This is a genomic window from Levilactobacillus zymae DSM 19395 (assembly GCF_001434115.1).
In the GTDB taxonomy this organism is placed as follows: domain Bacteria; phylum Bacillota; class Bacilli; order Lactobacillales; family Lactobacillaceae; genus Levilactobacillus; species Levilactobacillus zymae.
Window position 1 is genome coordinate 43,485 of sequence record NZ_AZDW01000039.1, and the last position, 52,793, is coordinate 96,277.

The following is a 52,793-nucleotide window of genomic DNA, read 5'->3' on the forward strand; positions in this document are numbered from 1 at the left end:
GCTATCTTGTTGTGATTTGAGCGTTGACGCCAAAGCCTCTTGTGATTTCAACGTGGAAAGCGAGGCCTGTTGTGATTCCAACGTCGACGTTGACGCCGATGCTTCTTGTGACCTAAGTGTCGACAACGACTTTTCCACCGACAACGAAGCCGCACTCGCGCTGGCCTCCGCCACGGAAACCGACGCCGCGGCACTCGCTAACGAAGCCTTGCGGGCCGACAAGCTAGTGGTACTCAACGACTCATCGTTAGCCAAACTCAAGACTGAATTGGAGGCCTGTTGCTCGCTCACTACAGATAACGAAGTTAACGAAATTGATGCCACGGATTCCGCCAATGAAACACCACTCAAACTAGTTAAGACCGACGCATATTGGGACTGCGCCGTGCTCAAACTTGGCTTATCCTCGGCGAGGCTATCCAACGCCGCCGACTGTGCCTGATTGAGCGTACTCAGGGACGTCAAAAAGTGTTCGACCGCACTTAATGATTGGCTGACACTCGCCAAACTCCCCGCCGAAGCGACAACTTCCGAATTTACCGTTGACGCGCTGGCCGATTGTTGAGCCAGACTAGTCAGTGATTGAGAATTTGATTGTGACTGCCCCGCCAACTCGGCCGACCGACTATTAGCCGCGGAGACGCGTTGACTTGCCATTAACGATAACGATGCAATCTCCTGACTCTGTTTAAGACTCGCCGATTGAACCGCACCTGAATCTAACGAAACCGACCACTGACTCTGGTCCTGACTGATTCGTTGCGCCAAACTGGTTTCGGACGCGGAGACGCTAGCTTCTTCCCGGCTAGTTTCATTAACACTCTTCGCCAAATCGACGGCCGATTGCGATGCCGCCGAAATCACTTGATTAACCGAAGCGACACTAACTTCATTGGCGCTGACCGAGGCCACGCTGGCCGCCCACTGACTGTCGGCTAACGACTGCTGGTATTGAGACGTTGAGACGCTCGCCGCACTCGCACTGGTCTCGGCCGCCGTCACGGAAGCGACCGCGTTAGCCAAAGATGCTGCCCGGGTGGCTAAACTATTCGCCCCGGTGGACACTTCGGCGGCTAAGTTCTGAACCGACTGTGACGCTTGCTGTTCGCTGACCAACGATAGGGAGACCACGGATAACGAGGTGGCCGCGGCCGCCAAGGATTGCGCACTCAAACTCGCCAGCCCGGATTGATACGCGGACGTGGCGCTGGTCAGGCTGGCCGTTCGCAACTCGGACTGGCTCTGGAGACTGGCCAGCGACAGGGTCTGGGCCCCCGTTAGCGTTGTCGAGCTCAAGTTTAGGCTCTCGAGACTCGCCGAAGTTGCCGAAAATTCGTGAGTGACCGCCTGTGAGGTGTTTTCAAACACAGAAACGGACTTGAGTGCGGCCGAAGCCTCGCTGGTTAATTGGGTCGATTGTGACGCTAGACTGGCCGTCGAATCGGCGTAAACGGTCGACAACGACGTCTTTTGCGACGCTACCAGATTCGACAACCGCTCCGCCATAATCTCCGAAATAGACGCCGAATGCCCCGCCAGACTCTGGTCCACACTAACCGAAGCCACCGATTGCGGATCTAGGGACACGGACCATTGGCTTTGGTCTTGACTGATGCGTTGACTGAGGCTCGCTTCGGCCGTACTCAACGCAGCGGCTTGGTGTTTAGCCTGATTGAAACTAGTCTGAACACTGGCTAATTGAGCCGTCGCAACGGAATTGACCTGGTCAGCCGAGACCACCCGCGAGCTCAACGAGGCCGCACTGTCCGCCGCCAACAGGTCACTCATGCTGGCTTCGCTCGCTGAAATCATAGATAGTTGATTGGTGACTTGGCGTGAATCCCCGGATAGACTGGCTTCCAATGCGGAAACGGCGGATTCACGGCTGCCCTCCGATTGCGACCAAGCGCTAAGGCTAGCCACCGACTGAGACGTCAGTTGGGCCTGATAAGTCGCCATCAGGGATTCGGAAGCCGCTGAGATTGCGATCAACAAGTTAGCGTTCGCGATGGTGGCTGCTGAGAGTTTCCCCACCAGTTGCGACATCACAGAAAGCTGTGAATTCCCCGTGGCCGTGGTCGATTGCTCATCTTCCGTATTACTGCTGGTGGGGTCAGCTAAGGCACTCGCCGATGCGGATAGTTCGGCCGACACTTCTGCTAACTGGTTCTGCTCACTGACGGTCGACATTGACGTGGCACTAACACTCATGAGCGACATCGATAGGTCCTGATTGACTGAGTCGCTGGTGGAAGAATTGGCCGCACTTTGGACGGAAGCCACGGATTCCTGCTTCTCCCGCGTTGAGGCCGAGATAGCCGCGGAATCCTTCGCCAGTTGTGATTGCGACGCCGAAACGGAAGCCGATGTCGACTGTGAAATCTCCCGGGCCGACTGGCTCATTTGCGAGCGCTTTTGGTCCGTTGATTGTGAAACCGACGCATCGCTTAAGCTACTCTCCGCGGAAGACACCGCCGATTTTTGCTGGTCGGTCGCCGAAGCGTTGGCCTGGACACTCGCTTTCGCAGTCGAGATAGTCTGTAGCAGGCTTGACTGCTGAATGGCAGCCGTTGATGCCTTAGCGGTCGAGTAGGCCTGATACTCACTGGTATCGTCCGTCTGCCGCTGACTAACGCTCGCGGCCGTCTGGGCTCCCTTCGTGGCACTCGCTTGGTCGTCTATTGATCGTTGCGCCGTACTCCCCGAGGCGACCGACCCCTGTGAAATCGCGGTCGAGACCGACGCCGTTTCACTGGTGGTGGCTGTTGATTCCGACGTGGCCGGAATCGTCCCCTTGGTCTGCGTCGCCGCCACCTCATCAGCGTCGACCGTCCTCGCGACCCCCGCCGAGTTACTGTTGGCCGAGGCCGACATGGTCGTGGTCAGGCCCATCCCCAACAGGCCCCCGATTGCTGAAATCGCGGCGACCAACCATTTAGTCCCCGCCTTGTAAAGTTTAAAATGTGTTTTCTGGTTGCTCCGACGCAACTCAGACTGGCGTTTCGGCGTCAATCCCTTCATCCTCAACCACCCCTATCCAGATGTCCTAAAAAAACAGATTCTATTCACCTTTCAGTTTAGCACATAGTATGTCTATAAAATTATTTAAATAACGATTAATTTCCCATCAAAACAGTTTTTGCAAACACGAAAATAGGCACCCCCATTTACCAAAGGGTGTCTATTTTTAGGGTTGCGACTTAATCGCCTATTCCGTTGGTTTAGCGGCCTCCCGTTGCCGTTGGCGGGTCCAAATCTGGGTAATCAGGTCCGCCAGTGTAATCTGGGCCATCTGGGTCTCCGCCGCGTGCTGCACCTGCTGGTAGGCCTCGCGGAGGGTCTCTTGAATGTTGCCCCCCACGATGCACAACGGGTTGGTCTTGTCGTCGACGTGCAGGAGGTTGCCGTCATCCGTCACGGCCTGGTATACATCTAACAGGGTGATGTCCTTGGTCGCCCGGGTCAAACGTGGCTGGGCGGTTCCCTGTTGGGTGGTCAACAGGTCGGCACGACGCAGGGCTACCATCAACCGGCGGACTAATGCCGGGTTGGATTCCACGCTCGCCGCGATGGCCGTACTGGCCAGGCTTTGATCGTGATAGATGTCGATGTAGGCCAGGATGTGGACCGCATCGCTTAGTTTATGAGAATAACGCACCGTCACTCACTCCTTTAACGCGGCCGTCAAGAAATCGGGGAGACTCTGGGCCGGCCGTCCCATGATTTTGCGGTAGTCGTCGGTCACCGTGGCCAACAACCCCTGGGCACCCCCGGCGTACATGGACGCCAGCATGTGACCCTCGTTGCCCTGGTTATAGAGCGTGGCAAATTGGCTGAGGGTCACCGGCGCGTAACCGATGGCCTGACCGCTTACGGCACTGAGGACCCGGGCCAACGCCGGCATGGTGTATGACCGTTCCTGGGTCAGCGTGTAGGTGGTTTGGCGCCACAGTGCCGGGGTCACCGCGACCTTGGCGAACGCCGCGGCGCTTTCCTCCAGGCTAATGAAGCTCAGCGAGGCATCCCCCATGGGATAAATCACGTTGTGCCGTTCGATGAGTTCGGGCAGGTACGGCACCAGCGGATCGGCGTACAGCGCGTTACGCAGAATCGTGTACGACAGATTCGTTTGGGCCAAGCGCCGCGGCACGTAGCCGTAAAAGGCGGACAACGCAAACGGATTATCCGCTTGGTCGGCGATAAAGCCCATCACAATTAGATGGCCCACGTTAGCCCGTTCCACGGCCGTCAAGACGTGTTCGAACTCGGTCACCCGACTAAAGCTATCGTGGCTCTTGCTGGGGATGTAAATCGCCACGTCGGCATCCTGTAACACCGCCTGGACGGTGGCTGGTCGTTGGTAATCTAAGGCCTTGACCGTCATCCCCTGCGCGGCAAACTCGGCGGCCTTCGCCGGGGTGTGGACCCCCAGGACGACTTCTTGAGGATCTACTAACTTCACGAGGTGGCGGACCACCGTTTGGCCTAAATGGCCCGTTGCTCCCGTAATCACGTAACGCATCGGCAAAACTTCCCTTCGTTAATTCTTAATTGTTACTCGTATTGTTACATCATTTGGGAAATCTGTCAATTTTCTGGCCTGGTAATCGCCAATATAATCGACGTTTTTTAAGATTAACCATCGATTAGTGCAACTATGAGCATTTTTAATTTTCTTCTTAGACCCGCCTTAGCGCATTCTTAGGACGATATGGTTCAATGGAAGTGAATAAATAAGGGAGTGATTTCTATGGGTCAACAACTTGCAAATCAGGTCATGCTTATCACGGGAGCCGGGTCAACTATCGGGCGACAAACCGCCCAACTGCTCGCTCAAGCCGGCGCCAGAATCGTGGCCGCCGACCGACCGGGCTTGGCACTCACCAACACGGTCAGTGACTTGACGGCCGCCGGGTTCACCGCTATCGCGATCCCCACGCCAGCCAGTTCCACCCCAGCCGCCACGGCAGAAGCCTTGATCACCACCGCCACCCGGCATTTCGGTCGACTGGACGGCGTCATCACTCACGCGGGGACGATGAGCCAGTTGATTGCCCCAGAAACCTGCGGCGATAAGTTGTGGGATCAGGTCACCGCGACCACGACGGCGAACCTGACGGCCATCAGTCAAGCGGTCATGCCGTACTTCACTCAACAGCATCACGGTATCCTCGTCAACGTAGCCACGGTGGGCAAGCTGGCCGGTGCTCAGGCGGAAACGGCCTACGCGGCGGCTAAGCGCGCCACGACGACCCTGACCAAACGCCTGGCCGCACACGCCACTACTGGCATTCGCATCAACGCCATCACGCCGGGCAACATCCAGGCCGACATCGTTGAACCCTTACGCGTTCGGCAAGCCCAAATCGCCGGGGGCTTAAAGGTCATCACCCGCACCAGCGACGAAATCGCGCAAACCGCCCGTTTCTTAGCTTCGGCACAGGCCGACGACGTCAACGGCGTCATCGTGTCCGTGGACCGGGGCTGGACGTTCTAAAACTCAATCATTAACCACTAGTGGGACCCGAGCCTTAACTTCACTCGCGTCCCACTTTTTATTTCTATGACGTTAGCCGGTATTTCGCCTACAGGTCCACGCCGCCATCGACCGCCAGGACTTGGCCCGTTACGTAGGCGTTTTGCATCAGGTACAGGTAGGCCGACGCCACCTCACCGACCGTGGCGACCCGCTGGAGCGGTACCCCCGCGCTAAACGCCGTTTCCTGTTCCTTTTCCTGTTGGGCGTTTAGGTTGCGCCACAAGCCCGTCGGCGTCCAGGTCGGTGCGACCGCGTTGACCCGGTAAGTCGGGGCCATTTCCACGGCCAGTCCCGCTACCAGGGTATTGATAGCCTGGTTACCCACGATAGCGCCCGACGCATCATAGGGGTGACCACCTGCCCCGGACGTCAAAGTCAGGCTCCCGTGGTCGTTTAAATGCGTCGCAACCACCTGGGCCAACTGCAGGTTGGTGAAGAACTTGTCCTCAATGGCCTGGCGAATGGCGGCGACCGAATTGTCCAAAAAACCGCCACCCATGGCACCCCCTAAGAACGATAGGACGTGGTCAAAGGCCGGTTGGGCCGCAAAGAAGTCGCGCAACGCCTGGGGGTCCTGCGCGTTCAACGCCGTGCCCTGAACCGCGGGACCGGCCGCGGCCAACCGCGTCAAAGCTGCCTGAACTCGCTCGGGTCGGTGCCCGATCAGGTGGACCTGCGCCCCGGCCGCCAACGCCTGCTGCGCGACCTCGAAACCGAAGCCGGAAGTTCCCCCGACGATCAAAACGCGTTGCTGTGAAAGTGTCATAAAAATTGCCTCCTAGTTATGATTAACGCCTATTTTAGACTAAAAACGGCCTTCCAACTAAGGAAAGTCGTTCTTTTCTAAAGCGCTTTCATTTCGAGTTTACCACAGGCCGATCACTTTCATCCATAAACTCCCGATGCCACCCCAAACCACGAGGTAGAACAGGCCCAAGACGAAGTCCATCCGCCACCAGTCGCGCTGGGTCACGTACCCCGGGCCGAACATGATCGATGACGGCCCGTTGGCATAGTGGGTGGTCGAACTGAAGATGGCGCCGTCAAAGCCTAAGAGCAAGGCAGCCAACATCGGCGGCGCCCCGGCGGAAATGGCGACCCCCAGGAAGGCCCCGTACATCGCCGACACGTGCGCCGTGGCCCCCGCGAACAGGTAGTGCGCGTAGAAGTAGACTAGCAACAAGACCAATAACACGATACTCCAATGAACGCCGTGCAGGCTGTGACCGATACTTTGCGATAGCCAGGGAATAAAGCCCAGACTATTGAGTTTGCCGGCCATCAAAATCAGAATCGAGAACCACAACAGCGTGTTCCAGGCCCCAGTCTCGTGGAGGATGTCCTGGAGCGACAAGACCCCGGTGAACAGCAACAACGATACGGCCAGAAAGGCGACCAGCGTGGCGTCCAACCCGATAAAGCTCGAGAGCATCCACAGGACTAACGCCAAGAGGAAGATGGCCCCCATCAGCTTCTCGGGCAACGACAATTTACCCATCTTGGCCAGCTCACCGTCGGCCCAAGCCCGTGCATTGGGCGTATCCTTGACCTCCGGCGGGTACATCTTGTAAATCAGGTACGGCACGCAGACCAGACAAATCAGGCCCGGCACACTACCGGCCAAGAACCACCCCATCCAGGTAATCTGCACGTGCATCGACTTGGCCAACGCCACGGCAATCAGGTTGGGCGCCATCGCGGTCATGAACAGCCCACTGGTGGCGATGTTGCCGTGAAAGGCCGAGTAGATCAGAAACGACCCGACCTTGCGTTCCGTGCCATCCTTGGGCGTCGACCCGTACGCACCGGCCAGCGATTCGATGATGGGGAAGACGATACCCCCCGCCCGCGCGGTGTTACTGGGCGTCGCCGGGGACGTGACCAGGTCCACGCCAATCAACGAATAGGCCAGGCCCAGCGTTTTCTTCCCAAAAAGGCGCACGAAGATTAGAGCGACCCGCCGCCCCAATCCCGTGTTGACGAAGCCGCGCGACAGGAAGTAGGCCATGGCAATCATCCAGACCGTGCTGTCGCCGAAGCCGTCGATTGCATCGTCGACCGGAATCACGCCCAGCAATGCCGCCAGTGTCAACATGATGATGGCGACGCCCCCGATGGGTAACGGTTGGGTGATACAGCCAATAATCGTGGCGACGAAGATGGCCAGCATGTGCCAGGCAATCAGGGAGAGTCCGACCGGCCGTAACGGTGCCGTGAACCAGATCAAGAGGCCAATCACCACCGGCCAAAGCATCTTTTTGTAATGAACCCGATGTAACGTCATCTGCAAAACCTCCGTTTAAGTTGTGACTCAGTGAACAAGTTAGTCCAGCAAAAAGCACCTCAGCGCAGAACCCCAATTGGCCCTGGTCTGAGGTGCTCTTTCGTGGGTGCCATCCGGGCTGGCCCTTGGGACTGGGGTGTGGGGCACCTCATCGCCGGTTCGCGTTGGCGACGTTTCCGTCCCCGTCAAGCGGCTAGTTTTCCGGATAGCACGTTACTTGATAAATTTAACTTGGGCGTCGATCTTCTTGATCTCGGCTTCCTTGCGTTTGTTAAATTCAATCTTGTTCTTTTCAAACAGATTGTCACCGTTGGTATCGATGGAAACAATCAGTGGTCCAAAGTCCTTCACTTGGCAAGACCATAGGGTTTCGGGCATCCCCAGGTCTTTCCACTGCGCGTCCACGATCTTCTCGACGTGCAGGGCCGCGTAGACCGCGTTGCCAGCCGGGTAGACCAGGTGTAAGGCCTTGTACTTCTTGCAGGCCGCCTGGGTACCGGGCCCCATGCCGCCCTTACCGATGATCAACTTGACGTTGGTCTCCTTGACGAAGTCCTCTTCGAATTTCTCCATCCGCATACTGGTCGTCGGCCCGACCGCGACCATTTCGTAGGTGCCGTCGTCGTTGGCCTTGATGATTGGCCCGGCGTGCAGGATGGCCTTCCGGGAAACGTCGATTGGCAACGGCCGGTGTTCTTCGACCAACCGCCGGTGCGCCACGTCACGACAGGTGGTCATCGACCCGTTCAGATAAACAATGTCCCCGATGCGAATGTCCTTGATATCCTCATCGGCGATCGGTGTGGTTAAATGCCAGGTTTTCATTAGAGTTCAACCCCCTCGTTCAGTGGTAAATCGTAGTTCAAATCGCTATCGAAGTTGATTTTGCCGCGCCGGTGAGACCAGCAACCGGTCGAGACGCCGACCCCGATGGCGGATGGGTGCCGGGCCGTGTTGATCACGTTGACACCCATCACGGAAGCCTTCCCGCCAAAGCCTTGCGGGCCTAAGCCGATATGGTTGATGCCGTCTTCTAACAGGTGTTCGAGCTTGGCAGCGTTCTTGTTCGGGCTGACACTGTCCACGCGCCGCATCAAGGCCAGCTTCGAGTTCAAGGCCGCCGTTTCCGCGGAGGTCCCCACGCCGACGCCGACCAACAATGGTGGGCAGGCGTTGATGCCGTAGCTGGTCATCCGGTCCATCACGAACCGAACGACCCCTTCGTACCCTTCACCAGGCATCAGAACTTTGGCTTCGCCGGGTAACGTACAGCCCCCGCCGGCCATGTAGACGTACATTTCGATGTCGGCGCTGTCGTCAACGATCTGCATGAAGACGGACGGAATCCCGTCCCCGATGTTCATGCCGGTGTTGAATTCGTCGAAGGTCTGGACCGCGTTATGCCGTAACGGTGCTTGCTTGGTGGCCCGGTAAACCGCGTCCTTCAAGATGGCGTTGAGTTCGCTCAAGAGCGGGAATTTAGCCCCACATTTGATGAAGAACTGTAAGGCCCCCGTGTCTTGGCAACTTGGCCGCTTCAACTTCCCCGCCAACATCTGATTTTCCATCATGGTGTCGTAGATTAGGCGTTGTAACGGATCGACTTCGATTTTAGATAATTCGACTAATTTTTTGGTGACGTCATCGGGCAAGCGGTGACTCACAACGGTGATGTAATCGGCCAAGATGTCGCGCATCTTCTGGCCCTTGGGTGATAGCACCGGTTCGGTGTAATCATATGTCATGGTATCCATAAGTTTCGCCCTCCTTATTTACAAGTCCTAGCTTACCCGGAAACCGCTGCCAAAACTAACCGTTAAGTACGGTCCTGGTTCGGTGACCGGTGCCCCGCTAAAATCACAAGAATCGTCCAGTTGATTTTTGGGCATAAAAAAAGGGACCCGACTTAGCCAGCTAAAATGCTGGTAAATCAAGGTTCCTTAAGTTAACCGTTAACCAGTTACCCGCAAATGACCGGTGACGCCATCACAAAAATCGGGTAACTGAATTCTAATGATTGAGCACACTTTTTAATTGGTCGACCTTCGCCTTTAAGTCCTGATAGTCGCGCTCGTGTAACCGGTAAACACAAGACTCACACGGGCTGACCAGGTTGCCACGTTGGGCGGTCGCCACCTGCGTCAACCGGTCGTGCACCTCTCGCGACTGGGCGGGCGTCAACGCCCGTTTGAAGTGGTCGTTTTGACCCCGTACCGTAGGCGACAACTGTTGCCGGTAGGTCGAGGGCGTCTGGCCAAAGTGCTTCTTGAACATCAGGTTGAACGACTTGATCTCCTTGAACCCGTTGGCCAGCGCGATGTCCCCGATTTTATCGGTGGTCTCGCTGAGGTCCAACACGGCGTGCTGTAAGCGGCAGCGTACCAGGTACTCGTAGAAGTTGATGCCCAATTCTTCCTTAAAAATCCGCGACAAATACGACGGTGAATAGTTGCCAATCTGCGCGGCAGTTTCCAGCGTCACGTCCTGAGCGTAGGCGTTGTTCAAATACGTCATCACGTTTTCGATCGACCCCTGCCGGCGTTGGGGCAGGTGCCGGGTCGGTGCCGCGGCGTTAAAGAAGCCCCGCCACAAAAGGGCCGTGACTTGGTAGATTAACGCGTTACGTTCAAACGCACTGGTCGTCTGTTGGGGCGCCAAGGCCAATTGGGCCAAGGCTTGGCGCAACGGCGCATAGTTCACGTTGAGTTTTAAAGCGGCGCTGTTCAGTTCGAACTGGCCGTGGCTCAGATCGAGGCCCTGGCGGGTGAAGAACGCCGGGTCGAGGTGGAGCCGCAGCGCAATGCAGTTGCTAGCCAACGCAAAGGTGGCGTGGCCGCAATTCGAATTGATGGCCAGTAGGTCGTTTTGGTGCAGGACGTGCCGGGTCCCATCGACGTTGACCTCGACATCCCCCGCCAACAACCAGAATATTTCGATTTGGTGGTGCCAATTGTAATGATAGCTCCCGACCGTGTACACCAACAGGTCGTAGTCCACCTGGACGTGATCCAGGTACTGTTCGTGCGGGGCCAGAGGGGCTGGGGCTAGGTTTTCCATTTCAGTCACTTCTTTGGTCTTCTCTCCATGTCGTGGCTTCATTCTACCATAAATTCATGACGGGTCACGGTACCAAAAAAGGCGACGAACATCGTGCTCGTCGCCTTTCATGATGCTTTCGGGCTAAACCGCTTAGTTTTGACGCTTCCGCCGAACTAACCAGCCACCTAACAGGCTACCCGCTAAGGACAACCCGAGTAGTTGGGCCCAGCTACTGTGGGCTTCACCGGTTTGTGGTAACCCGGTGCCCACGCCGGTACTCCGGCCCATGGCAACCAAGAGTTGTTGTTCAACGGCCTCCAATTGAGCGACCAACGTGGTGTCGTGTGCCGCCTTAGCTTCGGCAATGGCCGTTTCCAGCTTTTCCAACGTGACTTCCCGTTGGGCTTCGGTGGTATCGGCCGCAATCTCTTCTTCAAACTCTTCCACGATCTCATCGTCTTGGTGATGGTGCGCGTACGAGTTTTCTTCCTCAACGTCGGGTTCTTCGGTTACCGGCGTTTCGGGTTCGGGAGATTCTGGTTCTGGAGATTCCGTTCCGGGCGTCTCCGGTTCTGGTGTCTCTGGTTCTGGAGATTCTGGTTCGGGTTCTGGCTCCGGTTCTGGTGTTTCCGGTTCGGGATTTTCAGGTTCTGGTTCCGGCTCTGGTTCGGGCGTTTCCGGTTCTGGGGCTTCTGGTTCGGGTTCTGGCTCCGGTTCCGGCGTTTCGGGTTCAGGTTCTGGTTCGGGCTCTGGTTTAGGATTCTTGTTATCTTGCAGGTCCCACCGGTGAGTTTCGGCATTTACAATCACTTTATCGGCGATGATGTTCCCGTCAATATTAGATTTAGCGATTATTGTAGCAGATGGGGCTAACATGCTCCCCTGGAACCGCCGTTCCACGTGAATGGTCCCGGTGTACTGTTGGTCGGTAGCCGAACGGTCGACAAAGTTCCAGAGTAAATGGTTATCCCCGAAGTCTTCGGTTTCGTGATTATTCCGGTCGGTCCCGTCACTATAGATGACCTTAATCTCTGAATTGATAGTGTAGTCGGGATCACTCCCCGTATCCACGTTAATGATCACGGTGTTCCCGTCGGCGTCTGGCGATAAACCCTTAATGGTCAGTGGCGTATTGCCTTGAAGTACTTCCGGCGATAAGTTAAGCACGATACGCCCGTTTTCGTCCGGTGTCATATCCGTAACGTCGATGACCCGGTTGTTCTGATCATCGAAGTCCGCCGCCGTGTAGTCCCGCACGCTGTCGGCCGCCGCAAAGTTCACATTCTTATTCCGAAGCTTTTCGAATTCCTTATCGAAGTCTATGTAGGTCTGGCCGTTCTGGTCCTGGTACACTTCGGAAGCAACCAAATGATCTATATCGATACCGTTAACTTTTGGTCGATTAGGGTTACTTACATCAACGGTAATGCCCTCACCAAAAATCACTTTATTTTCCCGCGTGTCCCCCGCAGAAACAAAGGAACTGTTGGCAATTTTCGTAATATTTTGAATGTAAGAAATATCCTTATCTAGTAGTTCTTCAATGATGTTGGTCCCAAAGTTAACGTTCCCTGTCAGATTCTGTACGGCTACGTTCCCGTTAGTATGGGCGTTCAATTCCGCATCCCGAGCAAAGATGTGAAAGGCCGATGAGATCCCTAACAAATTATCATCTTCAAGCGTTGGGTAGTCGTCATAAACGCTGCCTCCGGATGGAACGGTCGACTTAGCCGCACGGGAGACGTTTTGGGCAGTTTGCGCAAACTGTTTTGCTTGTTGGTTTGACTGGTTTGGTTGCGTTGAATTCGAGTTCGCATCCGTCTTTTGGTCGGGCTGGGATGCCTGATTCTGCTGCGACTGCGACGAATCCGTTACAGCTGACGAATCGGTTGTATCGGTTAGCTTAGTCGATTCGACAACCGCGTTCGTATTAGCATTGTCTTTACCATTTTCGGTGTCGCCTGACGTCGTCATTTTAGTCGCTCCCGACGTTTGGGTCGTGGTGCCCTCAGTGGTGTCCGACTTTGCGCCGTCATTAGCGGTCGATGACGTAGACGTATTTTGGCTGGAAGTCGACGAGTTACTCCCCATGGCGACCTGTGACGTTGCGGATTGGTCACTAGAATTGTTGGCCTGACTGTCCGCGTGAGCCACCGTTGTGCCGCCACCTAAGGCCAACACCACGGCACAAGCGAAGACCCACTTGCGACCATCTTTATACATCTTAAAATGCGTTCGTTTAGTTTCCATACTAAGCTATCCCTACCTTCCTCAAGTTAATCCTCCTCCATTTTGGGCCTAGTTTCGGCAACAATCAATATAAATAATAAAATTATTTTAAATAAAAAATTATAACCAATTGATTAATTAGCAGCTAAGACAGTTTTTGAAATTTGTCAACACCAAAAAGGGCCAATTATCCCAAATTGGCCCTCAAATTTACAATTTATTTTTGCCGCGAGCGGCGACTAAACCAAGTCAACCCCACCGTAGCCAGGAGCGCGGCCCCCAACCAAGCGCCGAGGCGCCCGCGTTGCTCGTTGGTCTGCGGCAGATCTCCATCAATCGTGGTTGTACCCTGCGTCGGAAAAACGGTTGGCGTCAGGTCGTTTTCAAACGAACTGGTGCCCCCCGTCGAACCGCCGGGTTGATTCGAATCCAAACCGCCTTCAAACGGGCCGGCCGGACCAATCGTCCCCGGACCACCCGTGACATCGTCGTCCTGCTCGTCGGTTACGGGCGCTGTGGGCTGGTCGGAACCCGAATCAGTATGCGAACTAGAACCAGAACCGGTGGAAGAACTGGAACTGGAACTGGAGCTAGAACTCGAGCTAGTGTCTGAACTAGAACTGGAACTAGAACTGGAACCAGAACTCGAGTCGCTTCCCGAGTCGGTCCCTAAACCAGGATTAGTCGGTGGCGTGGGCGTGCTTGGCGTTGAACTCGAACTAGAACTGGAATTGGAGCTGGAACTCGAACTGGAATCCGAGTTAGAACTTGAGTTTGAACTGGAACTCGAGCTGGAACTCGAACTGGAATCCGGGTTAGAACTTGAGTTTGAACTGGAACTCGAGTTGGAACTTGAATTTGAGCTGGAGTCCGAACTGGAATTCGAATCGGTGCTGGAACTGGAGTCCGTGCTAGAACTGGAATTGGAGCTAGAATCTGAGCTGGCGTCCGAACTTGAGTCAGAACTCGAATCGGTGCTGGAACTACTAGAAGAACTAGAATTTCCTCCGTTGTCGCCCCCGTCCGAACCGTTGCCACTACCACCGTCACCTTCGATTGGCGTATAAATCATGGTGATGGTGTGGGCTTGGTCGCCAAACGTCCCCTTCTCGTCGCCTTCCGCCTTAGTCCATTCGTACCCCGGAATATCCAACCGTTCGGCCTCGTACGGGGCACCGGTGTCGCCGTTCAAGGTCACGTCCGGCGCAATTTCTTCACCGGTGGTCGAGACGTATTTCACCGTGATGGGTTTGCCGGCCTCGCGGTCCTTGGTATACACGTAGGTCACCGTCTGGGCCTGGTCGCCGAGTTTCCCTTGCGGCTCACCCTTGATCTCTTTAAACGTGTACCCCGGCAGCGTCAAACGTTCCGTGGTGTAATCGTCCCCCACGTTCCCGTTCAAGACGATGTCGTCTCGCAGACTCTTGCCGTTTTCATCCTGATACTTGACCGTGACCGCCTGGGCCTTGACCGGGTCCTTGGTGTACACGTAAGTCACCGTCTGGGCTTGGTCGCTAAATTCGCCCTGCGCGGCGCCCTTAACTTCCTTAATGGTGTGGCCGGGAAGTTCCAGTTGTTCCGTGATGTAATGATCCCCCACGACCCCTTCAAGCACGATGTCATCGTGCAGGGATTTTCCGTCCTGGTCCTGGTACTTGACCGTCACCGGCTTGGCTTCGGCCGCCAATTTATAGGGTTGGGCGACCTTGAAGATGCCGTCCTTATCCTTCCCTAACAGGTAAAACTTATCCGGTAACGGCGTCACGTTTTGACCGGGCAACTCGGTCGGGCCGGGTTCCTGGTCCACAATATCGGTAAACTTCAAGCCCCCCTGACCGTCCGGGGTTCCCGTTCCCCCGTTAAAGTAGTACGACCGAAAAATCTTATCATCGGGCGTCCAATCCGATAACCGGGCGTAACTACTGGGCGCCTCCAATTCGACCGGCGTACTGGATTTAAACTTCAACGCCACTTTCAGGTGAGCCGAACGGGACTTGGCGCTAATGTTGACGGTCGGCCGTTCGATGAACTGATCGGTGTAGGTAAATTGCTCGTACTGGCTAATTGGCAACATCGAAAAGTCTTCGATGTAGTTCCAGCCCAATGACATCTGGGTAACGTTCTTGAGCCCCGCCAACGGGGAAACGTCCTTCAACCGGTTATATTGCAGGTTCAGCACTTTTAAGCTCTGCAAATCCTTTAACGGCGTGACGTCCACGATGTCGGCGTTCAGCCGGACCGGGTGATAGTTCAAGTCGCCGCCCAAGGTCAACCGTTCCAGGTTCGTCGCGTACTGCAGGCCCTCCAGTGAATATTCCGTTTTCCCGTCAATGTAAACGTGCTGGGTATCGTGTAAACTCTTCAAGAGTTGCATGTCGTCCTTGGTGATCTCACTGACGCTCTGCCACTCCTTATTCGGATTGTCGTCCTTTAAATCCTTCAGCACGGTCTCTTGCAGCCGCTTGTTTGGCATCCAACTATCGATAGATTCGTCGGCTTTAGGCTTGGACTTGGTCGTAGTAGTTGCCGCCCGGTCCGTCGTGGTCGTGGTGCCGGCCACCGCCGTCAGCGGGCCCCCAGTTAAGCAGACCGCGGTCAAGCTCACGACCGTCAGGCTTTGGGACCACCAGCGCGTGGTCGACCGTTTCGTTACGTGTGTCATGTTGACTCCCCCTGTATCTGAATGCGTTTGATTTTGTCATAATTTGCGAATAGCTCTAATAAAAGATAGCTAATACTCTAGCATTCAGGCTCCACCAGCGTCCATGCTTTCCCCGCCAAATTCTCACTAAATTCTGCATATTAAAAAAGTGGGCAACCGCTGATTAGGGGCTATTTCCCAGAAGAATCAACGTTATGCCCACTTTTAATTTAGTTGTATATTCCGTAAATTTATGCAATTCGCGGGGATTATGATGGCAATTATGAAAACGATACCTTCAGAAATTGGGGTTGTTCGGACCCACCAAGTTGTTTGCCCACCCTGCCTAATTTTTCACAGCTTAACGTCAGCTTAAAATATGACGGCCCCGCATCAAAGCGTAACCGCAATGATATTTGACCGCAACTCGGCTGTAAAACCGCTGGACTATCTTAGAGAGTGTACTCAACCAAAACACTAAACTTTTACATACGAGGGATGGATAATTTTGAAAATCAAACAGCTCAGTCTAACGGTGGCCGCCGCTGCGGCATTCTTACCCGTCTGGGGCCTCACCACCACGGCTTCGGCCAACACCACGAACACCATTAACAGCACCAGCAGCATGCCCGATACCCAGTACGTTCGCAAGAGCGCGACCGGCTGGACCTACAACCTGGGGGGCACGGCCAGCAACATGACCTTCGGCAAAAAGACCCACTACCTAAAAAATTACCCTAACACCACCTGGCACGCCACACAGAAACGGTACATCACCAAGAAAAACGGCGTGAAGTACCTCTACTATTACGTGACTAACGGCAAGAAGACCGCATCCGGTTGGATCTGGCACGGCTACCTTCAAAAGAAGAGCTACAGCCACACCACCTCGACCACTTCCACCAAAGGGACCGGGACTTACGCATCGGTCTTGAAAGCCGCCCAAGCCCAACTGGGGAAGCCTTACGTTTACGGTGGTAACGGCCCAAGCTCCTTTGACTGTTCCGGCTTTACCAAGTACGTCTTCAAACAAGCCATCGGCCAAACGTTGCCCCGGACGGCCCAAGCCCAATACAACGCTTACGACCACGTTAGCGCCAGCAACGCCAAACCCGGCGACTTGATTTTCTTTGGGACCAGCACCAGTAACATCACCCACTGTGGCATCTACCTGGGGAACCACAAGATGATCGACGCGCAACTCCGCGGCGTCGTCACCGAAGCTACCAACGTTTCCTGGTGGCACACAGTCGGTTACGCTCGGCCCGCCACATTAAGTTAATCGGATTCACAAAAAGGCGGTCACCCGCAATAGGTGACCGCTTTTTCGTTCTATTCTATGCTGGTGAAACGTTCAGAGACTTCTTGGTCCCGTTTAAAATCTTGAAGAAATTAGCCAATTCCTTCTTCCGGTATGAGGCCGGCACAAATTCCCGAATGGTTTCCAGATCGAAACCGGTGGCTAACTTGTTGCGGTCCACCACGATTGGATTCTTTAAGATGCCGGGATTGGTCTGTAATAATTCGACCAATTCGTTCATCCCCATGTCTTGGACCGAATTCGGTAAGGCCTTGTAGGCTTTAGAACGGGTTGAAATCAAGTCGTCCGTGCCGTCTTCCGTTAACGATAACATGTACAGGATTTCATCCCGGGTTAAAGGTTGTTTTTTAATGTCCCGTGCCGTAAAGATGGCATCGTGATTTGCTAGCCACTTCATTGCTTTCGTGACAGCGGTTGTTTTAGCGTGAAAGTACATTTTAATCATAGAATCGCCCTCCAATGATGTGCTTGTCGATGAGGTACCTGAGATTTTAGCACTCTTCTGTTTGAGTGCTAATTTATGTTAATAATTGTACACCACAATCGGCAATGATGAAACCCATTAGTCTTAACTTACTGACCTTTTAACCTTTTCTCAATTTTTAATTGAAAAAATCGGGTTTCTCAAGGCTATACCCCCACTTTAGCAGGCGAATCAGAGGACTTTTTGCCGGAAACGTGAAGTTTTCTTGAAGATGCGCTCAATTGAAAGCCAGTCCGCCAATGACTTGCCTCACCCCTTCGTTTCCGCCGTGGTGACAAAACCTAGTATACCGGTAAAACCCCGGTTTAAAATTGATCAATATCAAGTTGGGACCAAAGAATCAAATCTTGAGGAGAACGCCGTTAAAATCAAAGTCAAAAAAATCCAATTCGTAAATGAATTGGATCCTCATAATAGTCCTCATCAACACCGATTGACAAGAAGCCATTTTTTCAATTAAGGCCCCCACACATGTGGGGAATACAAAGTATACGTTGCCGGCTAGCCGGTGGTCGGAGGAATCACCCCCACACATGTGGGGAATACTTGGTGAAGTTCCGGGAGAACCGGAAGTTGCCAGAATCACCCCCACACATGTGGGGAATACTTTAGCGTGGTTAATGGGAAGCTTTGCATTTGGGAATCACCCCCACACATGTGGGGAATACGACAATGAAGCGGGTCTATAATCAGCGAATCCGGAATCACCCCCACACATGTGGGGAATACGCTATCATGAGAGAAGTAATTATTCAAAAGTCGGAATCACCCCCACACATGTGGGGAATACAGATTTCCTTGCCATTCTGATCAGTGGCAAAGAGAATCACCCCCACACATGTGGGGAATACCGTGACCGCTGCGGCGAGCTGCGTGATTCGGTAGAATCACCCCCACACATGTGGGGAATACCGAGAAGGTACTCCGCAATTGCTCACCGTGGCGAGAATCACCCCCACACATGTGGGGAATACCAAACCCTTTACCGTGGTGTACTGGTCTTGGAGGAATCACCCCCACACATGTGGGGAATACACACCCCGTGGCTGACTGCCGTGTAGTCCCCGGGAATCACCCCCACACATGTGGGGAATACGCGCTTTACCAAAATTCATAATGTTTCCTCCTAGAATCACCCCCACACATGTGGGGAATACCCTTGGCCGCCGGAACTCTTACGCCGGAATTTAGAATCACCCCCACACATGTGGGGAATACAATGCAAAAAGGCCCTGCCCGTCATATCAACGGGAATCACCCCCACACATGTGGGGAATACCTTCTATCAATCCTAATAAAGAGAGGTTAATTAGAATCACCCCCACACATGTGGGGAATACGTTGGACTGGCACACGCGCTTCACAGCATTCTGGAATCACCCCCACACATGTGGGGAATACAGTGATTGAAATATCACCTAAAGTGATGTATTAGAATCACCCCCACACATGTGGGGAATACGTTCAATAGTTACCTTGGCGTTCGGCGGGGTGAGAATCACCCCCACACATGTGGGGAATACCTTTCGCACCAAATTCACCCATAATTGCTTCTGGAATCACCCCCACACATGTGGGGAATACGATTTCGGGGCGCGATGCCATCAACATTTCGAAGAATCACCCCCACACATGTGGGGAATACGGTGAGAAAATTCAATCTAGTGGGTATAAGCCGGAATCACCCCCACACATGTGGGGAATACTCCAAGTCGATTTACAAAAATCATGACAGAAAGGAATCACCCCCACACATGTGGGGAATACACATTTCGCATATCGAGGATTTCGTCATCATTAGAATCACCCCCACACATGTGGGGAATACATGCCATACAGCCGATTGCGCGAAACCACATCAGAATCACCCCCACACATGTGGGGAATACGCCGCCAATGCGACTTATTCATGTCCCGATAAAGAATCACCCCCACACATGTGGGGAATACACTTTGATAGAAGGTGAAACGATTGCTAATTCGGAATCACCCCCACACATGTGGGGAATACTTCAATTCTACTAGCTGCTTTTTGACGCCTTCAGAATCACCCCCACACATGTGGGGAATACATGAAGGACATGGCGGACGTCAAAGCCAATAAAGAATCACCCCCACACATGTGGGGAATACCAGATACTGGCAAACCGATGTATACGACTCATGGAATCACCCCCACACATGTGGGGAATACTACCAAGCGACTTTACCAAGACTACTACCAGCGGAATCACCCCCACACATGTGGGGAATACACCGAGGTGGGTGGCTCTTTTTTTGTACAGTTAGAATCACCCCCACACATGTGGGGAATACGAATCCTTGTCGTTCGCCCACTTAGGGGTTTGAGAATCACCCCCACACATGTGGGGAATACATTATCTTCAAAGGCTTAAAGATGAGCATCTTAGAATCACCCCCACACATGTGGGGAATACTTCAGCGTCACTAACGCACAGCCAACTGACCTAGAATCACCCCCACACATGTGGGGAATACGGGCTGACCAGGACGTGTTGCATGAGTTGTTTAGAATCACCCCCACACATGTGGGGAATACAGGGAGAGGCCTTAATCAAGGCCATTGAAACGGGAATCACCCCCACACATGTGGGGAATACCCCAACAAGTAATCTACAGAAACGCCAAGAGCAGAATCACCCCCACACATGTGGGGAATACAAAATACGTGGATCTAGCCACCAATTCAGCACGGAATCACCCCCACACATGTGGGGAATACCGAGAACCAACACGGGGCCAAACCAGCGAAATAGAATCACCCCCACACATGTGGGGAATACACTAAACAAATCCCGGCATCAAGCCATTTGAAAACGAACTAGTTACGTATTTTCATTAACTTGCTTTTAATATATATGATTCCGGTACTTATTTTATCAATAGTTGTTAACGATTTCAATAAATCCATCTACAGCATAATCTCGGTTTAAGTCGCATTAATTTTGACCATCAAGCGCCCAGCCACTTAGCCTATTTTTTAATCCTAATCACCACGACAAAAAGGTGTCGCTGGCTCAACACCAACGACACCTAATCATGATTTAGAGTCGCAGTTTATAGCGGCTCAATCGCTTTATATTAGCTATTCAAATCAAACGCACTGGCCCGCGTCCACAGTCCGTTTTCCATCTGGTAATAAACCGTCTGGTGACCGTTGGAATCGATCCGGTAGGCCCGGTGGGTGATGGTTACCCGCCGGTCACTGATGTCGGCCGTGGTGCCCTTTTGCTTGGCTAAGGCCGAATCGTTAAAGACGTTGTTGTAAACCGGGTAGATCTTCATCAAGGTTAATTCCTTACTGTATTCGCTGATGGTAATCTTATCGAATTGTAAGGCACCCTTACGGATCCAGTACTTCGTGGTGGCGTTCTTGGACAACCGAATCCGGTACCACTGACCGCTGTCGGCCGTTGCCCGCATATCCAGGTAAACCCGCTTGTTCTTCAACTTCTTCCAGTCATACTTCATGATGTTCCAGTTTTTGTGACCGCGAATGTGGTTGTATAACGAATAAGTCTTGTAGTTACTCTTCAACTGCGCGTGTTGCGTGCTCAGCCCACTCACGTAAGTTTCCTTCTTGTTGGTCTGCGGCCGTTTCTTGAGCTTTTGACCCTTCTTGTTCGGCTTGACCGTCGTTTGCGTGATGGTTGGCGTGGCAACCGTCGTGGCTACCGGCTTAGCAACCTTGATCTTGTTGTTGCTAATCTGGATACCATTTCCGCTCCCCGTCAGTGGGAAGTTACTTTGGACGAACGGCACACCCTTCTTTTGCGTCGTGACGTTGTTGTTCTTGATCGTCACATCAGTCATCGGGTTATCCGTGGTCCCGCTATCCAAGTAAACGTACTGTTTAGTTGGGTTAACGTTGGTGAAGGTGTTGTTGGTGATGTTCAGGTTCGACATCTGGTAGTTAGGTTGCGAGTTGTACAGGTAAATGTAGTTTCCGGAACCCAGCACGTGTTGGTTGATAAATTTGTTCCCCGTGATGTAGAGGTCCGAGACACACTTAAAGTGAATCGTGGCGACCCCGTCATCGAGTAACGGCTTGGGATCAACCACCGTGTTATTGGTAAAGTAGACGTTGTGGATGATTCCGGCTTGGCCCTTGTTGTAAACCGCGTGTTCCCCGATTGGGTTTGGCGCGTAGGATTGGACCTGGCCCGACTTCCGCGAAACCGGCAGGAATTGGTTATGATCCACCGTCACGTTATAGGATGGCAGATTATCGTACTGGTCGCCAGCCAGCTTGTAGGACATGGCCTTCTTGTTCGAATAGTCGACCTGAATGGCTTCCTTGTAGTCCATCGATCCGTTGAACCCGGTAAAGACCGAGTTCTTGACGGTAACGTCGTGGCTCCCATCAATATCGATGTAGTGTCCGGTTGGTGATTCGGCGTTATCGAAGACACAGTTGTTGAACGTTACGTCTTGGGCGTGATGAATACTTTGCACGAAGACACTTTGACCGGCCGCCGTGTTGTCCCCCTGGAACGTGGCACCGTTCCAAGTAACGTTGGAAATTCCGCCATCATAACCGGCTTGCGGACTCGGGTAGGCAATGTTCAACCGTTGCCCGTTGGTAATCCGGAACACCGCCCCCTTGTCAAAGTTAAACGTGATATTACTGTGCAGCACCACGTGACCCGCGTTAAAGACGTAGGTCCCCTTCGGTACGTGCACCGTCACGCCGTCGCTATTGTTAAACTTATCGATCATCGCTTGAAATGCATCATTGTTAACGGTCTTAGCGTCACCGGTCATGCCTTGGTGAACTGCGTTAATTGTCGTTGCCGCGTGCGCAACGACCGTCGTTGACGGTGTGAGATTGGCACCACCAGCGGTAAATCCCAGCAGCGTTACCCCCAATGTAACGGCTGCAAGCAGATATTGCTTACCCCTCAATTTCAAAAAAGCCCCTCCATTCATTTCCAAAAATCTTTCAACACTTTCATTATAACTAAGACAAGAAAGCGTTGGGTCAACTTAACCCAATTGTTACACGATTGAAAGATTTTGGCGAAGGAGAGGCCTTTAATCAATTGTTGTCTATTAAGTTAACTAGTTTAATCGTCCGACTACATCATCTTGGAAATGTCGTCGTGCAGTTGGTTCAAGCGATCGACCACTTGGCCGCGAACTTGCGTGTAAACCTTGACGCCTTCCGGGGTCAGCTTCAGGTTGTGTTGCCGCCGGTCAACCTTGGAGGCAATACTTTCGATCAGGCCCGCCCGCAGTAACCGCGAGATTTGGCCCGAAATCATGGATTTAGACACCCCGATTTGGTTGGCAAATTTCGTTGGCGTGAAGTCGTCCCGTTGATCCGTGATGGCGTGCAACAAGTTGAATTGTTCCAAAGAAATCGTAATTTCGTCAGTTTTGATGGTCGTTACCGGCCGCATAATTTTTTGTAATTGGGAAAACCATTCTAAAGATTGACTCAGCTCGTTCGTTTGCGTCATAGATACTATTCTTCCTTTCAAATATGTTGTTTCAGCTCTTAAGATGTTACTATTGTGACCCACTAATCATTCATTATAACCGTTATTTTCAGCATTTATGTTACCGTTTGATTAATAGTTTATAGCATTGCGAATGGAAACACTAGTCATTCGTCCGAATTTAACGGGGATTTAACGATTTCTGCGTCGTTGAAATCTGTCTGTAAACTTCGTATGATGAAACTAGTAAATTCTAACCAACTAAGGAGTCCCCTATGACAAAAATCAAAATGATTGCAACGGACGTCGATGGCACCTTCTTGAACCAGCAACGACAATACGATCACGACCGGTTTGCTCAGCAACTACAACGGTTGCAGGCCGCGGATATTCGCTTTGTCGTCGCCAGTGGCAACCACCTGGGGCACTTACACCAGGTCTTCGCCCCGACGCCCGCCGTCCAGACCTTCGTGGCGGAAAACGGGAGCCTGATTGTGGATCACGGTCAGACACTGTTTCAAACCACGATTCCCCTCCCCGTGGTCCGCGAAGTCGTCGCCGCGATTTTAGCCGACGACACCATCCGGCCCCAAGTTTTACGCCTGTCGGGGCAACATGGCACCTACATCAACCGCGCCGATCACTCGAACGACCCGGCCTCGCAAGCTTACTACTTCAACAACGTGGTCTTGGTCGACGACCTGACCGCCGTGGACGACACCATCTACAAGATCAACGGGGAGTGGCCCAACCAGACGATTCAGTCCCTCGCGGCGAAACTCAACGCGAAGTTCCCGCACCAGATTCACGCGGCCGCCAGTGGCTTCGGGAGTATCGACATCATCGCGCCCCACATGAACAAGGCCATCGGTGTCACTCAGCTCGCCCAAGCCTGGAACATCGCCCCCAGCGAAATTGCCGCCTTTGGGGACAACGATAACGACTTGGAAATGTTACGCCACGTGGGTTTCGGGGTGGCGATGTGCAACGGGACGGACACCGTCAAACAGGTCGCTAACCTGATTACCCCCACGGATAACGACCACGACGGCGTGCTCAACGTCATCGACGCCATTCTAGACCAAAAGGTTTAAAATTAGCTAAACCCACCGGACGATTAACCAACTTGGTTAATCGTCCTTTTTAACCCAAAGGAGTTGCGCAATCAACTGCCACATTTTTAACGCGGAGTGTAAGCGCCCGTGGCCTAAGCCCGGAATCGGGTGTTCGGTATAGTGAATCGGGCTTTGCGCGACCACTTCCCGGAGCGCCGTGGCCTGCCAGACGGGGACTTGCCCGTCCGTGGCGTGTCCCGCCAAGCGACCGTACACGTTATGGATTTCGGCGCCCGCGTTGGCCCACAAATTCTGCCGTAACGTGAGGAGGCGTTGGTAAGCGGGGTCCGGTTGGTCGGTCTGACTTTCATCGACCGGCGTCCCCAGCAAAATTAGCCGGCGCAAGCGGGGCAGCGACGGGTCGGCCCCATCCTGGACCAAGCTTTGGACCATCGCACTGCCGCCCCAGGAATGGGCGACCGCGTTGTAGCTGGTCACCCCGTAGCGACGGTGCAACGCGCGCAGAATCTGCGTGACCCAGCGCGTTTGTTGGCGATAGTCTAACGTGAGGTTACGGTCAAAGAGCACTTGGATCGTCGGATTGTCCGCTTGGCCGGTCCAAGTTCCCCGAAAATGCAGGTGATTCCGGTAATCAACGCGCACCGTGAGTACCTTGGCGGCGTACCCCTGACGGGCAAACCATCGCAGCATCCCGTTATAGGTCCACGCGTTACCGCCCCATCCCGGAATAAATACGGTTGGCGTTGGGGTAGCTTGACTGTCGGGCCGAGCCGCTTTAGGCAGCGGACGCCCGGTACGCCGACTGAGCCAGTGATAGCCTAACCAGCCACCTCCCAGGACTACCGGTAACCAACGCCATTTATTTTCCATACCGTACCCCTCCTAAACTAATCCATTATGCCAGTTTTTTAGATTGTGCACAAGGTAAATTTCGTTATTTGAATATTTATGCTGCGAAAAGTCTGGTCGTCAATAATTTATCTGTATAAATTTATAATCAATCAAAATCCTATTATATCAAGAACTAGGATTCGTTCAACCCCGCTTAAGTGCCGAAATAGGGCCGAAAACAATTTGACAATTATCCGGACAAAAAATAAAATAGATATTATAATGAAAACGCTTTATTGAACTAATTATAAAAGAATCGAGGAACGGCTTATGCAAACGACAGCAACGAAATGGGACACTTACCAAAACCAACCCGTCACCCAATACGAAATTGAAAATGACAATGGTGTTAAATTAGGTGTTTTAAGCTGGGGGGCTACGCTTCACAAGCTCATGGTCCCTGGTAACCATGGTGAACATAACATGGTGTTATCTTACCATAAAATGACTAATTATCTCGACAATCCGTTCTACGTTTGCATGGGCATCGGCCGGACCGGTGGCCGGATTACCCGGGGCACCGTGACCGTTGACGGGCAGACCTACCACCTGGCCACCAACGAAGGGAAAAACACCCTGCACGGTGGCCCTAACGGCTTTAACACCGTCAACTGGGACGGGACCATCGACGATAGTAACCCGGATATCGCCAAAATCATCCTGACCCACACGTTCAAGAGCACCGACGACTCCTACCCCGGTGATTTGACCGCTAAGATCATCTGGACGCTGGACAACCACGACCAAGTCACGTTGACCTTCGAAGGGACCGCAACGGCTACGACCTTGTTCAACCCAACGTCTCACCTGTACTTCAACTTGAGTGACGACCCATTGATCGTTGGCGAAACGCTCCAGGTCAACAGTCACGAACACCTCGACTTAAACGACGAGAAGTTACCAACCGGGAAGATGATTCCAGTGGCCGACACGCCATACGACTTCTCCAAGGGCCAAAACTTAGGTGAAGCCATCGACGCCTTACAAGGCATCCCCGAAAAAGGCTTTGACGACGTCTTCCACTTGGACCCAGCCGCAGACGGCACCATCGCCAAATTGAGCGATCCGAAGTCCAAGCGCTCCGTCACCATGAAGTCCGACCGGAACGCCTTAGTGGTCTTCACGGCCAACTCCTTCGACAAATCGTTGAAGTTAACCACCGGTGACGGCCAACCTTACATGGGGGTCGCCCTCGAACCTCAAAATCTGCCGGATTCCATGAATCACGATGGGTTTGGGGACATCACCTTGCCCGCCGGCAAGACCCAGACCTACCACGTGTCCTACGATTTAACTTACTAAAGTCCCCTCTTGCGACGCCACCGCTTTTTGGTGGCGTTTTATAATGGCGTAAAAGTTGACAGAAAATACCCCCCATGGTAATCTGGTAAAGCGTAATAATTATCATTTATTTGAAAGGAGCTTTACGCATGGCAAAAAAGTCTAAGATTGCAAAGGAAAAGAAAATCGAGGCCACGGTCGCCAAATACGCGACTAAGCGTGCGGAATTGAAGGCAGCGGGCGATTACGCCGGACTGGCCCTCTTACCCCGGGATGCTTCCCCAGTGCGGATGCACCACCGCGATCATTTAGATGGTCGGCCTCACGCCTACATGCGGAAATTCGGGTTATCCCGGTTAAACTTCCGCGACTTAGCGCACAAGGGCCAAATCCCTGGCGTCAAGAAGGCTAGCTGGTAATGACCCCAGCTAGCTGATTCACAATTGACGCGTCTCGCCGGTATCTCACCCAGACGCGTCGATTCGGTGATGGACCGTTGCCCGGTGTTGTCGCGCGGTCATCACCCGGGGAGTCTCTCCCCCACCTAACCCAAACCTAACCTGGTCTCGTCCTTGTGGCGGGACCTTTTTCGTTTGACAGGCTCCCCCGCCTTTCGTAGACTGGACACTAGACTATTTTCTCAAAGGAGATTCCCTATGCCAGTTGAATCCATTGGGTGGGAATTTGACGTCTTACAAGCCAACTCGTTTGACGATAACTACCCCCGCCTCGAAGCCGTTTTCGTGGGCATCACCCCCGCGGTAGCTTACGATGCGCAAAACCAACCTAAATTTAAACGCAACATCGAACGGCGCTTACGCGACCTCGAAAAACAATTACGGCGCGACCACCAAGCGGACCTCTCCGCGCTGGGTAGTGCCGATTTAGCCCACAACGCGACCATTATTCAAAATTTAGTGGCGGACTACCACACCCAGATTACCCAACAAATCTTGATTGCCGGGCAACTCGAGCTCGAAAGTCTGACCCTCGCCGGCGAATGGCCCCTCTTCTGGAACCAAACGTCGACGCTGGTCCAACAAAAAGACCACGAACGCGAACCCATGCCGTTCAGCGAGCCAACGCCGGCCCCGGATTCCGGCCCAACGACTGACAACGCGGACGACACAGACGACTCGGGTACGGACAATCCGTATACGCCCGTTTAACCACAAAAAATCGACTGACCCCCTCACTGGAGAGTCAGTCGATTTTTTTAATTAATGTCTATTCAACCACCGTGTCTGGCTGTAACGAAACCGTCTTGCCTGCCACGTCGATGTCCAGTGGGTCGCCACTCAATAACTTGAAGTGTGCGCCAGCTTGGTCGACGATGACTTCGATCAGGCGGCCCCGGAAGACCTGCCGGAAGGAGAAGCTGTTCCACTTCTTCGGTAAGAATGGCGCGTAGTGCAACTGACCGTTGCGAACCCGCATGCCGGCAAAGCCTTGAACCACGGCAATCCAACCACCCGTCATGGCCGTAATGTGCAGTCCGTCGGTCGTGTCATTGTTGTAGTTGTCCAGGTCCAACCGGGCCGTGCGTTCGTAAAGCTCTACGGCCTTGTCTTCGTAGTGTAAGTCCGCCGCTAAGACCGAGTGAATGGCCGGTGAAAGACTGGATTCGTGCACCGTCAGGGGTTCGTAGAAGTCAAAGTTAGCCTTCTTCTGTTCCGGCGTGTAGTCGTCGATGAAGTCCCAGATTCCTTGTAAGACGTCCCCTTGCTTGATGTACGGTGAACGCAGGATCTTGTCCCAAGACCAGTGTTGGTTGATTGGGCGTTGGTCGGCAGGAATGGCGCTGACCGGTTCGATATCTTTGTCCAAGAACCCGTCGTGTTGGACGAAGATGTTCAAGTCCTTGTCGTATGGCAGGTACATCCGGTCCACGATATCTTGCCAGTGGGCCTTTTCATCGTCAGATACGTCGAGGCGTTTTGCCACGTCGGCGTCCACCTTACCCAGGATTTCCAACGTGTACTTCAACGTCCATTGTGCCAGCATGTTGGTGTCCCAGTTGTTGTCGACGTTGTTTTCGTACTCGTCGGCCCCGGTGACCCCGTGGATCATGTACTGGTTATTACGCTTGCTGAAGTGGACCCGGTCGGCCCAGAAACGGGAAATCTCAGTTAAGACCTTGGCCCCTTGATGCAGGACATAGGAGTCGTCACCGGTGTAACGGGTGTAGTTGTAAATCGCAAACGCGATGTCCCCGTTACGGTGAATTTCTTCAAACGTGATTTCCCATTCGTTGTGGCATTCGATCCCGTCAAAGGTCACCATTGGGAACAACGCACCCTTTAAGCCCTGTTCCTTGGCGTTGATGTAAGCACCCGGTAATTGATTGTAGCGGTACATCAACAGGTTGCGGGTGACCTTAGGATCCGTGATTCCCAGGTAGACTGGGAAGGCAAAGGCTTCGGTGTCCCAGTAAGTGGCGCCACCGTACTTTTCACCGGTAAAGCCTTTCGGGCCAATGTTCAAGCGTGAATCTTCACCGTAGTAGGTCGAGAACAACTGGAACAGGTTAAACCGAATCCCCTGTTGCGATTCGTCGTCGCCGATGATTTCAACGTCGGACTTTTCCCACCGTTGAGCCCAGACTTGGGTGTGGGCGGCCAATAAGTCGGCGTAGCTTTCCTTAGCGACCTGATCACTCAGTTGGTGCATAGCCGTGGTGAGGTCAGCTTGGGTCTTGTAGTCACGCGACGTGACCACGATGACCCGCTTTTCTAAGGTCGTCGCCGTTTGGGGTGCCAACGTGCCTTGGTAGGCCGTGGCCACTTCCTTGTCGTTCGGTTGGTCGATGGCCACGTTGTCTAAGTCGCTGACCATCCGCATTTCCATACCAGAGGTAAATTGGGGCGTGCCAAACGGGTTCGGCGTGGTCTTAGCAATCACACTCCCGCGGTCGGCTTGTTGGTCCGTCGCCAGGACGTCCCAGAACCGTTCGTCGTAGTTAGCTTCTTCGTTCATCACGTCGGCGTCGATGGCGGGCAGTAACTTCACGTCCACGTTCGTTGCGCTTAAGTTCTTGACCGTGACTTTTTGAACGGAGAGTTCCTTTTGGGCCACACTCAAGAAGCGTTCGAAGGTCAAGGCGACCTTGACGTCCCCGCGCTTCAGCGTGAACGACCGGGTCAAAACGGCCGTGTGTAAGTCGAGGTCCAGGGTAAAGTCACTGATCTGGTCCTTGGCTAAGTCGACGCGTTGACCGTTGATTTCAATCGGTAATTTGATGAAGTTGACGGCGTTGACCACCTTCCCGAAGTACTTCGGGTAACCGTTCTTCCACCAGCCGACCCGGGTCTTATCGGGGTACCAGACCCCACCCAAGTAAATGCCTTGCAGTGAATCGCCGCTGTAACCTTCTTCAAAGTCACCGCGCATGCCCATGTAGCCGTTCCCTAAGCTGGTCATGGATTCTTGGAGCCGCTTATCTTTAGGGTCAAAGGTGTGGGTCACGACGTTCCAAGGTTGCACATCGAAGATACGTTTCATCGTTGAAAACTCCCTTTCTATGGATAGTTCCGTCAATCGTTGTTCAAAATTTTATGCGGATTTGAATGACTAATCCACAACGACCCAAATATCAGCGTTGTGGATTAGCGAGTTAACGTTTAAATGATTAAGCCTTGTAAGTTTCCTTGATGGTGAAGACGGATAATGCCCCGATCGCCATGATGATACCGGCTAACAAGAACATGTTGGCTTGGGCACCACCCAATAATGGGAACAGTGCGAAGCTGGCCAGTGAAGCTACGATTTGTGGTAAGCAAATCGAGCCGTTGAACAAGCCTAAGTAAGTCCCCATGTGGGCTCCAGATAAGGCGTTGGTGACCATGGTCAGTGGGTACGTGTTCATCGCAGCCCAAGCAATTCCGACTAAGATGAAGGAAACGATCAAAGCGTATTGGTTGTGGATGAAGAACACGGAGATAAACCCAACGGCCCCTAAGCCTAAACTACCGGCGTAGCCCAACTTGTGGACGCTGTTTGGCAACTTAGCTAAGACGTAGGACCAAACCACGGCGGCAATGGATTGCACGGCGGCTAAGACCCCGTACCAGTTCCCGGCAGCTTGGTAGCCAGCGGAAGCGGCGTTGGTGGTGTTCCAAACGTTGGAGGCAATGGCCCCAGCGGAGTAAGTCCAGAGGTACTGGAAGGCGACCCAGCAGAAGAATTGAACTAAGGTAACGGTCCAGAAGACCTTCGGTGCGGACTTCAGTAACGTCCACCAGTTCCCACCGGTCGTGTTATCTTCCTTACTGATACCATGGTACTTGGCGTACGTTTCGGGATCGTATTCGTGAACCCGGAAGATGGTGAACAGACTCGTGATGACCAATAAGATGGCGCCGACGTAGAAGGCAACCTTCACGGTGTCGGGCACGACCCCTTTAACGGCCACGTTCTTCAAGCCGAAGTAGGCGAACAAGAACGGTAAGATGGCGGCTAAAACGGCCCCGGTGTTCGATAAGAAACTTTGAATCCCGTAAGCATAACTCTTCTGATCATCATTGACCATGTCCCCGACCATCATCTTGAACGGTTGCATCGCAATGTTCGATGACAAGTCCAGGAAGGCCACGGTGATGGCCCCGAAAAGTAACGCGGCGAGTGACGCGTACCCGAAGCCCATACTACCGGAGTTCGGTAACAGACACATGACGATGACCGCCACGATGGTTCCTAATGCTAAGTAAGGCAACCGCCGGCCACCTAATCTCGGTGCCCAGGTTCTATCGGAATAATAACCGACGATGGGTTGGACGATCAACCCAGCCAGTGGTGGTAAAATGAAGAACCACCCTAAACTGTTGGGGTCGGCCCCAATGGTTTGGAAAATCCGACTCATTTGCGAACTTTGTAACGTAAAGGCCGTTTGAACCCCCAGGAAACCAAAGTTAATCATCCAAATGGTGCTGGCTGATAAGTTTGGTAACCCCGTTTTGGGATTATCGACCGTGGTCGTATCTTTAGAGACAACATCTGCCATGACACAAAACCTCCTTAAACCAACTTTAACCTTAAATAATTGCTAAAACGTTGTGCCGTATCAAGCGCAACCGATTACATAAGTTATTATGGCACCGCTTTCATTTTAATGCAACCGTTTGCGCAAACTTTTTTATTAAAACTTTGGACCATTCCAATTGTTAATTGGGTGGGCTGACAATTAAAACCACCAGTCCGGTAGGCGTGAGCCAAAATCGAGCTGGTGGTTTTCTAGGATTAAATTTTTTTAGGCTTAACCTTGACGGGGGACACAGTATGCAACAATGGTTCAAACCAATTTTGGGGGTTAGGCAGTATCATCAGCTGCTCGTTACCGCAGCAGACTTACTGGAGCAACGGGTTCCGCACCCTACCGCCACACTTGCCGAAACGTGCTTTCAGGGACAGCCCACTCCGCTTAACCCCGCTAGGTACTGGCCACCGAATCGGGCTTTCAGGGGGCAACGGGTTCCGCGCCCCACTGCCACACTTGCCGAAACGTGCTTTCAGGGACAGCCCACTCCGCTTAACCCCGCTAGGATAAAAATCCAAGACCGGGATTTTCACCCTAGCGACGTTAATGCTCGTGGGCTAACCGTCCCTGACGCACTCTAATTTATAGCATACGGAATCCGGATCTGTCCCGGCGTTGGGGTGTCGATCGGTTCTCGGTCACTGAACAATAACTTCGCGGCCGCCGAGCCCATCTTTTCTGGGAATAAATCGACCGAATGTAAATCCGCGTCCGTTAGCCCCTCCGGTAACGAATGGTTAAAACTCACCACGGGGAACTTGCTGACCCCGTATTTCTCGCGGAATAACCGGTAAAATTCGATACCGTTAAAGTCGTCGGTCGCCATGATGCCGTCGATTTCCGGATGCTGGTCGATAAACGCCCGCACCCGGGTCGCATCCCCCAGCTTGCAGACCAACGGCTCGACGTTGAAGCGCGCCGCCACGCGGTCGTAACCCTCTTGTCGCTGCTGCTCGTAGGCCCAGTGGTGCCCCGACTCGACAAAGACTGGATGCTTGACGTGCAATTGGTCGAACAGGAAGGTCGCCCCGCCAATCCCGGCCTGCAAATTGTCGTTGTCGACAAAGAAGTCGTTGTGGTGTTGGTCGGGTTGCCCGATCGTGACGAACCGCAAGTGCTGTTGCCGCAGATAATCGGCAATCGGGTCATCTTGGTGCGCGTAAAACAGGATGAACCGTTTGATTTTCCCCTGAGCGACCATCGATTTCACGTTCGCCAGCAATTCTTCGGCCGTGGAACTGATGGCGACCGATAGCACGTAGTGGCGCTGGACCAATTGGGCGTTGATTCCCCGTAACAGATCAATATAGAAGGGATTTTCGGACAGGACCCGTTCCGTGTTGGGGAAGACGACCCCCACCGCGTTGGCTTCGCCCGCCGTTAAATTTTTAGCGTTGTAATTAGGTAAATAGCCCTCAGCGGCGGCCAATTTTTGAATCCGATCCCGGGTCGCCTGACTGATTCGTGGATTGTTATTTAGCGCGCGTGACGCGGTCGAGACTGAGACCCCGGCCTTAGCGGCAATATCACGGATAGTTAACATGTGTGTGCTCCTTATACCTGTACCAATTTCGTTTAGACTTAATGAACAAAGCTTACCATATTAAAATATTTCTGCAAACTGTTCTCGACCAAAAAAGGCTCAGCTGTTAATGGCTGAGCCTGGGGTTACTTTTTCGTTTCGTGGTGCCCGTTTTTCGGCGGGTTCACCGGTAACGTGGTCACAAATTGGCTGCCCTTGGGGTGGTTGTCCCGAACCGCGATGGTGCCGTGATGCAGGTCCACGATCCAGTGGGCGATAGACAGTCCCAACCCGTTGCCCCCAGTCTGACGCGAACGGGAGGTGTCGACCCGGTAGAACCGGTCGAAAATGCGGGCGCGGTCTCTGCCCGTCACCCCGATGCCTTGGTCGGCCACGATCAGTTGCCACTTGCGGCCCAGCGGTTGAGCCGTCACGGTAATGGTACTGCCCTGCGGCGAATACTTGAGGGCGTTATCGATCAGGATATTCATCAATTGGTGAATCAGGTCCTGGTCCAGCACGGCCTTAAAGGCGGGCACCGGTGCCAAGACTAACTGTTTCCCCTGACTGGCCGCGATTTCGGTGTAGGGTTCCACCGTGTGCTGCAAGAAAGCGGCGACCGCGGTCGCTTCGAAGTTCGTTTGGATGGTGTTGGAATCCGAACGCGCCAACGCTAATAGGTCGTGAGTCAGCTTCTGCAGGCGCTGACTTTCGCTATTGGCAATCGCGATGTTGGCCGCCTGGTCGATGATCTTATCGTTAGGCTTGGTCAGCAGAAATTCGAGCTTGTTTTGGATGATGGTCAGTGGCGTCCGTAATTCGTGCGCGGCGTTGCCCACGAATTCGGTCTGCCGACCCCACGACTTTAAAATCGGCCGCATGGTCAGCCGCGACATCCAGACGCTCATCAGAATCGACAACAGCCAGAAAATTCCCATGGTGATCAACATGACCCGGGTAAAGTTGCGCATGGCTGCCTTTTGGGGGTCGATGTTCTCCATGATCAACAGGTACTTGCCCGCCACCGATTTATCGTTGGTGGTCTTAGGTGCCTTAATCAATAGGGTTCGGAAATTATACTTGCCGTTGACCTTAATGGTCTTGAGTTGCCCCACTTGCGAACGGTGTAACTTAATGTTCTTCAGCGTGTCGTACCGCGACCCCAGCTGCAGTTTATTGGTAATCTTGCCCTTTTGATCATACACCAGCGTGGTGGTCATGAACGGGTGTTGGTTCTGGACGTTTCCCTGAAACTTAGTTTTGCGCTGAAACGGCTTCGGCGGGCCTTGCAGGCGGGCCGACTCTTCAACACGCAACGCCTGGTCGGTACTGGTCAGCATGGCCCGACTGAACAGGACGAAGACGATTACCCCTAAGAGGATAAAGATCAACGAAAAACCGATCAAATTACTGAGAAATAACCGCCGACGTTGCGCGCGGTTAACTTTATTGCTCATCGGGGGCCTCCACAATGTACCCGGCGTTACGAATGGTCCGCACGGACAGGTCGCTACCCGCGCGCTTCAATTCCTTACGGAGATTACTCATATAGACTTCCACCACGGACAGGCTGGTCTCGGAATCGAAGCCCCAGAGACGGTTAAAAATCTGTTCCTTGGTGATGATGGTTCCCGGATTGGCCGCCAAATAGGCCAGTAAATCAAACTCCCGCCCCTTCAGCGTCAACGGGCCACCGTTAAAGGTCGCTAAATGCTTGCTGGTGTTGATTTCCAGTTGGCCTAACCGAATAACATCACTGCTGTTCAAATGGCCGGTACGCTTCAATAACGCCTTCATCCGGGCCAGGAGTTCCTCGCGGTGGAACGGCTTGGTCACGTAATCGTCGGCCCCGTCGTTGAATCCGCGCAGCTTATCGGCAATCGTGTCCTTGGCCGTCAGAATCAAGACCGGGGTCGACACCCCCTGGCTCCGGATGTGCATTAGGAGATCCAACCCGCTTTCTCCCGGCAACATCAGATCCAAAATGATGGCATCAAAGACGCCTTGGCTGGCTAGAAATTCTCCCTGCTCACCGTCATAGGCCACCGTCGGTTCACAAATCGGCTTGATCAATTCGACGATGTCCGCGGCTAATTCCCGTTCATCTTCCACGACTAATACTTGGGCTGTTGCACTCACCAGACATTCCTCCTTTAATAATTCAACAATTAGGTGTTGGGTTAAGGGTTGCCTTAATAGGCTTATCTATGCGCCTCCGGGCCAGTCAGAAACGGGCTGGAACGGGGTGGGCACGGCTTCAAGCCCCCAAAACCGGGTCTTGAAGACCGACCTTTGTCTAGGCCGGCAAGAAACACCGGCCAACACTAGCCCATTTCCCCCCTGAGCCCATTTCTGACTGGCCCTCCAGCTTACACTGGTCATCATAGCAACTTTAATGTTTTTTAGGCAATCACCAAATCATGTTTAGCAATTCATACCATCGTTATTTCAAACTACCATTGTATATCCCGGAAACATCAACTCTAACCCAACGTATAAATATTTCCTTTATATTGACTTTTTTCGCGACTAGCGGCGTTAGCGTTGCGCGCTTCCCCGGTTTGGGGGCATTTCTCACGCTAATTGCCCGGGACCCGCTTCGATTCAATGCACCGAACGGTTCCCGTCAGCGGTCATTTCTGCGTTCCTTCCCCGGCGCCATGGCGGTTGTGCGACACTAGGTTTACGTTTCCGCTAGTTTAATCGCTGAACCGGCTAGTCATTTAAAATTATAGTCTATCTGATTAAGAATAACGGCACCTTAAGTTAATTTTGTTGTCAAAGCGCTAAGTTTCCGTGAAGATTCGGACATTGTTCAGCCCCCTACCCAAAAAGAGGGGTAAACTTTGTGCAACGTTAGTGACGTGTTATCCTAGATAGTAAACAGACAACGACCTGTGGAACCCGTTGCATTTACTCTGATTCGTCACGTAATGACCGTTGCGTCGTGAGGGCGACCAACACTTACCTGCTTTTTGAGCGCAACTAGGCCACGAGTTTAGAATTTAACGCCTATTATTTGCTAACTACGGAGGGGTTGTAATGAAACAGCATCGAGATACCCTTACGGCGCTGAGAGTCAGCCGCTGGGTATATGGGGGAGCTTTTTTGATTCCGTTCGCCATCATGGTCTTGGTCTTTTGGCACCTCAAGATCACGCCGTTTGGCCAGCGCAATCTGTTATTCAGCGACATGGGCGCCCAGTACGTGCCCATCTTGGAATACCTGCGCACAACCATTTTGAGCGGCCACTTCCACCTGTTCTCCCTGTCTCTAGGGACCGGTAGTGGCCTGATACCACTATTGACGTACTACGTGATTAGTCCGTTCAACTTATTAATCTTTTTGTTTCCAGCCGCGAAAATCACCACGGCTTTGACCTGGATCATCATCTTAAAAATCAGTACGATTGGCTTTTCCATGGCCGTCTTCCTGCGCCACGCATTTCTCAAGACGGGTTGGTCGCTGTTACTCTTCTCGACGGCCTTTAGCCTGTGTGGCTTCGTCACCATGTACTTCTATGACATGATGTGGCTGGACGCCCTAATTTGGTTGCCCATCGTGGCGTTGGGGCTGCACCGACTGGTCCACCATCACCACTTCGGCCTGTACACGGTCAGTTTGACCATCACCATCCTGTCGAACTATTATATGGGCTACATGACCTGCCTGTTCTCGGTCTTGTACTTCGTGTACCTAATCATCGAACATCAAACGACGCCCACGCCGTTCAAGACGGTCTGGCAAATGCATTGGCCGGCCATTCGCCAATTTATGATTGGGTCCGTGCTAGCCGGTGGGATGACTACAATCGTTTTACTGCCCACCGCTCTGGGAATGTTATTGACGGGCAAGAACAGCGTCATCACCCAAAACTACGCCCTGTCGCCGCTCTTTGGGCCGGAAGTCTTAGCGCAATTTGGCCCGGCCGGCAGCACCTACAGCGGACACCTGTACCACACGCCATCGGTCTTCATGGGGACGCTAATGTTCCTGCTACTGATCGTCTACTTCGTGTCGCCACGTATCCTGGCGGTGGAGAAGAAACGAACGATGTGGTTGTTACTGGCCATGGGACTCGGCCTACTGATCACGGTACTCAACACCGCTTGGCACATGTTCCAACAACCCGCCGGTTTCCCGTTTCGTAACGTCTACTTCTTCACGTTTCTGGCGATCGTCACGGCCTACCGGGCCTGGCAGACCCATCCCGCCCAGACCATGAACGACCCGCAAAAGGTCCTGGCGTTGGTCTGGGGCGCGGGGTTACTGACCATCGGGTTCGTGGCCGTCAAGATTTTACCCAAGCTTTACTATAAAATGGAACCCACCTATAACAATTCGTTGTACTTCCATAGTCAACCGGCCTTCCACCTGCTCTGGCTAGCGTTGGGCCTGCTGCTCCTCAACACCATGTTGCTGTTCATTAGTGAATGGCGGCCCGTGCGAATCGGCCTGATGGCGGTGATCATCTTTGCCGAATTAGGCGGAAGCTTCCTGGTCGGCACCCGGGGCATCGGCTTCGGGTCCCAGACCGCCTTCACCAAGGCTTACCGGGCCGATACCGGCTTGCTTAAACAGGTCGGCGCTACGAAGCCCAAACCCAATTTACACCGGGTCGAATTCTTGCATTCGACCATTAGCGAGGCCTATAAAGGCGCTTATAACCACTACAATGATCCCCTACTGTTTAACTACAACGGGATCAGCTCCTACTCGTCAACGCTGGAGGAACAGGCGCGGGTCTTCCAACACGATTTGGGCTACCTGAGTCCTAACGTGCGGCGAATCAGCCCGCAAGGCTACACCCACGTCACGGATACCCTGCTGGGCGTCAAATACCGGCTCAATTCCTACAAAACGCCGCCAATCACGCCGCTGACCACTTACGCGGGCTTCGGGTTCGCCGTGCCGGAACGGTTGGGCCGGGTCCAGCTTTACGACCAAGACGCCTTAAACAACCAGCGGAAGGTCCTGGATGCTTTGGGCGCACCGGCCAATACCCTGGCGGCCGCTTCGATCCTCAACACCACCCAACGGCGGGCCACCAAAGCCGATGCCGCTAGCATCCCCGATGGGACTAAGGCAAAGCCGGCCGGCGACTACTACTTGCAGACCATCACCCTGCGCGTCAACGCCACGGGCCTGCTCCACGGGTATTCACCAGCCGATAACATCGTGTACTCCAGCCTGAAGGTCAACGGTCAGAAGGCTAAGCCCCTGACCAACGCCGACGGGTATCGGTATATCATGAACTTCGGGCAACGCACCAAGGGCACCGTGCTGAAGATCAGTTACGTCACCGATGACCCGCGGGCCCCACAACAAAACCAGTTTGCGTCGCTCAACCAAGCCGTTTACCGAAAATTCACTAAAAAATTGGCCCAACAACGCTTCAAGTTAGGCCCAACCAGCGGCGTCTCCTGGATCTCCGGGACCGTCACGGGGACTGCTAAACGCCAATTACTTTACGTTCCGATTCCGATGACGCCCGGTTGGACGGCCAAGGTCAACGGCAAACCGGTGAAGATTCAATCCGCGATGCACGCCAAATCCCTGGTACCGGTCATCAAAAACTATCCGGGCATGATTGGGATTCCGCTTCAACGGGGTGAAAACAAGGTCACCCTGACGTACCAGACGCCTGGTTTGAAACTGGGGGCGCTGATCAGTCTGGCTAGTCTGGCCCTCTTCTTCGTTCTTTGGTTCATGTCGGAATGGCTGCGGCCATTGGAAGCCCGGCACGCCAAGCCTAAAGATTGATGGGACCCGGCGCTTCTGGGCTGCACATTAACGGTTCAAAATTTACTGATTAACTAGCAAATCCAATAAAAAAAGCCTCACCCGCAACGTTGTTTCCAACGTGACGGGTGAGGTTTTTTAAGGTCGCCCCAGCGGGTAAAACAGGCCGATAGCCACCCACATCAGGCCAATCATGACCCCCAGCGGGTCACTCAACAGACCCGCGAAGAGCCGTAAGCAGCCATCCCCAACCAGCAAGGCGATGCCGACCCAGAAGGGCCAATTCCGGTAAAATTTATGGTTAAAACTCACTCGCATAACGCGTTCCCCTACTTCCCCTTTCGGCCAACGCCCCACGATTCCGCCACTGGTGCGGGTGAGTCGTCGGCCACTAGTTCCCCGCTTAATGGTCAACATCATTGACAGGCTTATTCTACCACTTCTGCCCGCCAGACTGGTGGCTCACGACACGGCCACCCCAACTTTTCGCGGCCAACGAAAAAAGGCCCCGCGCACTGGCGAGACCCCGGTCAATTCCTAATCGTTTAATGGCCGGACCTTCGAGCGATCCTTTTGGCCCTTGGTAACTTGGTTCATGGTCAACCGTAACAGGAACGGGGCGACCAACGTGGCCAGGATGATGGCCGCCACGATGGCCGAATAGCGGACCGGTGACATCAGCTTGGCCTGGTACCCGATCTGGGCAATGATCAACGCCATTTCGCCCCGCGAGACCATTCCGGCCCCGACCGCCGTGGAACTGAGCCACGAAAAACCGGCCAACTTGGCGCCCCCACCGGCCCCGACCAGCTTGGAGACCACGGCCACGACCGTCAGGACCAGGATAAAGCCGAGTTGCTTCCCCAGCCCGTTAAAGTCCATGTTCAAGCCGATGCTGACGAAGAAGACGGGGATAAACACCGCGTAGCCCACCGGTTCGATGTGCCGGTCGACCGTCGATTTCACGGACGTTTGGGAGATGGCGATTCCGGCGAAGAAGGCCCCCACCACGTCGCTTAGACCCACCAATTCGGCCACGTAGGCCATCCCAAAACACAGGATGATGGCCATCAGGGTCTCGCCCATCGGAATCATCAGGCGTTTACCCATCTTGGCCATGTACGGTGCCAGCCACTTGACCACGAAGTAGATGGCCGCGAAGTACACGACCTGCATCAGCGTGGTCACCAGCAAGTTACCGGAGGTGTGCCCGCCGACCGCGGTGCCGGTGGTCGAGACCAACACACTCAAGATGATTACGGCCAACACGTCGTCGACCACGGCGGCCCCCAAAATGGTGGTCCCCTCCCGGCTATTCAGCGCGTTCATTTCCTTTAAAACTTCCACCGAGATGGACACCGACGTAGCCGCAAAAATTACGCCCAGAAAAAGGCTTTCCGTCAACGGTAAATGGTACAATTCCGCGACCCAAAACGTTCCCAAGACCGGGACGATGACGCCTAAAATGGCAACGAACACACTGGGCTTCAGATAGCGTTTCAACAGCTGCAGGTCACTTTCCAGTCCCGCGATAAACATCAAGACGATGACCCCGATTTCGGCGAAGCCCTCTAAGTTGTGCGTCAGGTGTAACCAGCCCAACATGGCCGGCCCCAAGACGATGCCCACTAATAATTGGCCAATCACTGCTGGAATCCCAATGCGCGTACTAAAGTGTCCGACAATGGTGGTTGCCAGTAAAATCAAGGTTAAATTTCCTAATAGTTCCATATTGGCCCTCCTTTTGGACACAAAAAAAGCGTCCACTTCTCCCGTGGTCGCCCAACCCAAGGCTAACCCCATTCTTGAAAAGCAGTCGCTTCAACCCGTTTATAATATTCTAGTAAGTATATCTGGTTTACTGGGTGAACGCAACCCCCGCGACTCCGCTAAGAAAATTAGCCGTGCGAACTAAATCTTAACTACCGATTAACGACCAATCGTGTTAAACTAATAACGATTAACGAGATTGTGAGGTGACGCGGATGAAGTGGCTCGAAGCGAATATTGTCGTCATTATTTGGTCTGTCATTTTCGGTGAAGTGATCGGGTACGTGGGTCAATCATTGGAACAGATGCCTTATAAGCCTATGCAATTAGGCGTGACGATGGCCATCGTTGCCCTTATCGCGGTCAATGGGATCGCGTTACTGGCACGTAGCGATAAGAAGTCTGCGAAGAACTAGAGCAATTCGCCGCTGCTCAACTTTAGGGTTGAGGAACTCCGGATAACTAAAAACGACCGCAAAGCCCGCCGGTTTTGCGGTCGTTTTGTGTTGACCCGAGCTTTACAGTCGCCCGCTTCGAATCGGCTCGTTGCTGACGGCGCCAGTCCGGTAGCGTTTAAACCAGGCTGACCCGAATTATTCCTATAAAAATACGTTTCACGGAAGGAAGTTTCTTTGTGCAACTTGGTCAATTAACCGCTCAAATTATCCTGATGTTTGGCCTGATGCTGATTGGGGTGCTGATCAACAAGTGTCACTTCATGCACGCCCAAACCGCCAACGACCTGACCAACATCTTACTCTACGTGGTCTCCCCTTGCCTGATTATCGGGGCCTTCGAACAGCCCTTTTCGGGATCGCGGATGCACCAATTTCTCCTAGCCGCCGCGGGCACCTTCATCTGGTACGTCGTGGTCACCCTGCTGGCCTGGTTGATCTTTGGCCACCTCAGTGACCCCAACCTGCGACGCATCACCCAGTACGGCAGCATCTATTCCAACGCCGGCTTCATGGGGATTCCCCTCATCAGTGCCTTATTCGGCAGTACCGGGGTCTTCTACGCCGTGGTCGCCCTCGCCGGTTTCAACCTGTTCAGTTGGACGCTGGGCGTGCGTTTATTTCACGCGCCGGCCGACCACCAGTACCGCCAAGTCCTGTTAAATCCCAACATCATCGCCATCGTGGTCGGCCTGTTACTCTTTGTCAGCGGCTGGCACCTGCCCGGGACGCTGAACCATATCGTGACGGCGGTCGGGTCGGTCAACACCCCGTTGTCGATGATCGTGATTGGCAATAGCCTGGCCCAGATTACTCTCAGCCGCCAGATGCTCAATCCCTGGTTAGGCTTAACGTTACTGTTGCGCAACCTGATTTTTCCGTTGGTGGGCGCCGGCATTCTGACGCTACTTGGCGTTAGTGGCATTGCCTACACCACCACGTTGATCATGATTGCCTGCCCGGTCGCCGGCATCGTGGTCCTCTTCACCCTACAGATTCACGCCGACGCCGCGCCGGCCATCGCCGTGATGAGTCTCTCGACGATTCTCAGCCTCCTGACCATCCCCCTGGTGGTCGCACTGGGTGGACACTAATGATTAACGTCAATTCCCCCGCTACCCTAAGAGGTGGCGGGGGAATTTTGTGATCTAGCGGCGTAAAAGCTCGGTCAGACTAAACGCGATATTTTCAGTGTTTTGCTGAATCGCCGTTACAATCTGGTGCTGAGCTAACGCGGTGACTAACCGCTGTAACCGCCGTTCTAACTCCGGCCCACACCCCGCCTGCACCAGCCAGGTCCCCAGCGTGAGATAGATTGACCGGAAGTTAAGAATCATCAGGGGATATACCGAATTTTGTGAGAGTGCCGCCAGTTCGTGATAGAATTCAAACGTTTTTAGGGCCTTAGCGGTCGGCGTCTCCGCCAGTTGAATCTGGGCAAACCGACGTTCCAGCGCCCGAAACGACGTGACTGGCGCACACTGGCGCAACATGTCGTTTTCGATCAGTTGGCGGACGCGGAAAATGGATTTTAACATGGCGGGATGGTAGTTGCCCCCGTCAAAGTTGATGATGACGTTCAAGGTCTCCAGGTTCCCGTTGCGTTCATAGTCGGCCACAAAATTACCCTGTCGCGGTCGAACTTCGATAAACCCTAGGCGCATCAACTCCTGTAATCCCCGGTTCACGACCGAACGACTGACCTGTAAAGTGGTCGCTAGGTCCCGCTCGCTGGGTAATTTTTCATGAACGGCGAGTTGGCCGGTCAAAATCAGCCGTTCGACTTGCTGCACCAGCTGCTCCGTCTCCGTGACCGCTTGAATGGCTTCAAATTTCATCGTGTCGTCTCCTTTAGCGTGGACTCTGGTTGAACCAGAGTCCACGACCCAATTAGTCGGTTAAGTCGAGTATACACGTTGTGAATGCGTTTACAAAGTTGGCCTTAGCCGAAATAATGAAGGTGTTCCGCAAATGCTATTACCGTTTAAGGAGGTCATCTTTTGAAAACAGACTACGATGTCATCGTGATTGGTGCCGGTAACGGTGGGCTGGCCGCGGCCGTCACCGCTGCTAAGCTCAACCACAAAGTACTATTGGTCGAACGCCACAACTTGCCGGGCGGTGCCGCAACGAGTTTTACCAGGGGCCGATTTGAATTTGAACCGTCCCTCCACGAACTCGCGGGTTACGGTCCTCAAGACAATCCCGGCAATATTCGCCAATTCTTTGACTGGGCCGGCATCGACGTTCAATTTCACGCCGTGCCCGACGCCTACCGCATGATCAATACCGGCAAAGATAAGCTAGATATCCGCATGCCGACCGGAATTCAGAATTTCATGACCACGCTAATTCAAGCCGTTCCGGGCAGCCAGGCTAGTGTGCAAGCATTTTTCAAAATCGCTATTGAAAATGCTCAGGTATTCGCTCAACTTTCGGCCCACCCCGAGGCCCTTGACCCGGCCACGTTAGCCACCCAGCATCCCCTGTTCGCCAAGTACGGCCACCAGCCCTACCAACGGGTGCTCCAGGCCCTCGACATGCCAGCCAAGGCCCAAGAGATCTTGCTCGCCTACTGGTGCTACATCGGAATTCCTAGTGACGAGTTCGAGTTCGCCTACTTCGCTTCCATGCTGGTCTCATACGTCACCTATTCCGCCTACATTCCCCAAAACCGGTCCCACGAAATTTCCAGTGCTCTGGTCCAAGCGTTGCAGGCTAACGGCGGAACGGCCTGGTTCAATACCGAGGTCACGCAACTCTTGACCGCCGAAGGGGCCGTTGTCGGCGTTCAAATCGGCGACCGAAAGCTCTACGCCCACGAGGTGATTGCCGACCTCTTACCGGATACCGTCTACAGTCACCTGCTGCCCGCCGAAATGGTGCCGACCACGGAACTCAAAAAAGCCAACGCTCGTGAGCTCGGGACCAGTGGTTTTCTGGTCTATCTTGGCCTGAACCGCTCCGCGACCGAACTAGGCATCCACGATTACAGTACCTTCATCGCCCGCGATTGGGATACGCGACACCAGTTCGCCGGGATGCACCAATTGCACGGCAACGATTTCATGATCATGAACTGCCTCAACGTTGCTAACCCGACTTGTTCCCCCGCCGGAACTTCCATTCTATACGCCACGCAACTCTTCTTTGGCGATAGTTGGGACCAGGTCCGCCCCCAAGACTATCCGCACTTGAAGACCCAGTTGGCACGGGATGTCATTACCCGCTACGAACAGGCGACCGGCGTGCACATCCAGGACAGCATTGAAGAAATCGAAGTCGCCACGCCCGTGACCTTTGCGCGCTACCTCCGCGCTCCGGAAGGCGATATTTACGGTTATTACGGTCAGCCCTGGGATCAAATGGTCGCCCGGTCACTAACGGCGGCCCAAGAAGACGAACCCCTGCCCCACCTGCATTTCTGTGGCGGCGCGGGCCACATGCTTGACGGCTACAGTTCCGCCTACGCTTCCGGCCAGTTTGCGGCGCGTCAAGCCAGTCACAATCTACAAAAGGAGGTCCTTTAAATGGCTCAAGATACGTTAGAACAACTACTCATCGACCGACAACGCCACATCGCTGCTGGCGCCACCACCCCACTACCGACCCAGTATCCGGTCAATCAACTGGCGGCGGCCCTGCATCCGGAAACCCAATACTTAAAAATCACCAAGGTCGTCACCCACGACGCCACCGCGCGTAGCTTTTACCTGGCACCCGACCCCACCAAGGGGACTCAGCACCTCGCCTATTTTCAGGCCGGTCAATACCTCTCGGTGCGCATCACCATTGACGGCAGCGTCGTGACCCGGCCCTACGCCATTCGTTCCGCCCCGCAATCGGCCCTCAACGACGAATACATCCTGACGATCAAACGCGTTCCGCAGGGCTTCGTGACGCCCTACATCTTCAACCATTGGCGGGTCGGGACCACCGTTACCGCCTCGGCACCCATGGGCACCCTGACCATTAATCCGCTCCGCGATCAATCCCATATCGTCGCGATTGCCGGCGGAAGTGGCATCACGCCATTTTACGCCATGGCCAGCGCCATTCTGGACGGGACCGAAGACGCCGATTTGACCATCCTCTACGGGAGTCGGGACCATCACCACATCTTATTGGGCGACGAACTCAACGCGATTAGCACCCAGACGGACCGGGTCCACCTGGTCAACGTTTTAAGTGACGAAGACTATCCCGGTTACGAAACGGGCTTCATTACCGCCGACGTGATTCGCCGTCACCTGCCTGCGGGGCCCGTTTCAGTCTTCATTTGTGGACCCGATGCCCTGTACCAATTCGCTCAAAAAGAACTCACGGCGTTCAACCTGCCTGCCGGGCGGATTCGCCACGAACTCAGCGGTAATTACGGCGACCCGCGGCAGGCCCCCGACTACCCTGACTCCCCCGCCAACGCGTCGGTTCAGACCTTCCGCCTCACCGTCAGTGTTCGGGGCCAAACGCAAACCATCCCCGCTCGTGCCGATGAATCCGTCTTAACGGCCATGGAACGGGCGGGCATTCACGCCCCTTCGGCTTGTCGGAGCGGCGAATGTGGCGTCTGCCGGGCGCGCGTGGTCAGTGGCCAACTGTTCGTCCCTAACCAAGATGATCACCGACGGCTGGCCGACAAAACCTACGGGTACGTGCATACCTGTCTGGCCTTTCCACTTAGTGACTGCGAACTCGATGTTCCGGTCCACGCCCTCGCCAATCAGTTTGGCTAGGTTAGTGTTTCAAAAAGAAGCTGTCGAAAATGACTATCGACAGCTTCTTTTTACTAACTTATTTTAAATGGTTTTAGGCCCTTCCGGCCGCTCGTTATTGCGAATCTGATTCTTGATGGCGTTCATGTCGTGGTCCAACTCGTGAACCAGCTTAGCCTTCTCCAGTAACTCTTGTTTGAGTTCCGCTTGGTGGGAAATCTGCTTTTTATAGTTTAATTCGTGTTCGAGTGACGCCCAGAAATTCATGGCAATCGTGCGAATTTGGACCTCCACTTTGACCTGAATCGTCCCCGCCGCCAGAAAGACCGGCACCGCTAAAATCAGGTGCAGGCTGCGGTAACCGTTGGGTTTGGGGTGGGTAATGTAATCCTTACGCCGCAAAATTCGGATATCCGGCTGACAAGCTAACCGCTGCTCCATGGCCTGGATATCGTCTTCGAAACGCACGATGATCCGAATTCCGGCGATGTCGTGCATGTCGTTGGGCAGGGTATTCAAATTAAAGTCGAAGTGCTTACGTTGGACCTTTTCCAGGATACTTTCGGGCGACTTGATCCGCGATTGCAGGCTATCGACCAGGCTATGGCCGTTTTGAATCTGGTATTCCTGGTCGAGGTAGCGAATCTTGGTGCGCATCACCTGAATGGCGCTCCGGTAGTTCAACATCAGTTGCCGAAATTGATCGATGGCCTGTAACGACGTGGGGTCGTTGACGAAGGCCGCGGGTAAATTTTCTTTGGGTGTTTCCTCAGTCATGACTTAATCTCCTAAGCCCGTTGCCGCCAATGGCGAATTTCGGGAACCAGCCACCACAGCAACAGAAAGTTTAATAGTAAGGTTAGCGCGGTAAAGGTAAAGACGCCGCTGTAATTGAACCAGTTGGCAATCACCCCACCCAGCAGGGAACCCAGCATGCTCCCCAGGGCCTGAAACGACTGATTCCAACTAAAGACGGTTCCCGTCAGCTCCTGCGGCGAGTTCTTGGTCAACATGGTCTGCACCACCGGGAACAGTGCCCCGTCGGAAATCCCGATCATGAACCGAAAGACCCCCAGCAACCAAACGCTGGTAATGAACCCCTGCGGAAAGTACATCAAGACCGCGAACACGTACCCGAAGATCAGCACGCGCTGGGTCCCCCGCCGGTCGCCGTATTCCCCCAACTTCGGGGCGGAGAGCAGCGTCGAAATCCCGGGTAACGCCGCGATGATCCCGGCGACCACGGTCACCGGTCCGGCGTCGTGCATCAACTGCCGCACATACAGACTGATAATCGGGGTAATCGAATTATTCCCCATCTGGATAATCATGGTCGACGTCAGCAGGACCAGGATCAACGTCGGGTTCTTAAAGGACTTTAGCACAGGACCGCGTTGGGCTTGCTGGTCGCGGGTGACGGGTTGGAAATGCTCGTGGACCATCGTGGCACTCAGGGTGAACACGATCAGTAACAGAATCCCGGTCAGCACGAAGGTCCAGCGAATCGTAAAGACCTGGGCGAGAATCCCACCTAGAACCGGGCCAATCAAGTTACCACTGACGTACCCCGTGGTCAGGACCCCCAGCGCTCGGCCACTCTGTTTGCGCGGCGTTTCCGCGGCGACCAGCGCACTGGCGTTGGGGATGTACCCGGCAAAGAGGCCCTGCAAGAATCGCAGCCCAATCAGTTGCCAGACGTTGGTGACGAACCCCATGGCGCCAATCACCACGGCCATCCCCAGCGACGACCGCAGCAGCATGAGTTTGCGCCCTTTACGGTCCGCTAACCGCCCCCAGACGGGTGAGATGAGGGCAATCACTAAGAAGGTGACCGCGTACGTCACCCCGCTGTACATGGTCAGCTGGCCCTTGGTAAAGGTCCCCAAATCATCCACGTACAACGACAAAAACGGCATAATTTCACTGAAGCCCATGCCGGCAATAAAAGTTCCCAACCACAATACGGCCAGGTTGCGTCGCCAGGCTTCCTGTTGATGCATTCCCACGAGCGTCCTCGTCCTCCTTCTCTATCCTACAAGGCCGCCGCCTGACTTGTAAACTAATTTAACAGGTCTGTGAGCGGTCGTTTCATAAAATCACTAATAATGATTAGTGTAGCATAGTCCCCAATCCACCGGTCAAAAAAAGGGCCTCCGACCAGCGTCGCAGACCCGTTGTTCCTAATTATTTTCCGTAGACCCCAATCACCAGCGCGATAATCAAAATGATGAGCACCGTGGTGGTAATGGCCACGTAGAGGTGATCCTTTTCCTTATAAAAGGCGTAGATCGACACGATCACCCGTAAGACCGGCGTCAAAATCAGACAATAGACGCCCAGCATCATGATGGCAAAGGGTTTCAGTTGCCAGGTGCCCAGTAGAATGGCCCCCATGTGTAACGGCATCGTGGACCCCGGGTAACCGGAGTGTCCGGTCGCCAAAAACATGACTAACCCGATGGCCATGACTACCGCCGAGAAGATCACCCCGACCTGTAAGATCCGGCCAATAATCGTTTCAACTTGCGCCATTTCCCGCGCCGTCGTTGGTTTATCTGCCATTAGAAGTGAACCCCCAATCCCTTAAACACCATCTGACCGCCAATGTAGAGCAGAATCGGAATAAACGCGATACGAATCCACCGCGACGGCAGAATCTGCATGATTCGCGATCCCACCACGGCCCCGACTAGAATTCCCAACGCCATCGGCACCGCAATGGTGGGTAAAATCGACCCGTTGAAGAAGTAGACCGTGGCACTGGCCGCCGCGGTGACCCCCATCATCAGGTTCGACGTTGAACTCGACGGCTTTAACGGCATCTTCATGAAGGTATCCATCGCCATGACCTTAAAGGCCCCGGACCCAATACCCAACAGGCCACTGGCGACACCGGCCCCGAACATCACGGAGAACCCGGCCGGGACGTTTTCGACCTGATAGTCGACATCCTTCATTTCGGCCTTGTCATAGTACGAGCCGTTTAATTTAAGCTTGGTCGCGATTTTATCCGGTTCGACCCGCTGTAAGACTTCCTGACCGCGTCGGAGCTTGCGGTACATGTTCCAACTTGAAAATACCAGCAGGCAACCAAACAATAAATACAGGTACTTGGGGTCCAACACGCCGGTCAGTAGCGCCCCGACGATGGCCCCGATGGTGGTCGCAATTTCCAAGAACATGGCCACCCGTAAGTTCAGGACATTGTCGCGCAGATACGCAATGGTCGAGCCCGAACTGGTCGCAATAACGGCGATGATGCTGGCCCCGATGGCGTATTTGATATTTAACCCCATTCCCAGGGTAAGGATGGGGGTGATGATCATCCCGCCACCGATTCCCAGAATCGCCCCGGCAATCCCGGCGAAAATTCCGACCCCTAACATGATTAAGGCAGTTTGTCCCATGAGTTGATCCTCCTCGATTCGTTTCTTAACAACTTTGATTATCAACTTTTCCGGAGTTGGGGGCAAGCCGGACTACTCGCACTAAGGCGGTCAACTTGTTTAAGTTACACAAAGTAAAGCGTTGATTTTATCGCATCGGTTAGTGTCAAATGCACTGCATGTGAATTAAAGATTAAACTATTACTTTTCGTTCAAGCCATTGCCGTCCCCCCGTTTTCCGTTCAAGAATCCCACCAGGTTCCCCAAGTAACCGATTCCACCTCAAAACGGCATTGCCATACTTAAAAAATATGGCAATGCCGTTTAATTTGTATTTAGCATATAGAATTCAACTAGGGCCTGTCTTAAAACTCAATCACCGATTTAACCGACCACCCATTACCCTTTGCCGAAAAGAACCCAGTTTAGTTATTGTTATAACTCATGTGAGCTGGAGGACCCGTCAGAAATGGGCTCAGGGGGGAAATGGGCTAGTGTTGGCCGGTGTTCTTTGCCGGCTCGAACCTCAGACACAGGTCGGTCTTCAAGACCTGCCCTGTAGGCTTGAAGCCGTGCCCACCCAAAACCCGTTTCCGCCCATTTCTGACTGGCCCGGAGGCACTGAATACTCTAAATTAGTCTTTTAAGACAGACTCTAGGCCAGACGCCCTAGTAACTGTCGATAAACCGTTGGAGCAGCGGACTAGGCGTCACCTGTTCCGGCCAGACCAATTTCAGCGTCGTGCGCCAAGGGCGGTACCGAATCGGCCGAATGCTGGTTTGGACCCCACTCCCCTGGTCCGCCACGGACTGGGGCACGATGGCCACGCCCATTTGCGCGTCGGCCCACTGGACCGCGGTCCGCGCGTCGTCACAGGTGCACGCGATAAACGGCGCGATACCCTTCTGCTGAAACGTCGTCTGAAACAGGTTCTCGAACCGGCGGTAGATGATCAGGGGTACCGTCGCCAGGTCTTCGACTTGGATGGTCGCCCCCGCAAAATGATCGTACTTGTGTGGCACCACGGCCACCATGGCCTCGGACTTCAATTCCTTACTGGCCAAGTGCGGACCGGTAAAGGGCGTGCGCACAATGGCCACGTCGATCAACTGCTTTTCCAAGCGGTCGATCAGGCCGTAGGTGTTGTCCTCAAATAACCGAATCTGCACCTTGGGATAGTGGCGCGTGAGGGTCCGTAACTTCGCGTTCGGCGTGGCGCCAATCGACGACGAGATCACGCCGACCGATAGGACCCCCGCCAGTCCCTGTCCCAACGAGCGTACCTGGCTGTCCGCACGGTTCCGCAGGTCGATCAGTTGTTGCGCATAGTCGCGTAACAATTGACCGGCCGGCGTCAGACTGGTGCCGCTAGACGTGCGGTGCAGGAGTTGGACCCCCAGGTCGGCCTCCAATTGTTTGAGTTGGTAACTTAAGGGCGGCTGGGCCATGTGGAGCTGTTGGGCGGCCGCCGTGATTTGCCCCGCGTTCGCCACGGCTAAAAAGTATTCGAGTTGCCGAAAATTCACGAAATGACCTCCTTACTGTAGACCAGCGTCACGGGCATCAGCGGCCTGGCTGACCCGCCGACGCTTCTTGGTCGGAGATTTTTCGGGGACGTTTTCTTGCAGGAGATACTGCCGAATCAACAGAACAATCTGCTTATTTTGTGGCAGATCCGAGTGGGTGGTATCGTCCCCCGTCACGGTGATCTGGGTGTAGTGCGCCACGTGATGCTGGAACACGTACTTCCCCTGGTTGACACTGTTGGCGGGCACGGTCCCGTCGCTGGAATAGTTTTCGGTCCCGGCCACCGAGTACACCGTCAGCTTCTTGGGGAGCTTGCTGCGCCCGGCAATCAGTTCCTTTAACATGTCGGTGCGCGTGGTGGTGCTATCGGATTCCATGTTGTAGGGCGTGGCGATGGTCATCAACCGGTCGATCGTCACGTTGGGCGTTTGGGCGAAGTATTTTTCCAGGAAGAGACTTAAAATCAGGCCCCCGTTGGAATGTCCCAGCGCCGAGAAATGGTTGAAGTGGTAGGTCTTGACCAGCGCTTTAAACGCCACGTTCAACCACTGCGCCTGCTTATTAATGTTCGAATAACCGTCGTGATTATTTTCAAAAGCAATCACGATAAACGGTTGGTTGTCCCCTCGCCGAATACTCCCGGTGTAGGACAACTGACCGTTGGTAGCGACCTTGACCTTCAACACGCTGTGCGCGGTCTTGGTTTCCTCACGCAGCTGGGTAATCAGGGTATCGAAACGGTCCTGACTGGCACTAGACCCCGGCACCATGATGGTGGGATCTAGCGGTGTCCGATAATTCGTTTTATAGTGGGCGACCCGTTGGTGCAGCCACAGCACGCTGGGAATGAAGATGGCTAAAACCAAGACGATGGCCAGGCCCCCGAGGGTTAGTTTACGCCGCATCGTCGGTCGCCTCCTGATCGGTTTGATTTAAGAGTTTGACGAACGGCAAATAGATCAGCACGGAAACCGTCAAACACACCAGACTCAAGATTAACGCGCGCCAATCGCCGCCGGTCCCCAGGTAGGCCATCAACGGCCCCGGCGTGGTTCGCGGCATCGGGTAGGCCATCGGCGGCACCAGTTTCCAGGTAATGGCGCACCAGGCCAGCATGATGTTCACGGCCGGCGCCACCAGAAACGGAATCAACAAAATGGGATTATAGAGTACCGGTAACCCCAGCAGTGTTGCGTTATTGAGGTTTACCAAGTTCGGTAAAAACGTCTGCGTGGCGATACGCCGGTAATGGACCTGTCGCGACCCCAGCCAAATGGCGATGATCAACGCCAGGGTCATGCCGGCACCCCCGAAGTTGGCGTAGGCGTCGCCCAAAGTATGCAGGGTCACCGGATACGGCGCGTGCCAGACGGAGCCGTGTTGCACCGCGGCCGCCAGGTTCTGCAGCGAGCGCACCGAATTGTTCCCGGCTAAGCCCACCGGCCCAATCAGGCCCAACCACCACATCAGGTTGTTAAAGGTGGTCACGGCCAGAATCATGATGCCGTAATGCCCTGGATTGGTGATCAGGGCGTTGGTCCCTAGATAGACTAGGCCGTTCAGCCCACCTTCCGATAGCCAGCTCAGGCCGTAGCCAATCATGACGTTGATGACCAGCACGACCACTAGCGCCCACGCCACCCGACCGGTCAGGGTCAGGCGTTCGAACCAACGCCATCTGGTAGTTTTCGCCAACAACTTGCTGACGAACCAGCCAACGCTCAGTCCCACGATGATGGCCAGGAAGATGCCTTGGGGGCCCAAATTATTCTCCATGAATTGGGCGCCCTGTTCCCCGGCTCGTTTGGTCTGGTCAAGCGCCTCGTAATTGACGTTCAACGTCAAAAAGGCCAACGCACTCACTAACCCCACGGCTAGCCCACTGCGTTTATAGGTCAAGGCCAGAAAGTATCCGGTCGCAAACGCCACGATCACCGCGACCACGTTGTTGACCACTAGGCCCATGACCTGAAAGGCCCCCTGCCACAGGTCGAGCCCGGGGAGCCATTTACCAATGTGATAGATTTGAAAGAAAAAGCCGTTGGTCGTTAAGCAACTTTGCCCAATGGCACTGATTAAAGTCATCACTAAAATAAACGGGTACGTCACCCGCAAGGCTTGCTTAATCACCCGCATCGCCCGCCAGTGACCGACTCGTTGGTTAAAACGCCAGAGTGCTTGCATCGAATTCCCCCTACTTCCGTCTTCAAATTCATTATACGTGCTTGACCGCCAGCTAGGGATTAAACGCCTCATAAATTTATTTATACTTTAAGGAATCTAGCTCTAGTTAGACTCGTCGTCCGGTACTCAGGGGCTCAACGCTGGGCCTTATGGCAAACTAAAAAGAGTTTGGGACATAAGTCCCTAAATTCCAGTAGTTAAAAATTGGTCCTAGA

Annotated in this window: 40 protein-coding genes and 1 CRISPR repeat array; of the genes, 11 read left to right on the forward strand and 29 right to left on the reverse strand. The window is 53.8% G+C overall.

Annotated elements, in window-relative coordinates; all coding sequences use genetic code 11:
- From FD38_RS09805 to FD38_RS09815, 3 genes are all read right to left on the reverse strand, one after another.
- The coding region (locus FD38_RS09805; protein WP_170218392.1) for a KxYKxGKxW signal peptide domain-containing protein at positions 1-3,021 on the reverse strand (3,021 nt) is incomplete at its 3' end.
- A 187-nt stretch (positions 3,022-3,208) separates the two neighbouring features.
- Complete coding sequence (locus tag FD38_RS09810; protein WP_057733734.1) at positions 3,209-3,658, reverse strand: Rrf2 family transcriptional regulator; 450 nt, start codon at positions 3,656-3,658, stop codon at positions 3,209-3,211.
- Positions 3,659-3,664: 6 nt separating this feature from the next.
- Complete coding sequence (locus tag FD38_RS09815) at positions 3,665-4,522, reverse strand: SDR family oxidoreductase (RefSeq protein ID WP_057733736.1); 858 nt, start codon at positions 4,520-4,522, stop codon at positions 3,665-3,667.
- A gap of 228 nt (positions 4,523-4,750) precedes the next feature.
- On the opposite strand from FD38_RS09815, the gene FD38_RS09820 reads away from it, so the two are divergent.
- Complete coding sequence (locus tag FD38_RS09820) at positions 4,751-5,497, forward strand: SDR family NAD(P)-dependent oxidoreductase (RefSeq protein WP_057733738.1); 747 nt, start codon at positions 4,751-4,753, stop codon at positions 5,495-5,497.
- An 88-nt stretch (positions 5,498-5,585) separates the two neighbouring features.
- Here the strand turns inward: FD38_RS09820 and FD38_RS09825 are convergent, their stop codons facing one another.
- From FD38_RS09825 to FD38_RS09855, 7 genes are all read right to left on the reverse strand, one after another.
- Positions 5,586-6,305 carry an SDR family oxidoreductase gene (locus FD38_RS09825; RefSeq protein ID WP_057733740.1) on the reverse strand — a complete coding sequence of 240 codons (720 nt, stop codon included), beginning with the start codon at positions 6,303-6,305 and terminating at the stop codon, positions 5,586-5,588.
- A 99-nt stretch (positions 6,306-6,404) separates the two neighbouring features.
- Positions 6,405-7,823 carry an anion permease gene (locus tag FD38_RS09830; protein WP_057733742.1) on the reverse strand — a complete coding sequence of 473 codons (1,419 nt, stop codon included), beginning with the start codon at positions 7,821-7,823 and terminating at the stop codon, positions 6,405-6,407.
- A 213-nt stretch (positions 7,824-8,036) separates the two neighbouring features.
- Positions 8,037-8,648: a L(+)-tartrate dehydratase subunit beta gene (ttdB, locus tag FD38_RS09835; RefSeq protein WP_057733744.1), complete on the reverse strand. Its 612-nt coding sequence runs from the start codon at positions 8,646-8,648 to the stop codon at positions 8,037-8,039.
- Positions 8,648-9,577: a L(+)-tartrate dehydratase subunit alpha gene (gene ttdA / locus FD38_RS09840; RefSeq protein ID WP_057733746.1), complete on the reverse strand. Its 930-nt coding sequence runs from the start codon at positions 9,575-9,577 to the stop codon at positions 8,648-8,650. Before ttdA ends, ttdB begins: the two co-directional genes overlap by 1 nt.
- A gap of 256 nt (positions 9,578-9,833) precedes the next feature.
- Positions 9,834-10,880 carry a helix-turn-helix transcriptional regulator gene (locus FD38_RS09845; RefSeq protein WP_057733748.1) on the reverse strand — a complete coding sequence of 349 codons (1,047 nt, stop codon included), beginning with the start codon at positions 10,878-10,880 and terminating at the stop codon, positions 9,834-9,836.
- A 132-nt stretch (positions 10,881-11,012) separates the two neighbouring features.
- The gene (locus FD38_RS09850) at positions 11,013-13,112 is read right to left on the reverse strand and encodes a collagen-binding domain-containing protein (RefSeq protein ID WP_057733750.1); all 2,100 of its coding nucleotides are present in this window, start codon (positions 13,110-13,112) and stop codon (positions 11,013-11,015) included.
- 196 nt (positions 13,113-13,308) lie between these two features.
- Complete coding sequence (locus FD38_RS09855) at positions 13,309-15,753, reverse strand: MucBP domain-containing protein (RefSeq protein WP_057733752.1); 2,445 nt, start codon at positions 15,751-15,753, stop codon at positions 13,309-13,311.
- Positions 15,754-16,240: 487 nt separating this feature from the next.
- On the opposite strand from FD38_RS09855, the gene FD38_RS09860 reads away from it, so the two are divergent.
- Positions 16,241-17,014: a C40 family peptidase gene (locus FD38_RS09860; RefSeq protein WP_057733754.1), complete on the forward strand. Its 774-nt coding sequence runs from the start codon at positions 16,241-16,243 to the stop codon at positions 17,012-17,014.
- Positions 17,015-17,069: 55 nt separating this feature from the next.
- On the opposite strand, the gene FD38_RS09865 is transcribed toward FD38_RS09860, so the two are convergent.
- The 3 genes from FD38_RS09865 to FD38_RS09875 form a co-directional block, all read right to left on the reverse strand.
- Positions 17,070-17,498, reverse strand: a complete 429-nt coding sequence (locus FD38_RS09865) for a Spx/MgsR family RNA polymerase-binding regulatory protein (RefSeq protein WP_057733755.1) — start codon at positions 17,496-17,498, stop codon at positions 17,070-17,072.
- Between the two features lie 495 nt (positions 17,499-17,993).
- A CRISPR array of direct repeats spans positions 17,994-20,341; the repeat unit is 28 nt; unit sequence GAATCACCCCCACACATGTGGGGAATAC.
- Positions 20,342-20,639: 298 nt separating this feature from the next.
- The gene (locus FD38_RS09870; protein ID WP_057733757.1) at positions 20,640-22,469 is read right to left on the reverse strand and encodes a GW dipeptide domain-containing protein; all 1,830 of its coding nucleotides are present in this window, start codon (positions 22,467-22,469) and stop codon (positions 20,640-20,642) included.
- A 167-nt stretch (positions 22,470-22,636) separates the two neighbouring features.
- A complete protein-coding gene (locus FD38_RS09875) occupies positions 22,637-23,020 on the reverse strand; it encodes a MarR family winged helix-turn-helix transcriptional regulator (protein WP_057733759.1) in 384 nt (127 codons plus the stop codon).
- 254 nt (positions 23,021-23,274) lie between these two features.
- Here FD38_RS09875 and FD38_RS09880 point away from each other — a divergent pair, with 254 nt between their 5' ends.
- Positions 23,275-24,093 carry a Cof-type HAD-IIB family hydrolase gene (locus tag FD38_RS09880; RefSeq protein ID WP_057733761.1) on the forward strand — a complete coding sequence of 273 codons (819 nt, stop codon included), beginning with the start codon at positions 23,275-23,277 and terminating at the stop codon, positions 24,091-24,093.
- Positions 24,094-24,129: 36 nt separating this feature from the next.
- On the opposite strand, the gene FD38_RS09885 is transcribed toward FD38_RS09880, so the two are convergent.
- The gene (locus tag FD38_RS09885; protein WP_057733763.1) at positions 24,130-24,945 is read right to left on the reverse strand and encodes an alpha/beta hydrolase; all 816 of its coding nucleotides are present in this window, start codon (positions 24,943-24,945) and stop codon (positions 24,130-24,132) included.
- Positions 24,946-25,236: 291 nt separating this feature from the next.
- Between FD38_RS09885 and FD38_RS09890 the strand changes: the two genes are divergently transcribed.
- The 3 genes from FD38_RS09890 (at position 25,237) to FD38_RS09900 (ending at position 27,416) form a co-directional block, all read left to right on the forward strand.
- On the forward strand, positions 25,237-26,268 hold the full coding sequence (locus FD38_RS09890) for an aldose epimerase family protein (RefSeq protein ID WP_057733765.1): 1,032 nt from the start codon (positions 25,237-25,239) through the stop codon (positions 26,266-26,268).
- A gap of 128 nt (positions 26,269-26,396) precedes the next feature.
- Positions 26,397-26,666 (forward strand): 30S ribosomal protein S14, encoded by a 270-nt coding sequence (gene rpsN, locus FD38_RS09895; RefSeq protein ID WP_057733768.1) that lies wholly within the window; start codon positions 26,397-26,399, stop codon positions 26,664-26,666.
- 237 nt (positions 26,667-26,903) lie between these two features.
- Entirely contained in the window at positions 26,904-27,416 is a 513-nt protein-coding gene (locus FD38_RS09900) for a hypothetical protein (protein ID WP_057733770.1), read from the forward strand.
- Between the two features lie 58 nt (positions 27,417-27,474).
- Here the strand turns inward: FD38_RS09900 and FD38_RS09905 are convergent, their stop codons facing one another.
- From FD38_RS09905 to FD38_RS09930, 5 genes are all read right to left on the reverse strand, one after another.
- Complete coding sequence (locus tag FD38_RS09905) at positions 27,475-29,748, reverse strand: glycoside hydrolase family 65 protein (protein WP_057733772.1); 2,274 nt, start codon at positions 29,746-29,748, stop codon at positions 27,475-27,477.
- A 127-nt stretch (positions 29,749-29,875) separates the two neighbouring features.
- Positions 29,876-31,246, reverse strand: a complete 1,371-nt coding sequence (locus FD38_RS09910; RefSeq protein ID WP_057733774.1) for an SLC45 family MFS transporter — start codon at positions 31,244-31,246, stop codon at positions 29,876-29,878.
- Positions 31,247-31,856: 610 nt separating this feature from the next.
- Positions 31,857-32,822, reverse strand: coding sequence for a LacI family DNA-binding transcriptional regulator (locus tag FD38_RS09920; RefSeq protein WP_057733777.1), 966 nt, complete (start codon positions 32,820-32,822; stop codon positions 31,857-31,859).
- A gap of 125 nt (positions 32,823-32,947) precedes the next feature.
- Positions 32,948-34,258, reverse strand: a complete 1,311-nt coding sequence (locus tag FD38_RS09925; RefSeq protein WP_057733779.1) for a sensor histidine kinase — start codon at positions 34,256-34,258, stop codon at positions 32,948-32,950.
- Positions 34,248-34,940 carry a response regulator transcription factor gene (locus FD38_RS09930; RefSeq protein ID WP_057733781.1) on the reverse strand — a complete coding sequence of 231 codons (693 nt, stop codon included), beginning with the start codon at positions 34,938-34,940 and terminating at the stop codon, positions 34,248-34,250. Before FD38_RS09930 ends, FD38_RS09925 begins: the two co-directional genes overlap by 11 nt.
- Before the next feature lie 903 nt (positions 34,941-35,843).
- Between FD38_RS09930 and FD38_RS09935 the strand changes: the two genes are divergently transcribed.
- Positions 35,844-38,564, forward strand: a complete 2,721-nt coding sequence (locus tag FD38_RS09935; RefSeq protein ID WP_057733782.1) for a YfhO family protein — start codon at positions 35,844-35,846, stop codon at positions 38,562-38,564.
- Positions 38,565-38,681: 117 nt separating this feature from the next.
- Here the strand turns inward: FD38_RS09935 and FD38_RS09940 are convergent, their stop codons facing one another.
- Positions 38,682-38,861, reverse strand: coding sequence for a hypothetical protein (locus FD38_RS09940; RefSeq protein WP_057733784.1), 180 nt, complete (start codon positions 38,859-38,861; stop codon positions 38,682-38,684).
- A 219-nt stretch (positions 38,862-39,080) separates the two neighbouring features.
- A complete protein-coding gene (locus FD38_RS09945; protein ID WP_057733786.1) occupies positions 39,081-40,274 on the reverse strand; it encodes a cation:proton antiporter in 1,194 nt (397 codons plus the stop codon).
- A gap of 254 nt (positions 40,275-40,528) precedes the next feature.
- On the opposite strand from FD38_RS09945, the gene FD38_RS09950 reads away from it, so the two are divergent.
- Both FD38_RS09950 and FD38_RS09955 read left to right on the forward strand, forming a co-directional pair.
- Entirely contained in the window at positions 40,529-40,729 is a 201-nt protein-coding gene (locus FD38_RS09950; protein ID WP_057733788.1) for a YjzD family protein, read from the forward strand.
- 218 nt (positions 40,730-40,947) lie between these two features.
- Positions 40,948-41,862 (forward strand): AEC family transporter, encoded by a 915-nt coding sequence (locus FD38_RS09955; protein ID WP_057733789.1) that lies wholly within the window; start codon positions 40,948-40,950, stop codon positions 41,860-41,862.
- A gap of 54 nt (positions 41,863-41,916) precedes the next feature.
- Here the strand turns inward: FD38_RS09955 and FD38_RS09960 are convergent, their stop codons facing one another.
- On the reverse strand, positions 41,917-42,606 hold the full coding sequence (locus tag FD38_RS09960; protein ID WP_057733791.1) for a FadR/GntR family transcriptional regulator: 690 nt from the start codon (positions 42,604-42,606) through the stop codon (positions 41,917-41,919).
- A gap of 162 nt (positions 42,607-42,768) precedes the next feature.
- On the opposite strand from FD38_RS09960, the gene FD38_RS09965 reads away from it, so the two are divergent.
- Entirely contained in the window at positions 42,769-44,298 is a 1,530-nt protein-coding gene (locus FD38_RS09965) for a phytoene desaturase family protein (RefSeq protein WP_057733793.1), read from the forward strand.
- Positions 44,299-45,501, forward strand: a complete 1,203-nt coding sequence (locus tag FD38_RS09970; RefSeq protein WP_057733795.1) for an iron-sulfur cluster-binding domain-containing protein — start codon at positions 44,299-44,301, stop codon at positions 45,499-45,501. It abuts the gene before it with no gap.
- A 63-nt stretch (positions 45,502-45,564) separates the two neighbouring features.
- Here the strand turns inward: FD38_RS09970 and FD38_RS09975 are convergent, their stop codons facing one another.
- From FD38_RS09975 to FD38_RS10005, 7 genes are all read right to left on the reverse strand, one after another.
- Positions 45,565-46,257, reverse strand: a complete 693-nt coding sequence (locus tag FD38_RS09975; RefSeq protein WP_057733796.1) for a GTP pyrophosphokinase — start codon at positions 46,255-46,257, stop codon at positions 45,565-45,567.
- Positions 46,258-46,268: 11 nt separating this feature from the next.
- A complete protein-coding gene (locus tag FD38_RS09980; RefSeq protein ID WP_057733798.1) occupies positions 46,269-47,480 on the reverse strand; it encodes an MFS transporter in 1,212 nt (403 codons plus the stop codon).
- Between the two features lie 184 nt (positions 47,481-47,664).
- A complete protein-coding gene (locus FD38_RS09985; RefSeq protein ID WP_057733800.1) occupies positions 47,665-48,042 on the reverse strand; it encodes a DUF1634 domain-containing protein in 378 nt (125 codons plus the stop codon).
- Positions 48,042-48,887 carry a sulfite exporter TauE/SafE family protein gene (locus FD38_RS09990; protein WP_057733802.1) on the reverse strand — a complete coding sequence of 282 codons (846 nt, stop codon included), beginning with the start codon at positions 48,885-48,887 and terminating at the stop codon, positions 48,042-48,044. Before FD38_RS09990 ends, FD38_RS09985 begins: the two co-directional genes overlap by 1 nt.
- Before the next feature lie 648 nt (positions 48,888-49,535).
- A complete protein-coding gene (locus FD38_RS09995) occupies positions 49,536-50,393 on the reverse strand; it encodes a LysR family transcriptional regulator (RefSeq protein ID WP_057733804.1) in 858 nt (285 codons plus the stop codon).
- Between the two features lie 12 nt (positions 50,394-50,405).
- Positions 50,406-51,299, reverse strand: a complete 894-nt coding sequence (locus tag FD38_RS10000) for an alpha/beta hydrolase (RefSeq protein ID WP_057733806.1) — start codon at positions 51,297-51,299, stop codon at positions 50,406-50,408.
- Positions 51,289-52,578, reverse strand: a complete 1,290-nt coding sequence (locus FD38_RS10005; protein WP_057733808.1) for a PTS transporter subunit EIIC — start codon at positions 52,576-52,578, stop codon at positions 51,289-51,291. The genes FD38_RS10000 and FD38_RS10005 overlap by 11 nt, the downstream gene beginning before the upstream one ends.
- Positions 52,579-52,793: the final 215 nt, after the last annotated feature.

Coding starts and splice junctions, on each gene's coding strand:
- FD38_RS09815 (WP_057733736.1), bottom strand. CDS start 4,522: ATGCGTTACGTGATTACGGGAGCAACGGGCCATTTAGGCCAAACGGTG.
- FD38_RS09820 (WP_057733738.1), top strand. CDS start 4,751: ATGGGTCAACAACTTGCAAATCAGGTCATGCTTATCACGGGAGCCGGG.
- FD38_RS09825 (WP_057733740.1), bottom strand. CDS start 6,305: ATGACACTTTCACAGCAACGCGTTTTGATCGTCGGGGGAACTTCCGGC.
- FD38_RS09830 (WP_057733742.1), bottom strand. CDS start 7,823: ATGACGTTACATCGGGTTCATTACAAAAAGATGCTTTGGCCGGTGGTG.
- ttdB (WP_057733744.1), bottom strand. CDS start 8,648: ATGAAAACCTGGCATTTAACCACACCGATCGCCGATGAGGATATCAAG.
- ttdA (WP_057733746.1), bottom strand. CDS start 9,577: ATGGATACCATGACATATGATTACACCGAACCGGTGCTATCACCCAAG.
- FD38_RS09845 (WP_057733748.1), bottom strand. CDS start 10,880: ATGGAAAACCTAGCCCCAGCCCCTCTGGCCCCGCACGAACAGTACCTG.
- FD38_RS09850 (WP_057733750.1), bottom strand. CDS start 13,112: ATGGAAACTAAACGAACGCATTTTAAGATGTATAAAGATGGTCGCAAG.
- FD38_RS09855 (WP_057733752.1), bottom strand. CDS start 15,753: ATGACACACGTAACGAAACGGTCGACCACGCGCTGGTGGTCCCAAAGC.
- FD38_RS09865 (WP_057733755.1), bottom strand. CDS start 17,498: ATGATTAAAATGTACTTTCACGCTAAAACAACCGCTGTCACGAAAGCA.
- FD38_RS09875 (WP_057733759.1), bottom strand. CDS start 23,020: ATGACGCAAACGAACGAGCTGAGTCAATCTTTAGAATGGTTTTCCCAA.
- FD38_RS09880 (WP_057733761.1), top strand. CDS start 23,275: ATGACAAAAATCAAAATGATTGCAACGGACGTCGATGGCACCTTCTTG.
- FD38_RS09885 (WP_057733763.1), bottom strand. CDS start 24,945: ATGGAAAATAAATGGCGTTGGTTACCGGTAGTCCTGGGAGGTGGCTGG.
- FD38_RS09890 (WP_057733765.1), top strand. CDS start 25,237: ATGCAAACGACAGCAACGAAATGGGACACTTACCAAAACCAACCCGTC.
- rpsN (WP_057733768.1), top strand. CDS start 26,397: ATGGCAAAAAAGTCTAAGATTGCAAAGGAAAAGAAAATCGAGGCCACG.
- FD38_RS09900 (WP_057733770.1), top strand. CDS start 26,904: ATGCCAGTTGAATCCATTGGGTGGGAATTTGACGTCTTACAAGCCAAC.
- FD38_RS09905 (WP_057733772.1), bottom strand. CDS start 29,748: ATGAAACGTATCTTCGATGTGCAACCTTGGAACGTCGTGACCCACACC.
- FD38_RS09910 (WP_057733774.1), bottom strand. CDS start 31,246: ATGGCAGATGTTGTCTCTAAAGATACGACCACGGTCGATAATCCCAAA.
- FD38_RS09920 (WP_057733777.1), bottom strand. CDS start 32,822: ATGTTAACTATCCGTGATATTGCCGCTAAGGCCGGGGTCTCAGTCTCG.
- FD38_RS09925 (WP_057733779.1), bottom strand. CDS start 34,258: ATGAGCAATAAAGTTAACCGCGCGCAACGTCGGCGGTTATTTCTCAGT.
- FD38_RS09935 (WP_057733782.1), top strand. CDS start 35,844: ATGAAACAGCATCGAGATACCCTTACGGCGCTGAGAGTCAGCCGCTGG.
- FD38_RS09940 (WP_057733784.1), bottom strand. CDS start 38,861: ATGCGAGTGAGTTTTAACCATAAATTTTACCGGAATTGGCCCTTCTGG.
- FD38_RS09945 (WP_057733786.1), bottom strand. CDS start 40,274: ATGGAACTATTAGGAAATTTAACCTTGATTTTACTGGCAACCACCATT.
- FD38_RS09950 (WP_057733788.1), top strand. CDS start 40,529: ATGAAGTGGCTCGAAGCGAATATTGTCGTCATTATTTGGTCTGTCATT.
- FD38_RS09960 (WP_057733791.1), bottom strand. CDS start 42,606: ATGAAATTTGAAGCCATTCAAGCGGTCACGGAGACGGAGCAGCTGGTG.
- FD38_RS09970 (WP_057733795.1), top strand. CDS start 44,299: ATGGCTCAAGATACGTTAGAACAACTACTCATCGACCGACAACGCCAC.
- FD38_RS09975 (WP_057733796.1), bottom strand. CDS start 46,257: ATGACTGAGGAAACACCCAAAGAAAATTTACCCGCGGCCTTCGTCAAC.
- FD38_RS09980 (WP_057733798.1), bottom strand. CDS start 47,480: ATGCATCAACAGGAAGCCTGGCGACGCAACCTGGCCGTATTGTGGTTG.
- FD38_RS09985 (WP_057733800.1), bottom strand. CDS start 48,042: ATGGCAGATAAACCAACGACGGCGCGGGAAATGGCGCAAGTTGAAACG.
- FD38_RS09990 (WP_057733802.1), bottom strand. CDS start 48,887: ATGGGACAAACTGCCTTAATCATGTTAGGGGTCGGAATTTTCGCCGGG.
- FD38_RS10000 (WP_057733806.1), bottom strand. CDS start 51,299: ATGCGGCGTAAACTAACCCTCGGGGGCCTGGCCATCGTCTTGGTTTTA.
- FD38_RS10005 (WP_057733808.1), bottom strand. CDS start 52,578: ATGCAAGCACTCTGGCGTTTTAACCAACGAGTCGGTCACTGGCGGGCG.